This window comes from Campylobacter showae (genome assembly GCF_963515975.1).
GTDB lineage: Bacteria > Campylobacterota > Campylobacteria > Campylobacterales > Campylobacteraceae > Campylobacter_A > Campylobacter_A showae_F.
Genome location: NZ_CAUPZM010000019.1, coordinates 1 through 48380 on the forward strand (window position 1 = coordinate 1; position 48380 = coordinate 48380).

Sequence of the window (48380 nt, forward strand, 5' to 3'; positions counted from 1 at the left end):
GCGAAGTATTTTTGTTCTAGACGAGGCGCTTTTAAATTTGGCGACGGGAGTTACCGTGTTGGTAATGACCGAGCCGAATTTAAAAGTAACGAAGTATAGGGCAAAAAGACGAGCCGCTTAACTTTCTTTCAAAAGTTTCGCCACCATCTGCTCGCTCTTGCCCTTATCGGTATCCTTTTTCGTCGCCTTGTATACCCCGCTCACGTACTCCTCGAGCACCTCTTGCGAGTTTATGCGCGCGTCGCCCTCTTTAGGTCTCACCTTGGCGTATTCGCCGCTGTTTTGCAACTCAAACGCCAGCTCGTTATCGCTAAGCTGCAAGCGCAAAAACTCGAGCAAGCGCTCTTGCAAATTTTTATCGATTATCGGCGTCATGAGCTCTAGGCGGCGCTCGAGATTTCGCGGCATCCAGTCGGCGGAAGCGATGTAAATTTGAGGCTCGGCGTGCCTGAAATAAAATATCCTCGCGTGCTCAAGGTATTTGCCGATGAGCGATCTCACGCGGATATTTTCGCTTAGACCCTTCACTTCCGGGCGCACGCAGCAGATGCCGCGCACGATGAGGTCGATCTTTACGCCGGCACTACTGGCCTTCACCAGCGCATCCACGATATCGCTATCTACTAGCGCGTTCATCTTGGCCACGATCCTGCCCTGCTCTCCGTGCGCGGTCTCGGTCTTTATCATCTCTAGCACACGCTCTTTTATCTGCATCGGCGACATAGAGAGCGTCTGCAGGCGGCGGTTTTTAGAAAAACCCGAAAGTATATGAAAAAACGTCGTCGTATCGCTCGCAAACTCCGCCCTACTCGTAAAATAGCTCACGTCGGTGTAAATTTTCGCCGAACCGCCGTTGTAGTTGCCGGTGGATAGATGCATGTAAAATTTGAGCTTGCCGCCCTCTTGACGGATGACTTGGCTCACTTTTGCGTGCACCTTAAAGCCCGTGATGCCGTATATCACGTGCGCGCCGGCGTCCTCTAGCGCCTTTGCCCAGTGTAGGTTGTTTTCCTCGTCGAACCTCGCCTTTAGCTCGACCATCACGGTTACTTGCTTGCCGTCGTTTGCGGCATCGATGAGAGCCTGGATGATAGGCGAGCTTTTATCGACGCGGTAGAGCGTCATGCGGATCGAAATCACGCGCGGATCCTTACTCGCCTCCCTGATAAACTGCACTACCGGATCAAAGCTCTCGTAGGGATGCACGACTAGCACGTCTTCTTTATCGATGACGTCAAACATCGAGAGATGAGTGCTAAAAGGCGGCAATGTCTTTGGCGCGTACGGCGGTAGGCAAAGGTGCGAAAATTCTTTATTTCCCACGATTTGCCAGAGCGAATTTAGCGTGAGCGGGACGGTGTACTCGTAGATATCCTTATAAAAAATCTTCATATGCGAGTTTAGAAACTCGACTATCTCGGCATCGGCGTCCTTTTGTATCTGCATGCGGACAAAGGCGCCCTTGCGGCGCAATTTAAGCCCCTGTTCGAGGATCATCATAAAGTCGTCCGCCTCTTCCTCCTCGATGACGATGTCGGCGTTTCTCGTGACTCTAAAAGCAGCCGAGCTAAGTAGCTTGTAACCTGGGAAAATCTCCTCCGCGTGGCGGTGCACGATCGTTTCTATCGGCACGTAGACGTTGTCGGCCGCCTGATAAAATCTCGGCAAAACGCGCGAGATACGTATCATGCCAAATTTCACTATCTCGGGGCTATCCGCGTCGGCAAGCTTGACGGCTAGGCTAAAGCTAAGGTTGTTTAGATGAGGATACGGGTGCGTGGCATCAACCGCGATAGGCACGATGACGGGCAGGATGTTTGAGAAAAAATACTCGTCGCATTTGGCGCGAAGCTCAGGCGAGATCTCGTCGTAATTTTTCATAAAAAGCCCGTTTTGCGCGAGCTCTTTTAGCGCGTCTTTATAGTGTTTTTCCACGAGTGCGAGTTCGTCTTTGATGTATTTTCTGATCTCCCTTAGCTGCTCAAGCGGGCTCATACCGTCGCTACCGCTAGCTGCGACTCCCGCGGCAAAAAGCTGCTTAAGCCCCGCGATGCGAATCATGTAAAATTCATCCAAATTCGTCATGTAAATCGCGATAAATTTTAGCTTTTCAAGCGGCGGCAACGCCTTTTCGCACTGGGCTAAAACGCGCGAGTTAAAACGCAACCAGCTAAGCTCGCGATTGATAAAAACGCTCTTTGTCTCATCCATTTTCCATCCTTTTTAAACTTTTATAAATTTTAGCGAATTTTCTCTTAAATCACGGCCTTTCCAAAAAGCCGTAAGTTTGTGTTATAATAAACGAAAAATAAATTAAATTTCGGCAAAAATAGGCAAGGAAATAAGATGGAATATATTTGGGCGGTTATTATTTTGTGCGTCGGAATGGCGGTTTTTTGGGTGCTCAAAAAGATTTCGATGTAGCCGCGTTGTAAATTTGAAAACAAATTTATATTTTGCGTCAAATTTGGTATTTTTGTAGCGATTTTGCATTCTGTTTTTTGAATTAAATTTGGCGCGATTTGTAGCCAATGAAAGATAAAAAATGAAGTAATTTGAGGCAGAAAAACGGCGGCACAAATCGTCCGCCGCTATTAAATTAAAGATTGTTTTCTTTTTTATATTCGGCTAAAAAGGCGTAAATTTCGTCTTTTAGCCTGAGTTTTTCGCGTTTTAGAGCATCCACTTCGGCATCGTTATAGACGTTGCCTTTTTGCATTTCGGCGATCTTTTCGTCTAGGTCGTTGTGTTTGTCGAAAAGCGACGTAAATCTCGCATTCGTGCCTTTTAGCTTGGTTATAAGCTCTCTGTCTTCATGAAACATATTTGCTCCTTTGGTGGATTAAATTTTAATTTAATTTTAGCGAATATTATTTTAAGAGCTGGTTAAAAACGCGCCGTATTTGGGCGATTTGGTAAATTTTACCCAGCCTACGCCAAGCTTAAATTTATCAAATTTTATTGCGCCGACGAATTGTTTTTGCGTCAAATTTGAAGTGGTTAAGCGACGCAAATTTAAGCCACACAAGTCTCACAAAAGCCCAAATTTAAACGTATTTTAGCTCTTCTGGCTTATGCTTGCTTTTTATGACGCGCTTAGTTAGGCGTATCGACTCGCCGGTACCGATAACTAGCAGCTTCGTACCTGTGCCTATCAGCGTGTCGCCCTTTGGCATCGGGATAAATTTGTTATTTACGTCTTTGATACCCACAACGTCGGCGTTTGTTATGTTTCGCAGGTTAGTTTCTTTTAGGCGTTTAAAGCGCACCCACGAATAATCCGGCACCGAAATTTCCTCGATATCAATCGGCGAGTCTTGCTTATATAAAAACTGCTCGAGCAAATTTTCCATATCCGGACGCACGCTCATCGCGCTAAGGCGCTGGGCGACGAGTTTTGATGGACTCACGACGCTGTTTGCGCCGAGCTTTTTTAACCGCTCGGTATCGTCTTGGTTATCGGAGTTTGTCATTATAAAATACGGCTTTTTGCGCCCGATTTCTTTTTCATATAGCCTTACTGTGGCGATGAGGGCGATGTTGTCGGCGATGTTTGGGCTTAGCGTGATCATGCCTTTTGCGCTTGAAAAATGCGTCTTTAAAAGCGCCGTTTGCGTGTGCGGCTGAGAGACGATATAGTATGGATACTTGTATTTTTCCGCGATTTCCGGCAGATCCTCGCACGGATCGATGACGATAAATGGGATGTGATTTTCCCTAAATTCGCGGCTTAATTCCATTGTGTATTGGTTGTGATAGCAGATGACAAAGTGGTTTTTTAGTCTTGCGATTTTATATAACATTCGTCTTTCCTTTATGATCGCTACGAGCGCGCCTTTTTTTAAAACTTCGAGCATCAAACCCGTAGAAAACGTAAAAACGGCAAAGCCTAGCAAAATAAAAGTGATAGTAAAAATCCGGCCGGCCGGAGAAATAGGCGCGACCTCGGTAAATCCGACGGTCGTAAAAGTCATACCGGCCTGATAAATCGCGTCTATCAGGCTAAAACCATCGATCGTGACGTAGCCCATAGCTCCGACCATCATCATCAAAACGACTAAGATGAGCGGTAAGCGAAACGGGCGAAGTTGTTCGTAAAGTTCGGTATTGAGGTTGATTTGAGGTTTGGCGGAACTCGACCAGTTGAGGAATTTTAAAATCTTTTTAAACAAAGACAACTCCTCAAATTTGCGGTAAATTTAGCGTGACTGTTTTCTCATCGTTCTTAGCGTAGAAGCAGCTACTTTGATCTTTCTCGTAGTGCCGTCCTCTAGCGTAACGCGGATGGTTCTTAGGTTTGGCAAAAACCTTCTTTTCGTTCTGTTTTTGGCGTGGCTGACGTTGTTGCCTACCATCGGGCCTTTGCCTGTTATTGCGCATACTCTTGACATATTTGTTTCCTTAAAAATAAAAATTTCTGCTGATTTTATCTAAAAGAAACAAAATAAAAGCTTAAAGCTACTTTTACAAAAGCGTTAGCTTTTAAACTGATTTTATGGATAAAAAAGCTAAAATATCGCAACTTAAACGTGGTTAAATTTTAAAAATTTACTAGTCGATTTTTAGCAAATTTAAAATTTTAGGAAAGCTTTTATCCCCATTTTATGAGACTAAGATTTAAAGACAACGTCGCAATATTTTACCCTCTTGGCTTTCTAGACGGCGATATCGACAAATACAGCATTGGCGATGCAAGCATAAGAAAATTACGCCAAAATGCGCCGCGTCATATCCTAATATCCCTAAAAAACGCCGTTTATTTCAACAAAATAGGTTTTAATCTCGTCCTAGAAATCGTCTCCAGGATAGCAAAGGAAAGCAACGCCGACATAGGCTTTTGCGACTATAACGAGCTTAAATTTAAAGCGCTAAAAAGGATGTCAAAGGATGTTTTAAACGTATCGTTTTTTGAGACTTCAAACGTTGCGCTCCTATTTTGGGGTACTTTTGAGCCGGAATTTGCAAACAGACGCATTATAGTCTTTAACTCGGACGCCGATCAAAAACGCCAGATCGCCTTGAGACTTTCAGGCCGCGGGTATAAGCCCGTGATTGCAAAAGATATCAATGAATTTAGGAGCACTTATAAAGATTTTGAATACGCCGTTCATCTAACCGACATAAAATCCAGCAAAAAAGATATCAAAATCACGCTCAAAGAAAATGTCGTGATCTACGGCATAGACGGCTTTATCGACTCCTCTTTCTCGGAAAATTTCGACTATAAAGTTTTTCTAAATTCGCTCAAAGTAGGCTTTAAATTTTTTGTTTTTGATATGAGCAAATCAAGCTCCATCAACATCCACGGCGTGTCGTTTTTAGCCAAACTTATGATGGAGTGCGCCGAGTACGGAGCCACGATAGCTCTGTGCGGACTAAAAAAAGAGAGCATGTCAAAAGCGCTGGTTTATGACTTGGAAGACTGCGGGATTTTGCTTTACCGCTCGATAGAGGACTTTTTTAACGACGACGCTACGATAGAAGGCGGCGGCGCAACAGCCGAGGATAGACCCAAAAATATCACGAAAGAGCTTGTGGACGTCCTGCCCAACCTGCTAAAAGTCATCATGGATACGCTAGCGTCTTTGTCAAATTTACCAGTCACCCGCACCGCCACGGAGATAGCAAATTTTAGCTGCGACGAGGAGAAATTTTGCATGGGTTCGGTAGCGTTTTACGGCGATATGAATGCCAAATTTATCCTATGTCTCGAAAAATACGCCGTTCATAGGATCTGCAAAATTTTACTCCAAGAAGGTAGCGGCGTAAGCATGACCGAGGCCTACGCTGACCTACTTAGCGTCATCTCCGACCGCATCGAGGCGTGGCTAAAAGGCCAAAAGATAGAGGCGAATTTTACCTTGCCGCACGTTTTTGAAACCATCATAGACGAAGACAAAAAAAACAAAGGCGTCCTAGTACGACTCGACATAGACGGCATGGACGCGATATTTTTTCTAAGTAAATAAAGGACAATCAAATGTACGTAGCACCAAGTATTTTATCGGCTGATTTTGGAAATTTAAGAGCCGAGATCGAGGCCGTCTGCGAGGCCGGAGCTGATCTCGTGCATGTCGACGTGATGGACGGGCATTTTGTGCCGAATTTAACCATCGGCCCCATCGTAGTAAACGCCGTAGCAAAGGCCGCTACAAAGCCGCTAGATATACATCTGATGGTTCAAAATAACACATTTTTTGCCGATCTTTTTTTGCCTCTGAAGCCTAAATTTTTAAGCTTTCACATCGAGGAGGAAAAGCATCCGTTACGTCTAATAGACCACATCCGCAGCCACGGCGTGGGGCCTGCTATCGTGCTAAACCCGCATACTCCGGTATCGGCGATCGAGCACATCGTAAACGAAGTCGACATGGTGCTGCTAATGAGCGTAAATCCAGGATTTGGCGGGCAAAAGTTTATCCCTTCGGTGCTCGAAAAAGCCCGCAGCCTACGCGAAATGATCGAGCGTAAAAACGCAAAATGCATGATCGAGGTAGACGGCGGCGTGACGGGACTAAACGTCGCACAGCTCGATGAAGCGGGCGTGGATATCGTCGTGGCGGGCAGTTATATATTTTCGTCAAATTCATACGAGCACTCGATCCGCTCGCTAAAGCTCGAGTTTTGAACCAAGATTTTGAAAATTTACTAGCCGTCATCGCCAAGCGAAACGTAGCCTACGCCAACTTCGTCGCCGTAACCAAGCAAATGGACGAATACGCCGAGCTTTTTGATGTCCGCGACGTGCAGATGTGGCGCGCACTGGGGCTTGATATAGCCCGCACCGCAAAAAACCAAATCGAGCTAAAAACTCGCCGCAAAGAGATAAAAGATCAAATTTTTTGCGTCGTAGATATAGAAACTAGCGGCGGCATAAATAGCGGTCAAATCATCGAAATCGGCGCGCTAAAGATACAAAACGGCGAAATAATCGGTAAATTTGAAACCTTCGTGTACGCGCCCTACGTCCCGGAAAATATCAGCGAACTAACGGGCATCACCGCAGAACACCTAAAAAACGCGCCAAGCCTTGCCTTTGTCATGGAGCAATTTAAAGTTTTTCTAGGCCAGAGCGTTTTTGTGGCACACAACGTTCGTTTCGACTACGGCTTTATCAGCTCGACGCTGGAGGCGCTAGGATACGGCGAGCTACTAAATCGCAGGCTCTGCACGATCGACCTAGCCCGCCGCACTATCGCCTCGCCAAAATACGGCCTAGGGACGCTAAAAGAGTTTTTAGGCATAAAGAACACTCACCACAGGGCACTAAGCGACGCTATCGCGGCTGCTGAAATTTTTAAATACTCGCTACAAAAGCTCCCGAGCGAGGTAAAGACGACCGAGGATCTAATAGAGTTTAGCAAATCGGCTAAGACGATGAAGCGACTAAAAATCACGACGAATGAAGCCGGCGAGACGATCAAATTTGACGACAATGAAAATTTGAGCGAAGCAAGCGAGTCTCAAATTTTAAACGTCGGCGGCAAAATACAAAAAGAAAAAGAGCCTAAACTTCCGATATTTGACGAGTAAATTTAACTAAAATTTGACGTAGGCGAATTTGATAAATTTGAAGCCCGATACAAGCTCGCAAAAATATACTCTATTTCTGCCGCCTGGAAATCTTTTAAATTTAACAGAGTTAAAAAGTAAATTTATAAAAATAGCAGCCAAGGTCGGCGCAAATTTAACCTACTCGCCGACTCGTTCGCCGTTTATTCGCACGATCCTAGCGGGGATGCCTACGACCGTGGCGTTATCGGGCACGTCTTTTAGTACGACCGAGTTCGCGCCTATTTTGGCGTTTTCGCCGATCAGGATGTTTCCTAGCACCTTTGCGCCGGCTGCTATCGTAACGCCGTTTTTTACGGTCGGGTGGCGCTTGCAGCACTCTTTGCCCGTGCCGCCTAGAGTTACTTGATGATAGATCAGCACGTCATCGCCCACCTCGGCCGTCTCGCCGATAACCACGCCCATGCCGTGATCGATAAAAAGCCGCCTGCCGATCTTGGCGCCCGGATGTATCTCGATACCCGTTAAAAAGCGCGACATCTGCGAAACGAAGCGCGCCGTAAATCGCCAATTTTTAACATGCAAAAAGTGTGCGAATCTATGAAAAAAGACGGCATGGATACCCGGAGTATTGACGAGGATCGCCCCGTAGCAGCACGAGGCTACCGACGGGTCCTTTTCTCGCACGGTCGCGACCAGCTCGTTTAGCTCAGCTATCAGTCCCAAATCACGCCTCGTAAAGCGGAGTACTAAGATATCTCTCGCCGTTATCTGGGGCTATGAAAAGCACCTTTTTGCCCTTACCTAGCCTCTTTGCGACTTTCACCGCAGCCGCCAGAGCCGCGCCGCCCGAGATACCTAGCAAGATACCCTCCTCTTTAGCTAGCTTTCTAGCCGTCTCAAAGGCCTCGTCGTTATCCACGCGCTCTATCTCGTCGATGCAAGCAGTATCAAGCGTAGCTGGGATAAAGCCCGCTCCTATGCCCTGGATCTTGTGCGGGCCGGGTTTTTCGCCAGAGATCACCGCAGAGTCGTTTGGCTCGACGGCGATGATCTTAGTCTTATAGCCGTTTGCTTTTAGCGCTCTTGCGGTGCCGCTTAGCGTACCGCCCGTGCCTACGCCCGCTACAAACGCGTCAAGCTCCCCAAAGTCATCCATGATCTCTTTTGCCGTCGTTAGCTCGTGAGCCTGCGTGTTAAATTTATTCTCAAACTGACTTAGCATCACGTAGCCTTTTTCGCGCACGAGTTCGTTTGCTTTTTCGATCGCGCCTTTCATACCTTTTGCGCCCTCGGTTAGCACTAGCTCCGCTCCGTAGGCCTTTTGCAGCTTGCGTCTTTCTATGCTCATGGTTTCTGGCATCACTAGCACGACCTTGTATCCTAGCGCCGCGCCGACCATAGCCGCGCCTATGCCAGTGTTGCCGCTAGTTGGCTCCACGATGACGTCGCCTTTTTTTAGCGTACCTTCTTTTTGCATACCGAGGATCATATTTGCGGCGATTCTATCTTTTACCGAGCCGCCCGGGTTAAAAAACTCAAGCTTTGCATAAATTTCAGCCATGCCCTCTTCGTGCACGCTGTTTATCCTTACGATCGGCGTTTTACCGATGGTTTGAACGATGTTTTCATATATCATTTAGACTCCTTTTGAAAAAATCGTGTAATAATAACTTCTTTTTCCATAAATATAAATAAAATATAAAAAAATAAATTTTCTTTTATATTTCAGCCTAAAATTTAGCTCGCATTCTCTATGATTTTTAGCGTTTTTAGGCTGTCTTCTATGCTAGCGCCCGCGCTTTGCTCGCCGCTTAAAAGGCACACGAAGTCCTCTAGTTCGCTTGTTAGAGGATCAGTTCTTTTGACGAATATATTTTGCGTTTTATACGAGCTAGCGTCAAATTCGCTAAATTTAACGAGGCTTTGATTTAGCAAATCAGCCTCGTAAACTGCCCCCTTACACGCGACCTCGACCGTTCTTTTGCGTCTGTGCGCTAGCCAGCTAGTAGCGATTAGAGCCGTTATCTCGCCCTCAAGCTCAAACGACAAAACCGCGTTATCTTCAAATTTAGCGTGGATTTTGCTCGAGCATTTTATATCGGCACTTTTTATCTCTCTACCGCTTAAAAATCTAATGAGATCTATATCGTGCACGGCTAGATCGGCCAGTATGCCCACATCCGCGATTCGCTGCGGAAAGGGCGCGTTTCTGGTTATTTGGATGCTGTAGATTTCCTCGTTTTCAAGCTCTTTTTTTAGCGCCGCGATCGCTGGGTTAAAGCGCTCGACGTGCCCGACGGCTACTTTTATATCTCGCCGCTTAGCTTCGTCAAGTAAAATTTGAGCATCCGCAGCATTTGCGCAAACGGGCTTTTCGATGAGCAAATTTAGCCCCTTTTGCATGCATTTTAGCGCCGCTTCTTTATGTAGCGAGGTCGGCGTAGCGATGACGGCGGCGTCTAAATTTTCGCTCTCTAGCATCTCGTCAAGATCAGCGTAAATTTTTTGCGCAAAATTTTCCTTGCAAAACGGATCGCAAAGAGCGACTATCTGCACGCCAGCGACGTTTTGCAGCGCACGGTAGTGGTTTTTGCCCATGACGCCAAGACCTATGAGCGCAAATTTAAGCATTGTTTATAACCTCGATAACGTAGTCTTGCTCCTCTTTGGTTACAAACGCAGACATCGGCAGCGCCATTATATCCTGCGCCACCGCTTCGCTCACGGCAAAATCCCCAAGCTTGTAGCCAAGATGCTTAAACACCTCTTGCAAATGCAGCGGCACGGGGTAATAAACGCCCGTCGGCACGCCTTTTTGCGCGCAGATTTCTAGCATTTTCGCTCTATCTTTTACGCGGATACAGTACTGCGCCCACGCCGAGACGTTGCCCTCCGCGACGAAAGGCGTTACGACGCCCTTTAGCTCGCTAGTATATCTCGCCGCGATCTCTTGGCGTTTTGCGATTTCGGCGTCAAGGTACTTTAGCTTGACGTTTAAAATGCCCGCCTGGATGGCGTCGAGTCTGCCGTTTATGCCGACGTATTTGTGGATGTAGCGCTCGGACTGACCGTGGTTTAGCAGGATGCGCATTTTTTCGTTCAGGGCGTCGTCGTCCGTAAATATCGCTCCGCCGTCGCCGTAGCAACCAAGCGGCTTAGCCGGGAAAAACGAGGTCGTAGCGATGCGCGAGAGGTTGCAGGATTTTACGCCGTTTTGGCTCGCACCAAAGCTTTGCGCGGCATCTTCTATGACGGTTAGGCCGTGCTTTTGCGCGATGGCGTTTATCGCCGCCATATCAGCCGCCTGCCCAAAAAGCGACACCGGCACGATAGCCTTGGTCTTTGGCGTGATCTTTGCCTCGATCAAATTTGGACCGATATTATACGTCCTCTCGTCGATATCGACGAACACGGGCTTTGCGCCCAAAAACGCTATCATCTCGGCCGTAGCGATAAAGGTAAAAGGCGTCGTGATGATCTCGTCGCCGGGCTTTATATCAAGCGCCATAAAGGCTAGTAGCAGCGCGTCCGTGCCGCTACTGCAAGCTATAGCATACTTTGCGCCGCTAAATTTAGCTAGATTTTCCTCTAGCTCGCCGACCTTGCCGCCGATATAGACCGAGCTATCTAGCACATCTTTGATCTGCTCGTCGATTTCGCTTTTGTATTTTTGATACTGGGCTTGTAAATTTATAAAATTTATCTTCATCTTCGCTCCTATTTTATGGATTTTAGTATCTCTTCGCCTGCTTCGTCCAGCTTTTTACCGCTAAAGTGCGCCTTGCAAAACTCCACTATCTTGCCGTGAAATTTGGCGTAAATTTCATTCATCTCTAGCTCGCGTCCGTACGCCTCTCGAATTTGCTCGCTATCTACGGCCTCTAGCCACTCGCGAGCTTCTTCGTAGCTTTCAAACTCATACCCCAAAAAGCCCAAAATCCGCAAAGCGTAGCTATCTACAACCATCACCTCGCGCCCGCACGCGTAGCAAAGCACCGCGTCGCAGCTCTCCGCGCCGATGCCTTTTACGCCAAGCAGCCACTCGCGGCTCACGTTTTCTTTGAAATTTTCAAAATCTCCGAATTTTTTAAAAATCGCCTCGCAAAGCGTTTTTAGGCGTTTTGCTTTGGTGTTGTAAAAGCCGCTTGGCTTTATGAGCAAGGCAAGCTCGGCCGCGGGAGTTTTTACGATACCCTCAAGGCTCATCAAATTTGCGTTTTTTAGGTTATTTAGCGCTTTATCGGCGTTTTTCCAGTTGGTATTTTGTATCAAAACGGCGCCGACCACGACCTCGAAAGTCCCGGCTCCCGGCCACAAAAGAGGGTCGTCCGCGTCAGCCTTTACGCCAGCGTTTTTTAGCGCCAAAAAAAGCTGCGTGCTATCCATCGTTTTTCCTTTTTCTTTGTTTTTTAGCAAATTTAGCGTGCGGCTCTTGCTCAAATTTACCGTCCGAAACGACGCTGAGATTAAATTTGAGTAAAAGCCGCGGCCATTAGCTCGGCTAAAATTTGCGCTCGCTTATGCAAATTTAACCGCGCGCTGCACCAAAGGCTCGCCAACTCCGTCTATGACGCGGATCTTAAAGGCATCCGTGCAGCGCCCGCCGTCAAATTCAAACACGACCATTTGAAAGATTCGCCTGCATTTTTCATTTACCTTAAACGAGTGCTTGAGCCCCGTTAAAAAGCTCTTCACCGGCGCTTCCGCGTCCATGCCGATGACGCCGTCAAACGCCCCGCTAAGACCGACGTCGCTCACGTAGGCCGTGCCGCTAACTATTTGCAAATCATCGGTGCCAACGTGCGTGTGAGTGCCGGCTATCGCGCCTACTCGCCCGCAAAATAGCCTAAAAAAGGCGTTTTTCTCGCTCGTGGCCTCGGCGTGAAAGTCTATTAGGATATTTTCGCTCTCGCACTCCTCTAGCGCGCGCTCGGCCTCCAAAAAGGCGTTGTTCGTATGCGGCAAGCCGTAGTGTCCCATCAAATTTACCACGCTTAGGCTTTTGCCCTCTTTGCTCAAATTTATCGCGCCGCGCCCCGCAGTTCCCGCGAAGTGATTATACGGGCGGATGATAGGCAGGACGTCCATCAGCGCGACTACGTCTTTTTTATCAAAGCTATGGTTGCCGCCCGTGATCGCGTCGATACCGCATCCCAGCAGCTCGTGCGCGTTTGTGGCGGTTAGACCAAAGCCCCCGCTTGCGTTTTCGGCGTTTGCGACGATAAAGTCAAGCTCGAATTCTCGCTTAAATTTTGGCAAATTTTGTATAACCGCGCTTCTTCCCGCGCGTCCGACGATATCGCCTACAAAGCCCACTCTAGTTAAATTTGCCATCAAATTTTATCTTTATAGCTTAGATAAAACTGCCTTGCGGTGCGTCCCGAGCGGCTCGCGCGCAGCTGTGCGTATTGCTTTGCTAGCTCGTGAAGCATAGCTCTGTCGCCTACGAAATCTTTAAAATAAAAATCCACCATCTTTAGATAGTCCGCAAAACTGCCCTGATAAAAGCTAAGCCAAAGCCCGAATCTATCGCTAAGCGCAATCTTTTCCTCGACCGCGTCGCTATAGTGCAGCTCCGTCTCGCCGACCCTTGCGCCCTCATTGTCGCTTTTTAGTTCGCTGATCAGGTGGCGGCGATTTGAGGTGGCGTAGACTAGCACGTTTTTAGGCGCTTTTTCGATCGAGCCCTCAAGCACGGGTTTTAAAAATTTATAACTCATGTCTCCCGCCTCAAAGCTAAGGTCGTCGCAAAAAATGATAAATTTAAAACTGCTATCCCTGATCTCGTAAATGATCTCGGGTATCATCTCTAGCTCGTCGTTTTTTAGCTCGATTAACCGAAGGCCCTCAGGGTAAAATTTAGTAAAAACTGCCTTAACCAGACTGCTTTTACCGCAGCCTCGCGCGCCCCAGAGTATCGCGTGATTAGCACCCTTGCCCTCTAAGAAATTTCGCGTATTTTCCAAGAGCTCTTCTTTTTGCTTTTCGATCCCGACAAGCCCATCAAGCTGCGTAAAATCAACGTCCGTTACGCCCTTTAAAGCGCCGAATTTGCGCCGATAAATCGCTGCGGCAGTCGTGTTCCAGTCTATCATTTCTCCGCCCGTCCTTTATTTAGTTTTCTAAGGTAGATTAATATCTCCTCTATCACGTCGTCATCGTCTTTGCTCTTTGATCTTAGTCTGGTTTGTTCGCCGTTTTGCGCGGTTAGCACGATATTTTGCTCGGCGTTTGAGATGGCTTTGAAGCCCGCTTTTATCGCTAAAATTTTAATTATAATGAGGCTTAAAAACTGCTTGGTGTAGATATCTAGCTTGCCGAATCTATCCTCGATCTCGCCCTCTATCTCGTAAACCTCGGCGACCTCTTTGCACTTGCTAAGCCGTCTATATAGCTCCAAGCGCAGCCTGTCTTCGCCGATAAACTCTGAGTTTAAAAACGCGTTTATGCTAAGTTTCAGGTCGATTTTCGCGCTTTCAAAGCTCTCTTTGTTTAGCAGTTTATTTATCTCTTCTTCAAGCATTTTGATGTAGAGCGAGTAGCCGATCGCCTCGATATGGCCGCTTTGGGCTTCGCCCACCAGGTTGCCGCCGCCTCTGATTTCTAGATCGTGATAGGCTAGCACGCTACCAGAGCCCAAAAACGAATTACTCTCAAGCGCGACCAGGCGTTTTAGCGCGTCCTCGCTTAGGGCGTTTTTGTCTTCGACCAGGAAGTAGCAATACGCCTGCCTATCGCTCCTGCCGACGCGTCCGCGCAGCTGATGCAGGTCTGCGATGCCGAATTTATTCGCGCCCTCGATGATGATGGTGTTTACGTTTGGCAGGTGGATACCGCTTTCTACGATGCTGGTGCTTAGCAGCACGTCGTATTCGCCGTTTTCAAACCTCATCATCTCCTCTTCGGTCGTTTTAGCGTCAATCTTGGAGTGTAGCGTGAGGATGCGTAAATTCGGCATGATGTCCAAAATTTGCTTTTTTGCCTGAGACATAGTGGCGATGTGGTTGTGGATATAAAAAATTTGACCGCCGCGGCGCAGTTCGCGCATCACGGCCTCTTTTACCGCCTTTTCGTCCCACTCGCGCACGCTAGTTCGCACGTCTAGGCGCGAGCTTGGGGGAGTTTGCAATACGGAGTAGCCCTTGACGCTTGAAAGCGCCATATTTAGGCTGCGCGGTATCGGCGTCGCGCTCATAGATAGCACGTGCGAGGCGCTTGAAATCTCTTTTAGTTTTTCCTTTTGTTTTACGCCGAATTTATGCTCTTCGTCGATGATGATGAGGCCTAAATTTGAGGGCTTAACCGACAAAAGCGAGTGCGTACCAACGCAAACGCAAGGCTGTCCCGTCTCTAGCGCCTTAACCGCGGTTGATTTTTCCCTCGCGCTCGTGAAGCGGTCGAGTTTAAAGACGCTAACGTCAAATTTGCCCAGCCTCTCTTTTAGGCTTTTAAAATGCTGGGAGCTAAGAAGCGTCGTCGGCACGAAAAATAGCGCCTGAAAGCCCGATTTTACGCACTTAAATATCGCGTTCATCGCAACTTCGGTTTTACCGAACCCCACGTCGCCGCTAAGCAGCCTATCCATCACCTTGCCGCTTTTTAGGTCGTTTGCGATGTCGCTTGATGCGCGCTCCTGATCTCTCGTGTAGGCAAAGCCCGCGTTTTGCAAGAAATTTAGATACTCCGCATCGTCTTTTTCGATGATTTCGCCGCGGATTAGCTCGCGCTGGGCGGCTAGCGAAATAATCTTTGACGCGATTACGAAAAGTTTGGCTCTAACTTTTTCTTTTATCTTGGCGAAATTTGCCTTGCCCAGGCGGTCTAAAACCGCGATACTACCGCTGCCCGCGACGTATCTGTCGATCAAATTTAGATGCTCGACGGGCAAAAGCAGCTTGTCCTCGTTTTGATAAACGATCACGACAAACTCGCGCGTCCTGCCTAGCACCGTTAGTTTTTCAAGCCCAGTAAATTTGCCGATACCGTACTCCTCGTGTACGACGTAGTCGCCCGCCTTTAGCTCGTCGATCGCTAGACTCGGTTTTTTGGCGCGCTTTTTCTTTTCAAATTTATTTAGCGATACGATGATTTCGCTTGGTGAGATCAAATTTAACGCCGCTTCGGTTTGCACGAACTCTACGTTTTTGTATTCGCTCAAATTTAATGCGTTAAAAAGCCCTTCGTTACGCACTAAGACTTTGATTTTTTTATTTTTATTTAACTCGAAAAAATCGGTGTTTAAAGTTACGCTTAAGTCTTTATAAACTTTAGCTGCGGGCAATACGGGCAAATTTGCCACCTCGCCCAGATCGCGCTCAAAGCCGTCAAATTTTTTCGTCAAAACCGTTTTAAATTCGCGCGTATAGTCTATAAAGCCGTCTATCGCCCAAAATCCGAGCGTCTTTAGGTCACTGATTAGCGCGTCCGTTTGCATATCTTTTATTTTTTCTGACGTTTTTTCAAACTCGGCCTCGCCCAGAGCCGCGATAAAAGGCGAAATTTCAACGCTTTTTAGCTCGGTTTTGTTTGAAATTTGCGTCTGCGTGCTGTAGTGCCTGATACTCTCTATCTCGCCCTCAAAGAGCAAAATGCGGTTTGGCTCCTGCGCGCCGACGCAAAAAACGTCTATAATCTCGCCGCGCACGCAAAACTCGCCCTCGCTCTCCACGATATCCACTGCTTCGTAGCCAAAGCGCAGTAGCTTTTGGGCTAGCTCTTTGGGATCGATTTTATCGCCGAAATTTAGCGTAAGCTTTTGTAGATGTTTTTTGCCGGGAAGTTTGTTTAGGACCGTGCAAACGGGGCTGATAAGGAGCTTTTTGCCCTCAAATTCGTAAAATTTGGCTAGCTCAGAGGATAACTCGAAAAGCTCGGCGCTAAAGCTGCGCAGATCATCGCCCTCGCGCGCTCTAAAATCGGGCAATCTAAAGACCTTAAGCCCGGCAAATTCCGCCGCGCTAAGAGCCGCGATGGCCTCCTTATCGTCCTCGCAGACTAGTAGCTGCGCATCGCCTCCGTTTAAAAAATACTCAAAAACCTCACTTTGCACCGCGGTACCTTTTTAAGAAGGCTTCCACGAGGTAAAACGACCCGAATGCCAGATACTCTTCGTCCGCGCGCACGTCCGTAAAGCCCTCAAACTCCATATCAAGCCGGCGCAAGGCATCTTTCACCTGCGCCGTCGCAAGCTCGCGGCCGGGCGCCTCGTACTCGATGATGTAAGTTTTTTTAACGATCGGCTTGATCGCCTTTAGGACGGCTTTTATGTCCTTGTCGGCAAAGGCGTTAAAGATCAAATTTAGCTTTTTGCCCTCAAATTTTTTAGCTAGGGCTTGCGCCGCCATCTCGTTGTGTCCGACGTCGATAGTGACGTTTGGCGCGATCTTTTCGCAGCGTCCGCCAAGATCCAGCGCGCCTAAATTTGCTAAATTTAAGCTAAACCCGAGCTCCTTAAACGCCGAAGAGCTAAGCGTCAAATTTGAATGTAAAAACTCGGGCAAGCCGAATTTATCCGCATAAATTTTAATCTCGTTTTTATCCTCGCTGCTCAAATTTTGGGAAGCAAATTTGAGCATCGCGCCTTTTTTGGCAGCGATCCCTCTAGCGATATCGGCGCAAAGCTCGCTCATATCATCATTCATCAAAGCAACGTCCGCCATCGCGTTAAATTTAGTCGTCGCGATCTGCTCTAGCTTGTCGCCAAGCAACGCCGTGTGGTCAAAACCGATCGGAGTAAAGAGGCTAAGGCGCTTGTCAAATACGTTCGTAGCGTCGAATTCTCCTCCGACGCCCGCCTCGCAGACGAAAAAGTCGTACCCCTCAAAAAGCGGAGCGCAAAGCAGCGTCGCGTACTCAAAATACGAAAGCGAGCGCGCGACCTCGGGGGGCAAAATTTTAATCAGCCTCTCGTGAGCCGTCTCGAGCGCATCCGCGCTAGCTACGGCGCCGTTCATCCAAAATCTCTCGCGAAACTCGAAAATATGCGGGCTCGTATAGTGTCCGACGCTATGGCCGCGAGCTAGCATCTGCGCTAAAAATCGCCCCGTACTGCCCTTGCCGTTCGTGCCGATAAGATGGATGATTTTTGGTATTTTAAACGCGCCTTGTACGAATTTAAAGGCGCTTGGCATACGCGCGCGGTTGATTTCCTTATAAAAAAGGGGTTTGTTTTCTAAAAAATTATCTAACATTCATTTAGCATTCCGGCATGACCTTGTTTCTGCCGCCCTGCTTTGCTTGATAAAGCATCTTGTCGGCCTCTTCTATCGTCGCATTCGAGCCCGTACTCGCGCTTCTTATCGCTACGCCGCAGCTTGCCGTCACGTCTATGCGCTCGCCTTTATACATAAATTTAGAATTTTGCACGATTTCTCGCATCTTTTCGGCAAATTTGACCGCGTCGCCCAGAGAAATCTCTGGCAGTAAAATAACAAACTCTTCGCCGCCGTATCTACCGACGAAATCAGCCTGGCGGGAGTATTTTCTAAGCATCTTGCCTATGGTAGCCAAGACGACGTCGCCCGCTTCGTGCCCGTAAACATCGTTTATGCGTTTAAAGTGGTCTATGTCAAAAAAGCAAACGCCGTAATCGTTGCCGTATCTGTTGTATTTTTGCTCCATTCGCTCGAGCTCTTCAACTAGCGCCTTTTTGGTTCCGGTTTTGGTTAAAAAGTCCTCTTTGCTCTGAGACCTTGCGCTTTCCAGATCGGTTTCTAGCTTATTTACTCTTTCTTGAAGCTCTTTTATGGTCTTTTGATCGTTTACCATCTGCTCGCCAAGCTGCTTAACCTCGCCGTCAAGAGCATTGGCGATACTTAGCATCTTGTCTCTAATGCCCTCAAAGCTATCTTCGCGCAAATTTATCGAGCTTAGATCGTCTTTGATGTATTGCATCGTGCTAGAGCTTTTTGACGAGCTGCTGATCAAGCTTACGATTTGGTTATTTATGCCGTCTAAAACCTTATCGAGCACGCCGACTTTATTTAAGATTTCAGCCTTATCCAGCTCGATTCTCTTTTTGGTCAGCTCCTCTATCTTTTCTCTTGTTTGACCGTCTTCGAGAAGGCTTGGATCGCTTTTTAAAATTTTATTTATTTTTCTTACGTCGTCGCTGATTTTATCGGTGATAGAAGGCTCTAGCATCATAGCTATGAGCGGGATTATCTTTTCGTAAATTTGCGTGCTATCCAGCTCTTTTATGGTTGCATTATCAAGCTCTATGACGATAGATTGCAAATCGTCGAATTTTTTTATGCCGTATGAGCCAAGACGCTTTAAAAACGAATCGTCATAATCTGTTAGAAAATCAAACCACTTGTCTTTTATCTTTTCTACCGTAGCTACATCAAGCCTCCTATTTAGCGCCTCTATGCTGCTTTCAGAGAGCTCTTTGGCGTTTTTGTTGTGCAGGAGGGATATGCTTTGCAAAACCCTTTTATTCATTAGCAAAAGAGCGCTTACGAGCTTTGAGTTGTCTATTATGCTTGGCGAATTTAACCTAGAGGCCATAAACGCAAAAAGCTCGTCCACGTTTTTTACGTTTTTTTGCTTTAGCTGATCTTTAAAATCATCGTTTAGCCTTGCGACGTATTTTTCGAGCTTTTGGCACTCTGGCAAGGTAACGCCGTTTTTTTTCGCTATTTCGCAAAAAACCTCCGCGTAGTTATCCGGAGTAAACACGAGTCCGCGATCTTTTATCGCTTGTATAGCTTCTCTTATGATCTGATTTACGCTAATTGCCATTTTTTAGCCCCTTTACCGCAAGCACGGCGATATACTCGTCAAAAGCCTCTTGCGAAGCCTCTTTTATAGCGTTATACTTCTCGCTCTCGCTGATGACGCCGTCTGCGAATCTAGTATCTCTTACTTTTTGCGAAACGGTAAAGTCATGCTCGCCCGAAGTCGTCACCGATAGCATCTTGCCGCCTTTTAACTTAGTATCGAAATTTAGCGTTAGTATCGCTTTATACGACGTCACGTAGCCGTTTTCGTCGTATAACAACGCCTGGTAGTTGAGCGATTTGATCGAGACCGTTATCGTCGTAGGCTCGTTTTTATCGTAGCTCATGTGCTTGCCTAGCCTTGTTACGATACCCTCTAGCACGCTATCTTTGATCCAAACGCTATTTTTAGGCTCTTCTTTGCTTATCAGCACGTTTACGTAGACGCGGTCACCCATTATGTCGTTCGTGATCTTTGAGACGGGCTTATAGCCGCATCCGACCAAGACAAAAGCCGCTAAAAATAGTAAAATTTTTATCTTCAAATTTTAGCCTTTTATTACGAAATTTACGAGCTTTCCGTTCACGTAAATTTGTTTGATTATTTCTTTTCCTTCTAGCCATTTAGCCGCGCTTTGTCTAGCTAGAGCCAAAACCTCGTCCTCGTTTGCGCTACTCGGCGCTTCAAATTCGCCGCGCCTCTTGCCGTTAACGGTGATAGCCAAATTTAAGCTATCTTTTTCAAAAACCTCGTCCAAAATTTCTATTTTCGTAAAATTCGCCCTGCCGAATAGCTGCTCGCTAAGTTCGTTTGCGACATGCGGCACGATAGGTTCTAGCAAATTTAAGATGATAAAAAAGGCTTCCGTCGTTACGTCCTGATTGTCCTGCGCGTTTACTGCGTTCAAAGCTTCCATGCAGGCAGCGATTAGGGTGTTAAAGGTAAAATTTTCCTCGTAAACGTCGTTTGATTTTTTAAGCGCCTCATAAACCTTCATACGCGCGTATTTTTCTTCTTTGCTTAAATTTGCATGCGCTATCTGCGGGATTTGCGCGCATTTTTTGACATTCGCGCTTCGTTCGTACAAGCGGTTTATAAATCTAAACGCGCCCTCGACAGCGCTGTCGTTCCACTCAAGCTCTTTTTGCGGAGGCGCGGCAAATAGGATAAAAAGCCTCGCTGTATCGGCGCCGTATTTGCTGATGATGTCGTCTGGATCGACTACGTTGCCTTTACTTTTGCTCATTTTTTTACCGTCTTTTAGAACCATGCCTTGAGTGAGCAGTCGCTCAAACGGCTCGTCGTCTCTTAGGTAGCCCAGATCTCGCAATGCCTTTTGGAAAAATCTCGCGTAAAGCAGGTGCAAGATCGCATGCTCGATACCGCCGATATACTGATCTACGTTCATCCAATAATTCACGCTTTTAGCGTCAAACGCGCGTTCCTGCCACGTCTTTTCGTCGCTCGCGTATCTAGCGAAATACCAGCTACTCTCAAAAAACGTATCCATCGTATCGGTCTCGCGGATAGCCTCGCCGCCGCATTTTGGACACTTTACGTGCTTCCAGCTCTCGTGTTTATCGAGCGGATTTCCCTCGCCCGTTATCTGCACGTCGTCAGGTAGCGTCACAGGCAGATTTTCGATCTTTTCAGGCACGACGCCGCAGCATTTGCAGTGCACCATCGGTATCGGAGCGCCCCAGTAGCGCTGCCTAGAGATGCCCCAGTCGCGGATTTTAAAATTTACGACGCGTTTGCCGATCTTGTCCGCTTCAAATTTTTCTATTATTTTTAGCTTTGCTTCTTCGCTGCCAAGACCGTTTATGAGCGGCGAATTTATGGATATTCCGTACTCCGTTAGCGCCTTGCCGCCCTCAAATTCGCCCTGCGCAGGCTTAACCACCCATTTTATAGGCAGGTCAAATTTGCTCGCAAACTCATAGTCGCGCTCATCGTGAGCTGGAACCGCCATAACCGCGCCGCTACCGTAGTCCGCTAGGACGAAATTTGCCACCCAAACCGGTACTTTTTCTCCGGTTAGCGGGTGCAAGACGTTGATACCTAAAAACAGACCGTCTTTTTCGCTAGCTTGGCGTTCGCGCGGGCTTTGGTTTAAAATTTTTCTAATTCTCTCGGCTTTGGCCGCCTCAAGCTTACCGCCGTCAAGCAGCCTTTTTACGATCTTGTGTTCAGGCGCCAAGGCCGCATAGCTAACGCCGTAAATCGTATCAGGGCGCGTAGTAAATACCTCAAAGCCCTCTATCTGTTCGCCGCCTTCTAAAATCCCTTTCGACTCCTCGTCAAGCTCAAATTTAAACTCCAAGCCAAAGCTCTTGCCGATCCAGTTTTCCTGCATCGTGAGCACTTGAGACGGCCATTTGCCTTCAAGGCGCTTTAGGTCGTCTAGTAGCTCCTGCGCGTAATCCGTGATCTTTAAATAATAGCCAGGTAGCTCGCGCTGGATGACGGCGTTACCGCATCTCCAGCAGCATCCGTCCTCGACTTGCTCGTTTGCAAGCACGGTTTGGTCGTATTCGCACCAGTTTACGACTGCGCTTTTGCGGTAGACCAGCCCTTTTTCGTACATTTTGATGAAAAATTCTTGTTCAAATTTAGTATAAAGCGGATCAGACGTCGCAAATTCGCGCTTTTTAGAAAAGCTAAGTCCTAGCGTTTCAAGCTCGCCGCGCATATAGTCTATATTTTCGTAAGTCCAAATTTTAGGATGGATTTTGTGCTTTATCGCCGCATTTTCCGCAGGCATGCCGAAGCTATCAAAGCCGATCGGATGAAGGACGTTGTAGCCGCGCTTGCGGTAGTGGCGAGCCAAGGCGTCGCCGATGGTGTAGTTTCTCACATGCCCCATGTGGATACGTCCGCTAGGATACGGAAACATGCTTAGGATGTATTTTTTAGGCAGGCTATAGTCGTCTTTAGGCTCAAATTCGTCGTTTTTACTCCAAATTTCTTGCCATTTTTTTTCTATTTTCGCCGGCTCGTATTTTAAAATTTCACTCATTTTTACTCCTAAAATTCTTCTTGCGTCTTGCCGGACTCGACCAAAACAAGCGCTAGAGAAAAGACGTTTGCTATCGCGGCGCCTATCGCTAGCGAATATGCCATATGCGCGTTGCCGTTTACCTGAAGCAGCACAAAAGCCGGAATAAGATGCAAGTCGGCTACTAGCGAGCTGGCAAAAAGCTCGGCGGCAAAGACGTTTTTGACGCCAATTTTTAGCAGCGTCGAGATCACGTTTACGCTCGCCGCCACAAATAGCGCAATCTCGTTTTTATCGTATAAAAACCCAGCCGTCGTTGTCAGGCTCATAAGCGCGAAAAATATATAAACAACCTTGCCCCAGTTCATCGCTTCTCCTTATATAGTGCCTTTTTCAAACATCGCGCGTTGCTTGTCTTTCTCTCTTTGTACGCGCGCCTTTTCCGCTTCCATCGCGCGGTATTTCTCCACGCTAAATTTAAACCACAAAAGCATAGGCGCGGCGACAAATATCGAGCTAAGCGTACCGATGACGATACCCACTATCAGCGCCAAAGAAAATCCGTGTATCATATCTCCACCGAACAAAAACAGCACGACGACCGTGATGAGCGTGGTACCCGAGGTGAGTATCGTTCTAGTTAGCGTCGCGGAGACCGATTCGTTTATTATCGTGTCAAGATGCGTGCTCTTACTGGTTTTGATATTTTCTCTGATACGGTCAAAGACGATGATCGTATCGTTTAGCGAGTAGCCTACGACCGTAAGGATCGCCGCAAGAGTATCCAAATTTACGTCTATAGCAAAAAAGCTGATCGCGCCCATCGTGATCACGACGTCGTGTATCTCCGAGGCCACCGCCGCCATCGCAAATCTCCACTCGAATCTAAACGCGATGTAGATTAAAATACCAACGAGCGAAATCGCAAGCGCCATCACGCCCTTTTCGCGTAGCTCGTCGCCGACTTTAGGCCCGACCACGTCCGTACGGCGGATCTCAAATTTACCCGTATCTTTTAAAAGCTCGGCAACGCTAGCTCCGACGTCGCTACCTAAATTTGAGTTTGCCCCCGAAAATCTAATCGTAACCTCTTCCGCCGAGCCAAACTCCGTAACGCTCGCATTTTTATAGGCTTCGTCCTTTGCCAAAGCCGCGCGAATTTTATCCAGCGAGACCGCGCTATCGTATTTTACCTGGATGAGCGTACCGCCAGAAAAGTCGATGCCGTAGTTAAAGCCTTTCGTCGCCATCAAAAAAAGCGAACCGAAAAATAGCACGGCCGAGACGGCTAGCGCGATATAGCGCTTGCTCATAAAATCATAAACATGTGCCTTTGAGAAAAATTGCATTTATACCCTTTTATAACCGAACCAAAACCGCGTGTTACCGCTTTTTTCTATTTTATTTATAATCGTATCAAACATACCGTGAGTACCCAAGATCGCCGTTATCATCGAGGCGATGATGCCTATGCCCATAGTAACGGCAAAGCCCTTAACAGGTCCCGTGCCGTAGGCGTAAAGCACGACCGAGGTGATAAGCGTGGTCAAATTTGCGTCTATGATCGCGCTCATCGCGTTTTCGTAGCCCTTTTTCACGCTAGTTGCGATGCTGGCCCCGTCGCGCAGCAGCTCCCTGATACGCTCGTTTATGATGACGTTTGCATCCACGGCCATACCGATGGTTAGCACTATACCTGCCATTCCCGGTAGCGTTAGAGCAGCACCGAACATCGCCATCACGGCGACTAATATTAAGATATTTGCGACAAGCGCGATATTTGCCAAAATGCCGCTAAATCCGTAATAAGCTATCATAAACAGCACCACTAAAACAGAAGCCGAGGCTAGCGCGATCATCGATTGTCTTATGCTATCGGCGCCCAGACTTGGTCCTACGCTTCGTTTTTCTAGCATTTTTACCGGAGCCAAAAGAGCGCCGCTTCTAAGCGCGATAGCTACGTCGTGAGCCTCCTCTACGCTAAATCCGCCGCTTATCTGACCGCTTCCGCCGCCGATTCTCTCGTTTACCGACGGAGCCGAGTAAACCCTGCCGTCAAGCACGATAGCTAGGCGCTTACCGACGTTTGCGCCGGTAAAATCGCCAAAAATTCTAGCTCCCTCGGCGTTTAGAGTAAAGCTGATGATAGGCGAGTTCGTGCGCTGATCAAAGGCGACTCTAGCGTCCGTTAGCATCGCGCCGTCAAGTACGGGGATGTTTTTTACGACGTATTTTATCTGCTCGTTTTTGACGTCCGGGTAGATAATGTCGCCGTAGCTCTCAGCCTCGGCCTCGCTCATAGAGTTTGCCTGAGATTGGCGCTTTTCATCGACGGCCATTAGCTGGAGGTGCGCGGCTTTTGCGATGAGATCGCGTGCGCGCTGCTCGTCGGCCGCCGTTTTGATGCCAGGAAGCTCGACTAGGATATTATCCTTGCCCTGTCTTGCTACCGTAGGCTCGGCCAGACCGAACTGATCGAGTCGGTTTCTGATTGTTTCTACCGCTTGATTTATCGCGTATTCGATAGTTTCGGCTTTCTCGGCGTCGATTAAGCCGACCGAGTATTTTAGGCCGTCTTTTTGTACGTTAAGACCCTTGATATCTTTTAACATGCCGTCGATTTTAGCGGCTTCGTCCGCATCAAGTAGCTCAAAGTCCACCTTGTCTTCGCGGATCTTAAAGCTATCGATCAAAACATCCTCTTTTTTCGCAAAATAGTTCACGCTAGCGGCTATCGACTTGATCTTCGAGTGTATGGCCTCTTCGGTCTCGACGCCAAGAAGCATATGAAGTCCGCCCTGCAAATCAAGTCCTAGACTGATTTTAGAGCCGCCTAGCTTGTCCGTAAACGACGGCGCGGAAAAGATAATGCCGAAAATCAAAGCCAAAGCAAAGATGATCAGCCTATACGTTATTTTGCCGTTACGCATTTGCTTTCGTCTCTGTTTTTTCTATTTTTTTCGCGACGAATTCGCGTGAAACGCGCACGATTACGTCGTCGTTAAGCTTAACTCTGATAAAATCCTCTTCCGGTTTTATCACCTCGCAGATTAGTCCGCCGCTAGTTATGATCTTGTCGCCTTTTTCGAGTGCGGCTATCATTGCGGCATGAGCTTTTTGCTGTTTTTGCTGCGGTCTGATAACCAAAAAATAAAATATCGCGAAAAGCACGACTAGAGGCAATAATGAAGCTACAAAATTTCCTTCTTGCATGGGGTTCCTTGATAAAAAAAATTTTAAGCCCTTATTTTAGCACTAAAATTATAATAAAAGCCTTTGTCGGCGCGATTTTAATCTCAAATTTTATACTAGCCGATGTTTTAGGCGACGGAATTTTAAATTTTATCTCTCCGTTTTTTGCGATCACGGGCTTTTATTTACTGCTCAAATTTGACCGCCGCGGCTTTTTTTGGACGGGATTTTTTATCGGGATTATTTGGTTTTACTGGATCAGCTTTAGCCTCGTTTATTACGAGCTTAGCTACCTCATCCCTCTTGAAATTTTGGCTATCGGGATCATCTACGGCGCACTGTTTTTGATAGCAGTTATCCCGGCTCAAATTTGGCTAAGGGCCTTGCTGCTTATCCTAGTTTCAAACATCCATCCATTCGGCTTTAACTGGCTAAATTTAGAAGCCGTTTTCGTGCCGGGCATATTTGCGCCTAATTTGCTCGCCCTTGCGTTTATTTTCGCCGCGATTTTGTGCCTGTTTTACGTCAAAAACCGCTTCAAATTTATCGCTTTTGCCGCGCTTTTAGCCTGCGCGGTGCAGTATGGTACACCAAATTTTAAAACCCTGCCTTTTGAAGTAAAGCTAGCAAACACCGACGTTCCGCAAGAGCTAAAGTGGGCCAAACAACTAAAAAACGAGTTTATAAATCAAAATTTAGCCATCATAGATGAGGCGATAAACGCGGGATTTAGGGCGGTTATTTTGCCCGAGAGCGCCTTTCCCGTTTATATGACGCACGAGCGAAATCTCATCTCCGAACTACTCGAAAAATCCCAAAAGATCGCTATCGTCGCCGGCGCGCTAGCTCGCGAAAACGGCACAAACTACAACTCGGCGTTTTTCTTTGATCGCGGCAAGATGCGGCGGATGGATAAATTTATCCTCGTGCCTTTTGGCGAGGAGATCCCGCTACCGGCGTTTGCTCGCGATTTGATAAATAAAATATTTTTCGGCGGAGCGAAGGATTTTGAGACGGCAAGCACCCCTAGCGACTACGAGATAGAGGGCCTTAAAATCAGAAACGCGATCTGCTACGAAGCGACCAGGGACGAGCTATTTGAGGAGGAATTTGACGTCATGATTGCGGTAACTAACAACGGCTGGTTCGTGCCTAGCACCGAGCCAAATTTACAGCGAAATTTACTCAGATACTACGCGACGAAATACGGTAAAGCCATCTATCACAGCGTAAACGGCTCGCCATCTGAGATAATAACGCCAAAACAAGGCTTGCTCGATAAATTTTTTAGATAAATTTGCTAAATTTGAGAACTTTTATCTCTACGAAAAAACACCAAAATTTCTACCGCTACAAAAATTGCACATATAGCCGCAAAAACCAATCCAAAAAAATCATATATCATCTGCCAAAACAGTTAGCTAGGTAAAGTTATCGTCCAATGATATCCAGGCCCGACTTCTGGTACATAATAACCAATCTCATAGCCGACATAGTTAAGTTGCACATAGCATAACACCATAAAAATAGCAAAAATCAAGTCTGAAAGTCTCTTTGTTTTCTTCTCTTCTTCGGTTTGTTTGAGTGCGTCTTTCCTGCTTGCTTTATCCAGAAAAACGCCAGCTATAACACATATAAAAACAAAAACTTTCACGGCTCCCATATAAGCGATATAAAACGCGGCCTTTTGCGTAAAATCGGTATGAGTAAAGGCTCGCTCTACTGCGGGGTAAATTTTAAGTATAGCTTCCACGAAATCCCTGGCCAAAGATGAGCGAGCCAGCACGTCAAAAGGCAATGCAAAAATACCTAGTGCGCAGATAAAATAAAAAGCGCAAAGCCCGAGCAAAAGGAGTCCGAGCGTCTTGTTTACACCGTTTTGGTTTGCTGCCGTTTGCATTTTAATTATCTTTAAAATTTGTCGTGCGGTTTTTGAAGCAAAATTTAAGACGTAAAGCGAGACGAAATTTCATACGAAGCCTTAAATTTGAGGGTAAATTTAAGCCCGCGTTAAATTTAGCGGGCTTGAGAGATTATTTAATCAAAGCCTTGAAAGTATCAACCGCATCAAGCTTTTCCCACGGATATTTGGCGTTTCCGACTTGACCTTTGGCTGCTACTTTAGCGTATAAAAACGTATCTTTGCCGGGTTTATCCAGGCCGAATTTGTTCGTGATCCAGCGCGGAGTGAGGGCGAAATTTTCGCTAACGAAATTTGACAGCATATCGTCGTTTATGCCCGCGATCTGCGTGCCCATCGTATCGACGCTAACAGAGGTAGGCTTTGCCATACCGATAGCGTAGCTTAGCTGGACGATGCATTTTTTAGCAAGGCCGGCTGCGACGATGTTTTTAGCTATCCAGCGCGCCGCATAAAGACCGCTGCGATCGACCTTGGTGTAGTCTTTGCTACTTTGCGCGCCGCCGCCTATCGGACTATATCCGCCAAAGCTATCTACGATGAGCTTGCGGCCTGTTAGCCCGCTATCGTGAAGCGAGCTGTGATTTACGTAGCGGCCTGTCGGGTTGATGTAGATTAGCGTTTTGCTCTTATCATATAGACCCTTTGGCAAGCCCGCATCGTCGATGAGGGTTTGCACCAGGGCGCGCAGCTCCTCTATCTTCATCGTCTCGACGCAAGGGGCTGAAACTACGATAGTGTGGATGCTTTGAGGTTTGCAGTTTTCAAAGTTATCCTTCGTGCCGTAGTCTACGGTGACCTGAGTTTTGATATCGACGCCGAGTTTATCAGGATTAGCTTTGGCAAATTTATAAACCTTATCGCAAAGCATTCTAGCGTAGGTTATGGCTGCGGGCATATATTCGTTCGCTTCGCAGCTAGCAAAGCCAAACATTATGCCCTGATCCCCGGCGCCTATCTCGCCGCCTTCTTGATCAACGCCTTGGTTTATATCCGCACTTTGCTGATTTATGCAGACTTTTATCTCTACGTCGTCGGGGTGCAGGCACTGCTCTTTCGTAAATTTAGACTTGCCGTCGTAGCCGATTTTAGCTAGCGCGTTTTTAACGATACCCTCGTAGTCTTTGAAGCTTAACTTGACCTTAGAGTTTATCTCGCCGCCTATTATAATGTTTTTACCCGCGACAAAAACTTCGCTAGCGACGCGGCCGTTTGGGTCTTGCATCAAGATCATATCGACGATACTATCGGCGATAATGTCGGCGCATTTATCCGGGTGACCCGGGCTCACAACCTCTGAAGTAAATAAATACATGCTTTTCCTTTATGAAAATTAATCTCGCAATTGTAACATTTCATAATAAAATTCAAATTAATCTCGCTCAAAGCTTGTAAATTCCGCGTAAATTCGGCTATAATCCTAAACTAAAATTAAATTTTAAGGCAAGGACACTAGAATGTTTAGCAAACTGGCAAAAAGGTTCGCCGACGGAAATTTGATCGTTCAAATTTTGATCGGCATAGCTCTAGGCGCCGTTATCGGCTTTTGGACGCACTATCAGGCGGCTCCTTATAACGAACTAATCGCAAAAGGCGTGAGCGACGCAGCGCAATTAGCCGCAGCAAAAAAAGACCTAACCGACGTGGCAAATTCCGTCGCTAACTCCATCGCCGTTTTGGGTAACCTCTTCGTCGGCGCGCTTAAAGCTATCGCGCCTATCCTAGTTTTCGTACTGGTAGCCACATCTATCATCGTGAAAGAATTCGGCCACGCAAAAGGCATGCAAAAGGTAGTTACGCTTTACCTAGTCGGCACGTTTTTAGCTGCCGTAGTTGCGGTCGTAGCAAGCTTCCTTTTCCCGATGGAGCTCGTGCTAAAAGGCGTCGAGAGCGCAAATATGAGCGCTCCGCAAGGCATCGTGGACGTCCTAAAAGACCTCATCTTTAAGATGGTTCAAAACCCTATCACCGCGCTTTCTAGCGGTAACTACATCGGCATCATCACTTGGGCCGTGGGCGGCGGTATCGCGATGAGATTTTGCACGCAAGAAACTAAAAAAGTATTTCAAGACGTCAGCGACGGCGTGACTAAAATCGTTAGATTTATCATCCGCCTTGCGCCGTTTGGTATCTTTGGCCTAGTTACCATCAGCATCCATGAGACGGGCTTTGAGGCGCTTGCGGGCTACCTAAAACTAATCCTCGTTCTAGTAGGCGCGATGGCTTTCGTTTCCTTCGTCGTTTACCCTGCGATGGTGTTTGCGGTTACTAAGAAAAACCCTTATCCGCTAGTGATGACTTGCGTGAGAGAGAGCGCGGTTACGGCGTTTTTCACTCGCTCGTCTGCGGCAAATATCCCCGTAAATATGGCGCTTTGCAAAAAACTAGGGCTAAAAGAGGAGCTCTACTCGATCTCGATCCCTCTAGGAGCCACGATAAATATGGGCGGCGCAGCCGTAACTATCGGCATCTTGGCGCTTGCGGCGGTAAACTCGATCCCGTCTATCACGGTCGATTTTGGCGACGCGTTACTGCTTTGCTTTATCTCGGCTCTGGGCGCTTGCGGAGCTTCTGGCGTCGCAGGCGGCTCGCTACTGCTAGTGCCGCTTGCTTGCGCGCTATTTGGTATCGGTAACGACATCGCGATGCAGGTTGTCGGCGTAGGATTTATCATCGGCGTGATCCAAGACTCGGTAGAAACAGCCGTAAATAGCGCCTCAGACGTACTTTTCACCGCCGTAGCTTCAGAGACTATAGAGTAAATTTAAGGCTGTAAAATGAACGTTTGGGATCTAACCCCGCTTTTTAAAAACGAAAAAGAACTGGAGATTTCGGCTCTTTCGTTACAAAACGAGTGCGAAAAATTTGAGGCGAAATACTCGGACAATTTTTTAAATTTAAGCGACGAGGAGTTTTTTGCCGCGCTTAACGAATATGAAAATTTACTAGAAAACATCGCTCGCGTGCAAATTTACGTGAGCCTAGTTTTTTCAAAAGACACCTCAAAGGGCGCGTTTTACGCGAAATTTGACGAGCTTAGCTCAAAAGCGCAAAATCATCTGCTCTTTTTCGAGCTTAAATTTAACGAATTTGACGAAGCCAGGCAAAACAAAATCATCGCTAAAAGCGCGAGGCTAGGCTACTATCTAGCCAATATCGCAAAAGAAAAAGCCCACCAGCTAAGTCTAAAAGAGGAGCAAATTTTACTCCACACGGCAAACACGGGCGCGGAAGGCTTTTCGCGGCTTTTTGACGAGACGCTAAGCGCGCTTAAGTTTAAATTTAAAGGCAAGATGCTAGGCGAAGAGGAGATTTTGTCAAAGCTTCACAGCCCAGACCGAGCAGAGCGAAAAGCGGCCGCAAAGAGCCTCTCGGGCGGCCTCGCGCCGCAGCAGCATCTACTTAGCTACATCTATAATATGATAAAAACCAGCCTAAAAACTAGTTGCGAGTTGAGAAAATTCGACCTGCCCGAAAGCCCGCGGCATTTCTCAAACCAAACGACCAAAGCCAGCGTAGACGCGCTCATAAAGGCCGCTGAAACAAGCTTTGATCTGCCAATTAAATTTTACGAGAAAAAGCGCAAAATTTTAGGCTTTAGAAAGCTTTACGACTACGATAGATACGCGCCGCTTGGCGAGAGCAAAAGCGTTTACAAATTTGAAGAGTGCAAAAAAATCGTACTCGAAACTTTTGCCAAATTTAGCCCAAAATTCGGCGATATAGCCGCTCGCGCGTTTGAAGAGGGGTGGATCGACGTATATCCGGCAGAAAACAAACGAGGCGGCGCCTTCTCGCAATCGGGCGTCGCAAAGGCCCATCCTTACGTGCTCTTAAATCACACCGACGAGAGGCGGGATCTTTTTACCCTAGCGCACGAGCTAGGCCACGCCGCGCATCAAAATCTAGCCTATGAAAGCGTAGGATTTCTAAACGCCGATACGCCGCTAACAACGGCGGAGACGGCATCGGTGTTTTGCGAGATGCTGGTTTTCGATCACGTCAAAAGCACGCTAAAAGGCAAAGAAAAAACCGCCCTACTCGCGGGCAAGATCGAGGATATCTTCGCCACGCTTTATCGCCAGATAAACTTCACGACCTTTGAACGCCGAGTTCACGCTCACGAGGGCGAGATCAGCGCCGAGGAGCTAAATAAAATTTGGCTCGAAGAGAGTGCAAAGATGTTCGGAAAAAGCGTCGCGCTAAACGACTACTACAAAATTTGGTGGAGCTACATCCCGCACTTTATCCACACGCCGTTTTACTGCTACGCCTACTCCTACGCGCAGCTCTTGGTGCTGGCGATTTTCGGGCTTTATAAAAGCGGCAAATGCGAAAATTTCGTACAAATTTACACCGAGTTTTTAAGCGCGGGCGGTTCGCACTCGCCAAAAGAGCTGGTCGGGATGTTCGGCTTTGATATCGAGGACGCGGCGTTTTGGCAGATCGGTATAAACGAGGTTAGAAAGCTAGTGGAGGAGTTTTGCCAAGAAGCGTAGCGAGCACAAATTTGACTAAATTTGAGAGCCCGGACGGCTGCGAATTTGACGCTAAATTTTACGTTAATTTAAGGTCAAATTCGGCGCCGCGACAGACGGCAAAATTTAAAAAGGCACAAAAGGAGGTAAAATGCTTGATGAGATTTTAGACGACGAGAGATTTGCGGCGATGATGAAGGAACACGTTTTTGAGTGCGTAGAGTATCTGCTAAAAAACGACCGCTCCTTTTCGGCGATGGCCAACCTTGATCTAGTCAAATTTAGCCCCGAGCTGCCGGAATATATTATGAGCACTTTTACGGCACCCGTTATCGTCTTTACGCTTGCGGGATATACTTTTAGCAGCGCTAAGCTAACGCCGGAGGAGCTGAGCTTCGAGGCCGGCTTCGGTAAGGAAAATTTCGCCAGCGTCGTTAGCTTTCCGCTTGGAGCGGTCGTGCAAATTTTAGTTGAAAACAGCCCGATTTTGGTAAATTTTTCTATTTACAAATCTCAAAAAAATCAGCTCGAAAAGTCGATGTCGGCGCTAATGTCAAACCCGAATAATAAAGATCTATTTAAAAAGTGAGCAAAATTTTATCCGCCGTTTTGCTCAAATAAGCAGCTTTATAGGGCTTACTGCGCTTTGCGTTTGCATTTTGACAGAAGCGGACTCATATTTGACACATTTAACTTAAATGCAATACTTCCTTAAATTTACAACAAATCCAAAAGACAAATTTGAATCTATAAAAATCACCAAACCAAGATCATCTCCGGGTTTGGCAAGGATGTTTTGCGCCAAATTTACGCAAGAGTATTTTAAATTTACGCGGCGCAAAAGGCTAGATTTGCTCAAATTTGGCGCCCGAGGTAAAGCGAATTAAAAATTAAAGCTCGTCTTGATCTTTAGAAATTTATGCAGCGCTTCCTCGTTTTCTTTTAGCGCAGCTGCATAAACCGAGCGAGTGAGCTTAAATTTAGAGATGTTTATCTCAAACAACCTGCCGTTTTTTAGCTCGTTTTCGATCAAAAATCTCGGTAAAAACGCCACGTACGTATCGGCATGGTTTGACGCCAACGCGCGGCAGACCATTATCGAACCGTCTAGCGAATACGCCACGTCAAGCGCATGCGCGTCCACGCCGTGCTTATGCAAAATATCGTCAAGATAAGTCCTGGTTCTATCTTTGATAAATTTGAAATTAACTAGCTCCTCGGGCTTCACGCTTTCGGCGATTTTTTTATTAGAGACCAAAATCAGTTCGTAGTCGAATAGTTTTTTAACGAGCAAGCTGCTATCAAGCGACTGCTCAAGGATAATAGCGATGTCGCTACGGCGGTCTTTTAGGTAGTTTATGAGCTCGTTTTGCTCCTTTATCCTGATATCTAGCTCGCTGCCTACGCTTTGCGAGATTTTATCCAGCAGTATCGAGATGACCGCCTCGGCGATGAGCTGCGTGGTGGCGATTACTAGCGGTACTTTGTCCGTTTTTATGCGCGCTAGCTCATCTTTAAAGCGAAACATCGCGCTTTCAAACTGATTACAGAGTTTATAAAATTTCTCACCCTCGTGAGTTAGGACGATGCCGTTTTTCTTGCGCATTATTAGGGTTGTTTGCAGCATCTCCTCGAGCTTTTTCATCTGGAGAGTAACTGCTGGCTGCGAGATACCTAGAGCCCTTGAGGCTTTTGAGAAACTTCTTTCTTTCACTATCTCCATAAAGGTATAAAATTTACTAAAATCATTGATCATATCGGACTCCTTATTATTATATAAGCTTATAAAATCATCTTTTTAATATTGTATTGATTTATATCTGAAAACGCTCTTAATCAGACCCGAATTTAAATCAGCGGCGATTTTTAAGCTTATTTTGTTAGAATTTAATCATTTTAATAAATAAAGCAGGAAATTTAATGCCCGATTTACTAGACGAACTAAACGAAAGCCAGCGCGAGGCGGCCTCGCACACCGACGGAGCGATGCTGATTTTAGCCGGGGCCGGTAGCGGAAAAACCAAAACCATCACCACTCGCCTAGCCTATCTCATAAGCGAGCTAGGCATCCCGCCGTCAAATACCCTAACGCTAACCTTCACCAACAAAGCCGCAAGCGAAATGCGAACCCGCGCACTAAAAATGCTAGGCGACGCAGGTAAAAATTTCACTCCGCTGCTTTGCACTTTTCACAAATTCGGGCTTTTGTTTTTGAAATTTTACATCGACCGTCTAAAGCGCAAAAACAACTTCGTAATCATCGACACCGACGATAAAAAGCGTATCTTAAAAAGCTTTGAGGGCGATATTCCGACCTCGGTGCTAGCCAGCGAGATCTCAAATTTTAAAAACTCGCTTTTAAGCGTAGAAGAGGTGCTAAATCACGGCGGCATGTTTGCAAACGGGCATAATTTCAAAGACGGCTACCACGCAAAGCTAGCAAATATCTACAAGCTTTACGAGGAGTATCTTGCGGCAAATAACCTCGTGGATTTTGACGACCTGCTGTGCCTTAGCTATAAAATTTTAGACGAGGACGAAACTCTAGCGCGCGAAATTTCACAGCGATACTCCTACGTGATGGTAGACGAGTATCAAGACACCAACGACTTGCAATACAAACTCCTGCGCAAACTCTGCCTAACGCACGAAAATATCGCGGTCGTGGGCGACGACGATCAGAGTATCTACGGCTGGCGAGGCGCTAAAATCGAAAATATATTAAATTTTAAAGATCAGTTTAAAGACGCCAAAGTCATAAGGCTAGAGCAAAACTACCGCTCGACGAGTCAAATTTTACGCGCTGCAAACGAGCTCATCGACCATAACAGAAACCGTCTAGGCAAGGAGCTAAAAAGCACAAAAGAAGGCGGCGAGGACGTCGCGCTAATGGAATCGGACGACGAAACGATGGAGAGCCTAAAGGTAGCCAAACGCATCAAAAAGCTGCTTGATAGCGGCGCACAGGCTAGCGATATCGCGATCTTGTACCGCATAAACGCCCTCTCCCGCTCGCTCGAAGAGGGCCTAACCAAAGAAAAAATCCCGTATAAGATGGTCGGCGGAGTTAAATTCTACGAGCGCGCCGAGGTCAAGGACGTCATCAGCTACCTAAGGCTGGTCGCAAACGAAAACGACGACTTCTCGCTAAAGCGCGTCATCAACCGTCCAAAGCGCGGCCTTGGCAAAGTAAGCCTCGCAAAGATCGAAAAAATCGCCTTCGAGCATAAATTTTCGCTATTTGAAGCGATATCTAGCCTAGACGAAAACGACAAGGATCTAAGCAAAAAGATCGTCTCAAGCCTTGGCGAATTTGCGGCAAATTTAAGAGAACTAAAAGAGTGCGACTCGCCCTATGAGCTAATGGATAAACTAGAAGCGAAATTCGGCATCAAAAAATACTACGAGAGCTTGCCCGACGGCTCCGAGCGCGTGGCGAACATCGACGAGTTTTACGCTACGATCAAGGATCAAATCAAGCAAAATCCAAGCTTTTCTATAGAGGAGTTTTTAAACGAGATCGCGCTACAAAGCGAACAGGACAACATCGGCGGCGAGGCGATCTCGATCATGAGCATCCACGCTAGCAAGGGGCTTGAGTTCGAGCATCTTTTCGTGATCGGGCTTGAGGAGGGATTTTTCCCGCTTCTAGGAGACGGTAGCGACATCGAGGAGGAGCGACGCCTAGCCTACGTCGCCATCACCCGCGCCAAAAAAACCCTGACGCTAAGCTTTGTAAATTCGCGCTTTTATAAAGGCCAGAGAACGAGACTGGAAAAGAGCAGATTTTTAAGCGAAGCAGGCGTTTGTAGTGGCAGCCTCATCATCCAGACGCAAACGCAAGCCGCGGGCGAATACAAAAAAGGCGACCTCGTCAAGCACAAAATTTTCGGTATCGGGCGCGTGACGGCGGTAGCTAAGATCAAAAAAGAGCTAAAGCTAACGATAAATTTCGGCGGAATCAGCCGCGAGATAATGTCTAGCTTCGTCGAAAAAGCGGTGTGAAAATGGGTAAATTTGAGGCCTTGCAGGCTAAATACCGCGTCAAATTTGATCAAATTTATGCGCTCAAATTTGACGCTCGCGGATCAAATTTAGCTCAGACCCCAAAGGTCAAATTTAAATGAACGCGCTTTTTGTCGCAAACAAGCCCGCAGGCATCAGCTCAAATCATTTTCTAAGTAGGCTAAAGCGCAAATACGGCGTAAAAAAGGCGGGCTTTTCGGGCACGCTAGATCCGTTTGCCAGCGGCTGCCTGATCGTGGCTCTGGGCAATCACACGCGACTTTTTAACTACGTAGATAAAACGCCCAAAATCTACGAAGCGACGATGTGGCTAGGGGCTACAAGCGCTAGCCTAGATAACGAAAATATCGAGGAGATCACGATTTACTCACCTTTAAATTTAGCTGACGTAAAAGCTGCGCTAAGCGAGCTAAAAGGCGAGATCGCCTACGTACCGCCCAAATTTAGCGCCAAGCACGTGGACGGCAAGCGTGCGTATGAGCTAGCAAGAGCAGGCGAAGAGTTTGAGCTAAAAAGCCAAACGATGAACGTTTTTGACGTAAATTTGACTGCGTATACGCATCCGTTTTTGAGCTTTCGCATTAGCGTTAGCGAGGGTTCGTATGTGCGCTCTTACGCTCAAATTTTAGCCGGCAAGCTTGATGTAAAAGCAACTCTAAGCGCGCTAAAACGCGTGAGCGAGGGCAAATTTGTTTACGAAAACGAGAGGTTTTTAAATCCGCTTGATTTTATCTCGCTGCCGCGAAACGAATATCTAGGCGACCCAGCAGACGTAATGCTGGGCAAAAAACTGAGCGTAGAAAAGCTAAAATTTGGCGCCGAGGGGCTATATTTAATAAACTTTGATGAATTTTTTAGTATCATTGAAATCAAAGACGAAACCGTAACATATAAACTAAATAAGGTCGAAAAATGCTAATACTCGCAAGAAAAGAAGACGAAAGCATAATGCTGGGAAATGATATCAAAATCACGGTCGTAGGCATATCAAAAGGCGGCGTAAAAATCGGCATCGACGCGCCTAAAAATATGATGATCCTGCGCTCGGAGCTAGTCGAGGACGTAGCGGCGGAAAACAAACAAGCCCTAAACGGCGCGGGCGAAGCGAGCCTAAAAGAACTGAGCGATAAAATCGTAAAATAATGAAAAGCTACGCGAAAATCAACTCGTTTTTAAAGATCGTCGGTACTCGCGGTAACTACCACGAGATGGTCTCTCGCTTTGTTTTGAGGCGCGAGATTTACGACGAAATTTTCTTTGAAAAATCTAGCGGCTTTGCGCTTGAGTGCGATAACGAAAATATCGAAAATAATATCGTTTTAAAGGCCAAATTTGAGCTTGAAAAAGCGGGCTTTAAAGATGAGCTAAATGAGTTTTTCGCCTCGCATAAAATCGTGATAAAAAAGCAAATCCCTTTAGGCGCGGGCCTTGGCGGAGGCAGCTCAAACGCAGCTACGTTTTTAAAGATGGCGAACGAGGAGTTAAATTTAAAACTAACGCGCGAAAATTTGATGAAAATAGGCGCGAATATCGGAGCGGACGTGGCGTTTTTCGCTAGCGATTTCGAGGCGGCAAACGTCGGCGGTATCGGCGAGATAATAAGCAATTTTGAAGACGAAGTGCCGGAGATTGAAATTTTAACGCCCGGCGTCTTTTGCTCGACGCCTGCGGTTTACAGCGAATTTAGAGCAAATTTTATGGATAGCATCGACGTAAATTTGGCGGCAAATATGCGAGAGATGACGACGGCGCAGCTGCTAGAGCGATACGAAAATCGCAAACTAAACGATCTTTTTGCGCCGTGTTTTAAAATTTACCCGCAGATGGATAAATTTAGGGATTTTTTCCTAAGCGGCAGCGGCGCGAGCGTGTTTTTCTTAAAATAAAAAGGTAAAAAATGGGTAAGGATTTAGCCAAAAATAAAAAGGCGCTGTTTGACTTTAGCATCATCGAGACCTTCGAGGCGGGCATCGTACTAAAAGGTAGCGAGGTAAAGGCTCTAAGGGCGGGCCGCGCAAACCTAAAAGATAGCTTCGCACGCGTGATAAAGGGCGAGCTGTTTTTGCTAAACGCGCACATCAGCCACCTAAACACGACGCACTCGGCGTTTCGCCCGGACGAAAGGGCTCCTAGAAAACTGCTGATGCACCGCAAGCAGATAGATAAAATTTTCGGTCAAGTCACGCAAGATGGCCTCACGCTAGTGGTTTTAGCGCTCTATCTAAACGACAAAAATATCGTAAAGGCGCGAGTAGCGCTTGCAAAAGGTAAAAATTTGCACGATAAGCGCGAGACGATAAAGCGTAAAGAAGCCGACAAAGAAGCGCGTGCAGCGATGAAAAAATACGCTTAAGGAAAGCAGATGCCATACGTAAATATAAAAATCACAAAAGAAAAAGAGGCCGTAAGCGCCAAGCAAAAGCGCGCGCTCATAGCAGGCATAACAAAGTTGCTAGGCGATACGCTAAAGCGCGACGCGAGCAGAACCGTCGTCGTGATAGAGGAAGTTAGCACCGACGACTACGGCTTTGGCGGCGAAAGCATAACCGAACTAAGATCAAAACAAGGAAAATAATATGAAAAAAACCGTAAAGGCGATTTTTGCGGCTTTGGCCTGCGCGATATTTTTAGCAGGCTGCGGCGAGGACGAGACGGCAAAGGCTCCCGCAAAGATAGAGGGCTATAAAACGGGCGAGGAGATCGCGCTAAAGAGCGTATTTGGCAAAGACCTCACGCTAAAGCGCGTCGATGGCGGCTTTGTTATCAAGGGCGAGGAAGATAAAATTTTGATGTTTGATATATTCGGTACGTTTTGTCCGCCGTGTCAAAAAGAAGCTCCCGATCTCACCAAATTTCAGATCGATCATCTAAACGACTTTACGATCGTGGGGCTAACGCACTTTGAAAACGTCACGAACGAGTACGTAGTAGAAAATTTCGCGCAAAAATACAACGCCTTTTACTTTATCTCAAACGATATAAAAACTAACGACAAGCTTTCGGCGCAAATTTTAGAGGATATAAAATACGAGCGACTCGAGAGCGTGCCGATAAAAATGGTGCTAAAAGGCGGCGTATATCAGGAGCTAACCGACGTAGATAGCGGGAAATTCGGCGTGAAATACTACCTAGGCGGCATCCATCTAGACGCGATGACGAAAGATTACGAGAGAATAAAAAATGCCCGCTAAAACCGCCACCGAGCGGGAGCGAGACGTCGCGCTAAAGGAAAAACCCGAATTTCCGCGTAAATTTAAGGTTATTTTGTTAAACGACGACGTTACGAGTATGGATTTTGTCGTGAGCGTGCTTGTCGAGATTTTTAATCGCGATATGCAAAGCGCGGTAGCCGTGATGCTAAAAATCCATAACGAAGGCAGCGGAGTGGCCGGCGTCTATACAAAAGAGATCGCCCAAACCAAACAAAACCAAACGCTAAAAGCCGCAGCCGCCGCAGGCTATCCGCTAAAGGCCGTAGTCGAGGAAGAATAGCCCGCAAAAACGGGCGCGCAAAAGGCGCAAAGAGGAGGAAATGATGTTTGACTCGGATTTAAGCTATCTTTTGGAAAAGGCCGGGCAGTTTGCCTACTCGAATTTTCACGAGTATCTAACCAGCGAGCACGTGCTTTTCGTGCTGGTAAATTTAAACGAAGAGACTAGAGATATCCTAGCTGACGCGGGGCTCACCGACGTCGAGGGGCTAAAAAGCGATCTAAAAAACTATCTACTGCAAACCAACGAGCAAGTCCCGCACCACAAACAGCCGCGCATGACGGTGCTTTTGGAGCAAATTTTTAAAGAGCTAAACGCTGAACTAAAGGATAAAAACGTCGGCATCAGGGATTTGCTCTTTAAAATCGCAGCCAGAGGCGACACGTACGGGGCTAAAATTTTAGAATTTTACGACGTTGATCCGCAAAAGATAAAACACCACGCAAAAGACGACAAGCAGGCTCGCGCCAAAAGCTTCCAAAACCTCGCCAAATACTCGTCAAATTTAACTAAACTAGCCGCCGAGGGCAAGATCGATCCGATCATCGGGCGCGAAAACGAGCTAGCAAGGCTAATGCAAACGCTAAGCCGCCGTAAGAAAAACAATCCAATCCTAGTAGGCGAAGCGGGCGTGGGCAAAACCGCCGTAGTCGAGGGGCTCGCGCTAAAAATCGCAAGCGACGATGTGCCGCAGCGGCTAAAGCAGGCGCAAATTTTCGCCCTGGATATCGGCGCGATGATAGCGGGCACCAAGTACCGCGGCGACTTTGAAAAACGCCTAAAAGACGTGATGGACGAGGTAGCCGAGCAAGAAGGCGCGATAGTTTTTATCGACGAGATCCACACGATCGTAGGTGCGGGAGCCACGAACGGCGGCGGGCTTGATATGTCAAATTTACTAAAGCCCGCGCTTGCAAACGGCTCGCTTCGCTGCATCGGAGCGACGACGTACGCGGAGTATCGCAGCTTTTTTGAAAAAGAAAAAGCTCTCTCTCGCCGATTTGCTAAAATCGACGTCGTAGAGCCGAGCGTGGACGAGAGCGTCGAGATCCTAAAAGGACTTCGCGCCAAATACGAGAGCTTTCACGGAGTCAAATTTAGCGACGAAATTTTAGCCAAAAGCGTCGAGCTAGCCAAAAAGTACCTAAACGATAGATTTTTGCCAGATAGCGCCATCGATCTCATCGACGAGGTCGGCGCGGCTCTAGCCCTACAAAACAAAACCAAAGCCGTAAAAATGTCCGATCTAAGCGCGGTTTTGAGCAAGATGGCAAATATCCCCGATACCAATCTAAAATCGGACGCCGCGGCAAATCTGAAAAACCTAGCCCAAAGGCTAAAATCTGAAATTTTCGGCCAAGACGAGGCCGTAGATACGCTAGTAGCGGCGATTAAGCGCTCGTATGCGGGACTAAAGCAGCCAAACGCTCCTGTAGGCGTATTTTTATTTACGGGATCTAGCGGCGTGGGCAAAAGCGAGCTAAGCGCAGCTCTAGCGCGAAATTTGGGCGTACATTTCGAGCGGTTTGATATGAGCGAATACATGGAAAAGCACAGCGTCTCGCGTCTCATCGGCGCGCCTCCGGGATATGTCGGTTTTGAAGAGGGCGGCATACTCACAAACGCCGTTAAAAAGCACCCCTATAGCGTGATTTTGTTTGACGAGATCGAAAAGGCCAGCGACGAGATGATAAACGTCTTTTTACAAATTTTCGACAATGCCAGCCTCACGGATAACACGGGGGCAAAGAGCGATTTTCGCAACGCCGTCATCATAATGAGCTCAAATTTGGGCTCAAAAGAGGCTCCGACGCTAGGCTTTAGCAAAGATGAAAGCGGTAAAGCGGACTCCGCGATAAAGGGATTTTTCAGCCCCGAATTTCGCAACCGCATCGATAAAATCGTGCATTTTAACGACCTTAGCGAGGACGCACTAAGCCTCATCGCGCAAAAGATAATTAACGAGATAAACTCAAGCCTAGCCGAGAAAAAAGTCGTCCTAAAAGCCTCCGCCGAAGCTAAAAAATACCTCTGGCAAAAGGGCTACAGCAAGGAATTCGGCGCGCGAAATCTAAAGCGTCTAGTGCAAGACGAGATCTCGACCAAGCTTAGCGACGAGATACTTTTCGGCGCGCTAAAAAACGGCGGCGTCGCAAATATCACGCTAAAAAACGGCGAGCTTGCGTTTAAATTTGAAACTCTAAAATAAGCGGACGCGGGGTCAAATTTGGAAAAAATTTATAACTTTCCAGACCCCGCAAACGCCCCCACAAACTCGCCTTTGGCCGTCGGCGGCGATCTAAGCGCCGATGCTCTTTTGCAAGCTTACGACAAAGGCATTTTCCCGTGGTTTTTGCCAGGCGAGCCCATATACTGGTGGTCGCCAGATCCTCGCGCGGTGCTAGTTCCAAGCGAGGTACGCGTGCAAAAAAGCATAAAACCCGCTCTTAAAAAATTTGAAGTGCGGTTCGACTACGACTTTGAAAATTTTCTAAAAATCTGCAAAAGCGAGCGCGAAAAACGTGAACCCACATGGCTATCGGAAGATATCGTGGGCGCCTACGTAAATTTACACCGTATGGGCATCTCGCATAGCGTGGAGGTTTACGAGAACGGCGAGCTAGCGGGTGGGCTTTACGGGCAAATTTTCGGTAAGGTCTTTTGCGGCGAAAGTATGATCAGCCTAAAAACGGGCGCGTCAAAGGTTGCTCTTATCGCGCTTTGCCGCGCTTTAGAGCCGTTTGATTTTCTCATCGACTGCCAGGTTATGAACGAGCACCTAAAATTTATGGGCGCAAAAGCGATGAGGCGAAGCGAGTTTTTAGCCAAATTTAACGAGCTAAAAAATCAGCCTAGCGGGTTTGGCGAATTTAAAAATTTACTCTAGTTTTGGAACGTATTTTGCTTATTATCTCGTAAAATTTAGAGAAAAAAGGCAGGAAAATGTTCGCAGGCATCCAAACCTCAAAATCAAAACCGCTCGTAGAAAGCGCGCTGGCAAGCAGAAATTTACGCCAGCAGATGATTTCTAGCAACATAGCAAACATCGACACGCCTTTTTACAAAGCCCGCGACATCGCGTTTGAAGCGGCTCTGTCGCAAACGGCGCAAGAAATCTACGGCAAAGACGAGAATAAAATTTTAAAACTCGCGCAAACGGACGGCGCGCACTTTCCTCGCGTGGATTTTCCGGCGTCAAACGGGGCGACGATATTTTTACGCGACGGACATATGGCGCGAAACGACGCAAACACCGTCGATCTGGATGTCGAAACGACGGAGCTTAGCAAAAACGCGATAATGATAACCGCGCTTGACCGCGCCATGAGGCAAAGCGGCCAGATCTTTAAAAACGTGATCGACGCTAGCAGTAAAATTTAAGGATAGATTATGAGCAATTATTTAAGCGACTTTGATATCAGCGGATACGGACTAAGCGCCCAGCGCTTTAGGATGAACGTCATCAGCTCCAACATCGCCAACGCAAACACCGTGCGAACGGCGGAAGGCGGCCCGTATAGACGCCGCGAGGTGATATTTAAGGCGGTTGATTTTGATAGCGTGCTAAACGACGAAGTGGCAAAAAAACACAACTTGCTCGAATACGAAAATCCGCTAGACGATAAATTCTATACAAAAGACGCAAAACCTGCTATAATGAGCGTCGTAGTTGACAAGATAGTGCGCGACGACAAGGATTTTAAGCTAAAATACGATCCGTCTCACCCCGACGCCGACGCGAGGGGCTACGTAGCATACCCAAACATCAATCCCGTCATCGAAATGGCGGACTTGATCGAGGCCACGCGCGCCTATCAGGCAAATGTTTCGGCATTTCAGTCGGCTAAAACGATCGCTCAAAGCGCGTTAGAATTATTACAAGGTTAAATTTTATGACAAATATAGATAAAATCGGCTCGGTCGCTTCGCCGTTTGAAAAAAAAGAAGCAAAGACTCTGCAAAACCAAAAAGGGGAGTTAAATTTCGGCGATATGCTCGATAACTCCCTAAAAGAGCTAAACGAGATACAAATCAACGCAGACAAAGCCATCGCCGATCTAGCAACGGGCGAGGTAAAAGACCTGCACCAAGCCGCTATCGCCATCGGCAAGGCCGACACGTCGATGAAACTCATGCTGGAGATCCGTAATAAGGCCCTAAGCGCATACAAAGAAATCTCAAGAACGCAAATTTAAGCCTTGAATCAGCGAAAATCAAAAACAATCGCTTTATTTGCGTTTATTTTATTTTTTATCTGCATATTTTTGGCAGTCATCTTTTACCGAGCAAATATCGAAAGACGCCTGCCAAAACTGGAAACCAGCGACATAAACACGGCCCTACGCGGCAACATCATCACAAAGGACGGCTTTAGCATCACAGGCAGCCAAAAGCTCTACAAAGTGATGATAGATACTAGAAATATCGACCCCGACAAAAAAGATTTATTTATCAAGCTTTACTGTATATATAGCGGCGACGATATCAAGCGCGTAACTAAAATCATCAACAGCCAAAAAGGCGCCGTTACGCTCTCCTACAAGATCGACGCCAAGGGCGCGGCATATCTGCAAGAGCTGTCAAAAAAGCTGTATAGAAAAAAAATCTTTATCCCGTATGAAGACCCAAACACCGGAGCTGCCATACTGCGTAATATGAGCATAATAGAAAGCGGCGAAAGTAGACAATATGTCGCTGCCGACGCACTCACGCCGATGATAGGTTACGTAAAAAAGGTCGAAAAAGACGGCATCACCAAAACAGAGGGTGTAAAAGGCGTAGAAAAAGCCTACGAATACTACATCTCCTCGATCCAAGACGCCAAACTGCTAGGCCCAAAAGACATCGGAAACAACATTATCCTTACAAGCGATTCAAATTTGGCTAACCGCGTGGACGGATACGATATCATACTAAACGCCTCGCTAAAACTACAGACCAGACTAGAGCAAATCATCGATGAAAAGAAAGAATTTCTAAACGCAAAAGAGATAATCGTAGGCATTATGAACTCAAAAACTGGCGGCCTGCTAGCGCTTGCCAGCACCTCTAGATATAGCCCCTCAAACATCAGAAAACAAGACTACAAGTCGCTAAACTCCTCGGCAACCGAGTACGCATACGAGGTCGGCTCGGTTTTTAAACCGTTTATTTTCGCCCTCCTTTTGGCAAACGACAAAATCAATCCGCTCGAGCGCATAAACACCTACAACGGCGTCTATCAGCTAGGAAAACGCACGATAAAAGATACGCACCCAGAGCCCTTCCTCACAGCCGAAGACATCATCGTATATAGCTCAAATATCGGCATGATACAGATCGCCCAGCGTCTAGACGGATCTCAAATTTACTCAGGGCTGCTAAATTTCGGCTTCACGCAAAAAACAGGTATCGACATGCCCTACGAACAGGTCGGAAACATGCCGCCGGTAGCCAAGCTAAATTCTCAAATTTACAAAGCCACGATCAGCTACGGGTACGGCTTGCAAGCGACTTTTATCCAGCTTTTAAAGGCGTATAACGTATTTAATAACAAAGGCGTGATGGTGACGCCAAAAGTCGTGGACTCACTCTATAAAGACGGCAAATTTTTCGTCGTAAACGACCCAAAACCGGTCGAAGCCATAAGCCAAGAAGCGGCCGAGAGGATGAAGCGCATCCTGATAAAAACCGTCGAGGTCGGCACCGGCAAAAGAGCAAAGGTGGAAGGTCTAGAAATCGGCGGCAAAACCGGCACGGCGCACATAGCCACAACCGGCGGCTACGCAAATACCTACAACGGCTCGTTTTTCGGATTCGTCAACGACTCGAAGGGCAATAGCTATACGATCGGAGTTTTAGCCAGAGAGCCGAAGAAACCGTATTATTATTTCGGCGCACAGAGCGCGCTACCGACTTTTAGAGCGGCCGTAGAGCTAATGGTAGAAGAGGGATTTTTAAAACCCGATGAAAATTTGACCGCGCCGGAACAAGCTACGCCGCCATCCGAAAACACGGAGAAAAAAGCCGCAAGCTCAACAAAACCTAAAGCTAAGCAGAAAAAGTGAATTTGCTTTAATCATTGAAGCGCGGAGCTAAATTTACTATTTTAAACTTATACTCGCTTGTAAATTTGGTTCACCCACAAGTCCATCCTGCCAGAATATTTATGTCTGCATGGATTTGGCGTTTGGCGCGGCTTTAAATTTGAGATTTTGCTCGGCGTTTTCTCGTTCAAATTTAACCAGCCAAATTTATCCACGCAACACTCAATGTTTATGGCGTAGATATATTTAATTAAAATTTAACTTATAATTTATTAAATAACATATATAATTCTCAAAAAAATTATTACCGAGGAATCATCATGAATTTGTGCGCAAGGCGCTGTCTTGCCCTCTCATTTGTCGTTATAAGTTCGCTTTGCGGCGCCGACTTTACCATGGATGACGGCGCCGACTTTGACGAGTATATCGCGTATATATCTAGCCGCCACGGCCGCGAAATGTTCGCACTGCCCGATAGCGACAACAACTCCCTTATCTGGGATAGAAAAGATAGTTTGATAGGATTAAATTACGATCTTGATATAGCCGGAGGATATAGCGATTTATCAGCTGTTTCAAACAACACTTTGGATTTTCGAGACTACTATGACACCGTTCATTTCCTTTATGGAGGGTATTCCGAAAGACAAGTCGCTATCTATAATACCCTTAAAATCAGCGGCGGTAAGATCAAACAAGCAGTCTATGGGGGTAGCGGACTTGTAGCTGCGGAAGGAAATAAAGTTTTCATCAGCGGAGGGGTTTTTGAAAAACCCGAAATTTACGGCGGACGCAGCTTTAGGGAAAATGCAGCAGATAATATCGTAGATATAGACAAAGGAGCCGATTTTAAGCAATCATCGCAAATATATGGAGGACATAGTATCGGCGGAAATGTCGAATACAATGCCGTATCCATACGCAAAGAGTCCGGCATAAAAGACGGCTCCAGGATTGTTGGCGGAGAGAGCCAAGAAGGAAGCGCCAAGGGTAATGAAGTGGATATAGACGCAGATGCCCTTGAGGCAAAAGTAGATATCTACGGAGGGATCAGCAACGAAGGCGAAGCAAAAGTCAACAAAGTAACTATAAACGGCGGAACTTTTAAACCAGGAAGTCCTATAATAGGAGGGAGGGTCGGTCTTAGTTTGCTTGACGCCACAAACAAATACGGTAACCATAAACGGCGGAATCTTTAAAGAGCCTCAAATCATAGCAGGAGAGTCCACAAAGGGCTCCGCCGCTGGCAATACGCTAAATTTAACCGGAGGAACATTTGAAGGACCTGCGGATATGTTTGCAGGAAAGTCCAGGGACGGCTCTACCGTAAATAACATTGTAAATTTAAATGCGCGCGGACTTGACTTGTCGGGTATTAAAATTTGGGGCGGCTTTACTAGCGATACAGCACAAGATTATTTCACCGGCAATACCATAAACGTAAGAGAAAAAAATATCAAGGCAAGTGCTATTTATAACTTTGAGTTTCTAAATTTCTACATACCGGTAGGATTTGCGCCAGCTACGGACAAGATGCTTGCCCTAGAGCATGCGCCCAATCTAGCAAAATCTAAGATAGGCGTAGGCATGATGAACGGCGGGGTACTTAACGGTGGAGACAAGCTAACGCTAATAGAAGCAGCAAACGGCGACATAACGTATCCAACCGATATGAGTAATCAAACGGGACAATTACAGGCCGGGATTTCGGCGCTATATCAATTTGAACTAAAAAAAGACGATGGAGCCAATAAAAAGCTTTTTGCAGTAGTAAAAAATGACGAAAGAGGCGGGCCGATCCTACTTCCATACCCTAAAAATATATTAGAAACTACGATTGGCGAGCTTGGCGTACTGCTATCAAGTTCTGATTTAACATCGTCCATGAGCCTCCAAACAGATAGCAACAGGGTCTTTGCCTCCACAATCGCATCTAGCACCAGACTCAAATCAGGCTCTCACGTCGATCTAAAAAGCTTTAACGCCGCCGTCGGTCTCTCTAAAGAATTTGAAGAAAACAAAGCCGGAGCATTTGTAGAGTTTGGCGGCGGCAAATATGATAGCTTTAACGACTTTGACAAAATAGACGTAAGAGGCAGCGGTAAATTTAAATATATGGGTCTTGGCATAATTACTAAGTTTAACCTGCCTAATAGCTTTTATATAAGCTCAGGCTTTAAAGCAGGCAAGATGAAAAGCGACTATGAAAGCGATATGCCCGCAATCACTACGGCTAAGTATGAAGCCACGAGAGGCTACTATTCGGCCCACTTGGGTCTAGGCAAGGTAATAGATATAAATGATGTATTAAGTATAGATATGTACTCTAAAGTGCTTTTGAACAAACTAGGCAAAAAAGAGGTGGAAGTAGTGGGAGATAAATTTCTTTTAGACTCTACCGTATCGTTACTGGGCAAACTGGGCTTTAGGTACAATTATACTCTAAGTGAAAAGCTTGATATCTATGCCGGCGCTAGCTACGAAAGAGAATTTAAAGGAGAGGCCAAAGGATACAATCTCACTCACAATGCAGCCATAAAGAGCCCAAGTATAAAAGGAAACACCTATAGCGCAGAGCTTGGAGCCAAACTAAATACCGCCAATAATATAAAGCTAGACTTTAACTTACAGGGTATGGCAGGAAAGAAAAAAGGCTTTAATGGCGGAATAGGAGCCGAGTGGAGATTTTAGCTTGATACAAAATCATTAATTTTACCAACCGAATCTTTTAAATTTACATTTAACAGATTTGGGCTTTATGTCGGCAAATTTAACTAAATGCTTTTTATTATATGCAAGTTGTATTAAATTTAAAGCTCCATATAATAAAAAACTTTTTAAAAAGCTTTATAAAGTTTTTTATTCGCTCATGAATTACTGCATTAATTTAGCATTTTCTCCTAAAAATACTTGAATAAAGTTTAATAAAGGAGCGCACCAACAACTTCATCAATCCAAGAACAGACAACATATTACAAGACAAACAAACTAAAGAATACAGAATGCAAAAC

At 46.6% G+C, this 48380-nt stretch carries 46 protein-coding genes; 23 read left to right on the forward strand and 23 right to left on the reverse strand.

Features of this window, described 5'->3' with window-relative positions; genetic code table 11:
• Window positions 1–117 precede the first annotated feature (117 nt).
• The 4 genes from RWM02_RS07520 to rpmB all read right to left on the reverse strand — a co-directional run bounded on the left by RWM02_RS07520 (window position 118) and on the right by rpmB (window position 4391).
• Window positions 118–2211, reverse strand: coding sequence for an RNA degradosome polyphosphate kinase (locus RWM02_RS07520; RefSeq protein WP_122863508.1), 2094 nt, complete (start codon window positions 2209–2211; stop codon window positions 118–120).
• 388 nt (window positions 2212–2599) lie between these two features.
• Entirely contained in the window at window positions 2600–2824 is a 225-nt protein-coding gene (locus RWM02_RS07525) for a YdcH family protein (RefSeq protein ID WP_002946649.1), read from the reverse strand.
• 223 nt (window positions 2825–3047) lie between these two features.
• Window positions 3048–4172, reverse strand: a complete 1125-nt coding sequence (locus RWM02_RS07530; RefSeq protein WP_390887748.1) for a potassium channel family protein — start codon at window positions 4170–4172, stop codon at window positions 3048–3050.
• A 27-nt stretch (window positions 4173–4199) separates the two neighbouring features.
• On the reverse strand, window positions 4200–4391 hold the full coding sequence (rpmB, locus tag RWM02_RS07535) for a 50S ribosomal protein L28 (protein ID WP_002945979.1): 192 nt from the start codon (window positions 4389–4391) through the stop codon (window positions 4200–4202).
• A 213-nt stretch (window positions 4392–4604) separates the two neighbouring features.
• Between rpmB and RWM02_RS07540 the strand changes: the two genes are divergently transcribed.
• Genes RWM02_RS07540 through RWM02_RS07550 form a run of 3 tightly spaced genes read left to right on the forward strand, consistent with a single transcriptional unit; the run spans window position 4605 to window position 7533 of the window.
• Window positions 4605–5969 (forward strand): STAS domain-containing protein, encoded by a 1365-nt coding sequence (locus RWM02_RS07540; RefSeq protein WP_314070719.1) that lies wholly within the window; start codon window positions 4605–4607, stop codon window positions 5967–5969.
• Between the two features lie 11 nt (window positions 5970–5980).
• Window positions 5981–6628, forward strand: a complete 648-nt coding sequence (gene rpe / locus RWM02_RS07545) for a ribulose-phosphate 3-epimerase (protein ID WP_314070721.1) — start codon at window positions 5981–5983, stop codon at window positions 6626–6628.
• Window positions 6625–7533, forward strand: a complete 909-nt coding sequence (locus tag RWM02_RS07550; RefSeq protein WP_314070724.1) for a 3'-5' exonuclease — start codon at window positions 6625–6627, stop codon at window positions 7531–7533. Before rpe ends, RWM02_RS07550 begins: the two co-directional genes overlap by 4 nt.
• 159 nt (window positions 7534–7692) lie before the next feature.
• Here RWM02_RS07550 and cysE read toward each other — a convergent pair whose 3' ends face one another.
• The 16 genes from cysE to yajC form a co-directional block, all read right to left on the reverse strand.
• Window positions 7693–8229, reverse strand: coding sequence for a serine O-acetyltransferase (gene cysE / locus RWM02_RS07555; RefSeq protein WP_442551149.1), 537 nt, complete (start codon window positions 8227–8229; stop codon window positions 7693–7695).
• A gap of 10 nt (window positions 8230–8239) precedes the next feature.
• Window positions 8240–9151: a cysteine synthase A gene (gene cysK, locus RWM02_RS07560; RefSeq protein ID WP_314070728.1), complete on the reverse strand. Its 912-nt coding sequence runs from the start codon at window positions 9149–9151 to the stop codon at window positions 8240–8242.
• Between the two features lie 101 nt (window positions 9152–9252).
• The gene (locus RWM02_RS07565; RefSeq protein ID WP_314070731.1) at window positions 9253–10146 is read right to left on the reverse strand and encodes a Gfo/Idh/MocA family oxidoreductase; all 894 of its coding nucleotides are present in this window, start codon (window positions 10144–10146) and stop codon (window positions 9253–9255) included.
• Window positions 10139–11224 carry a DegT/DnrJ/EryC1/StrS family aminotransferase gene (locus tag RWM02_RS07570; RefSeq protein ID WP_314070734.1) on the reverse strand — a complete coding sequence of 362 codons (1086 nt, stop codon included), beginning with the start codon at window positions 11222–11224 and terminating at the stop codon, window positions 10139–10141. Before RWM02_RS07570 ends, RWM02_RS07565 begins: the two co-directional genes overlap by 8 nt.
• An 8-nt stretch (window positions 11225–11232) precedes the next feature.
• Entirely contained in the window at window positions 11233–11901 is a 669-nt protein-coding gene (locus tag RWM02_RS07575; RefSeq protein WP_314070738.1) for a 3-methyladenine DNA glycosylase, read from the reverse strand.
• A gap of 132 nt (window positions 11902–12033) precedes the next feature.
• Window positions 12034–12849: a TIGR00282 family metallophosphoesterase gene (locus tag RWM02_RS07580; protein WP_314070742.1), complete on the reverse strand. Its 816-nt coding sequence runs from the start codon at window positions 12847–12849 to the stop codon at window positions 12034–12036.
• Window positions 12849–13610: an ATP-binding protein gene (locus tag RWM02_RS07585; RefSeq protein WP_314070744.1), complete on the reverse strand. Its 762-nt coding sequence runs from the start codon at window positions 13608–13610 to the stop codon at window positions 12849–12851. Before RWM02_RS07585 ends, RWM02_RS07580 begins: the two co-directional genes overlap by 1 nt.
• Window positions 13607–16564 (reverse strand): transcription-repair coupling factor, encoded by a 2958-nt coding sequence (mfd, locus tag RWM02_RS07590; protein ID WP_314070746.1) that lies wholly within the window; start codon window positions 16562–16564, stop codon window positions 13607–13609. Before mfd ends, RWM02_RS07585 begins: the two co-directional genes overlap by 4 nt.
• Window positions 16554–17705, reverse strand: coding sequence for a bifunctional folylpolyglutamate synthase/dihydrofolate synthase (locus RWM02_RS07595; RefSeq protein ID WP_314070748.1), 1152 nt, complete (start codon window positions 17703–17705; stop codon window positions 16554–16556). The genes mfd and RWM02_RS07595 overlap by 11 nt, the downstream gene beginning before the upstream one ends.
• 4 nt (window positions 17706–17709) lie before the next feature.
• Window positions 17710–19257, reverse strand: coding sequence for a GGDEF domain-containing protein (locus RWM02_RS07600; protein WP_314070750.1), 1548 nt, complete (start codon window positions 19255–19257; stop codon window positions 17710–17712).
• Window positions 19247–19780 carry a putative periplasmic lipoprotein gene (locus tag RWM02_RS07605; protein WP_314070753.1) on the reverse strand — a complete coding sequence of 178 codons (534 nt, stop codon included), beginning with the start codon at window positions 19778–19780 and terminating at the stop codon, window positions 19247–19249. Before RWM02_RS07605 ends, RWM02_RS07600 begins: the two co-directional genes overlap by 11 nt.
• 3 nt (window positions 19781–19783) lie before the next feature.
• Window positions 19784–22255 (reverse strand): leucine--tRNA ligase, encoded by a 2472-nt coding sequence (leuS, locus tag RWM02_RS07610; RefSeq protein ID WP_314070755.1) that lies wholly within the window; start codon window positions 22253–22255, stop codon window positions 19784–19786.
• An 8-nt stretch (window positions 22256–22263) separates the two neighbouring features.
• The gene (locus RWM02_RS07615) at window positions 22264–22602 is read right to left on the reverse strand and encodes a DUF6394 family protein (protein ID WP_002953043.1); all 339 of its coding nucleotides are present in this window, start codon (window positions 22600–22602) and stop codon (window positions 22264–22266) included.
• Window positions 22603–22611: 9 nt separating this feature from the next.
• The gene (secF, locus tag RWM02_RS07620; RefSeq protein WP_122873660.1) at window positions 22612–23583 is read right to left on the reverse strand and encodes a protein translocase subunit SecF; all 972 of its coding nucleotides are present in this window, start codon (window positions 23581–23583) and stop codon (window positions 22612–22614) included.
• A complete protein-coding gene (secD, locus tag RWM02_RS07625) occupies window positions 23584–25164 on the reverse strand; it encodes a protein translocase subunit SecD (protein WP_314070759.1) in 1581 nt (526 codons plus the stop codon).
• Window positions 25157–25447, reverse strand: coding sequence for a preprotein translocase subunit YajC (yajC, locus tag RWM02_RS07630; protein ID WP_122863490.1), 291 nt, complete (start codon window positions 25445–25447; stop codon window positions 25157–25159). The genes secD and yajC overlap by 8 nt, the downstream gene beginning before the upstream one ends.
• Here yajC and RWM02_RS07635 point away from each other — a divergent pair.
• Window positions 25420–26721, forward strand: a complete 1302-nt coding sequence (locus RWM02_RS07635; RefSeq protein ID WP_314070764.1) for an apolipoprotein N-acyltransferase — start codon at window positions 25420–25422, stop codon at window positions 26719–26721. The genes yajC and RWM02_RS07635 overlap by 28 nt on opposite strands.
• Window positions 26722–26843: 122 nt before the next feature.
• Here the strand turns inward: RWM02_RS07635 and RWM02_RS07640 are convergent, their stop codons facing one another.
• Both RWM02_RS07640 and metK read right to left on the reverse strand, forming a co-directional pair.
• Window positions 26844–27326 (reverse strand): hypothetical protein, encoded by a 483-nt coding sequence (locus RWM02_RS07640; RefSeq protein ID WP_314070766.1) that lies wholly within the window; start codon window positions 27324–27326, stop codon window positions 26844–26846.
• A gap of 133 nt (window positions 27327–27459) precedes the next feature.
• Window positions 27460–28662 carry a methionine adenosyltransferase gene (gene metK, locus RWM02_RS07645; RefSeq protein ID WP_314070769.1) on the reverse strand — a complete coding sequence of 401 codons (1203 nt, stop codon included), beginning with the start codon at window positions 28660–28662 and terminating at the stop codon, window positions 27460–27462.
• Between the two features lie 142 nt (window positions 28663–28804).
• On the opposite strand from metK, the gene sstT reads away from it, so the two are divergent.
• The 3 genes from sstT to RWM02_RS07660 all read left to right on the forward strand — a co-directional run bounded on the left by sstT (window position 28805) and on the right by RWM02_RS07660 (window position 32414).
• Complete coding sequence (sstT, locus tag RWM02_RS07650) at window positions 28805–30109, forward strand: serine/threonine transporter SstT (RefSeq protein ID WP_314070772.1); 1305 nt, start codon at window positions 28805–28807, stop codon at window positions 30107–30109.
• 15 nt (window positions 30110–30124) lie between these two features.
• Window positions 30125–31846 carry a M3 family oligoendopeptidase gene (locus RWM02_RS07655; protein WP_314070775.1) on the forward strand — a complete coding sequence of 574 codons (1722 nt, stop codon included), beginning with the start codon at window positions 30125–30127 and terminating at the stop codon, window positions 31844–31846.
• Between the two features lie 130 nt (window positions 31847–31976).
• Entirely contained in the window at window positions 31977–32414 is a 438-nt protein-coding gene (locus RWM02_RS07660) for a hypothetical protein (protein ID WP_314070778.1), read from the forward strand.
• Between the two features lie 294 nt (window positions 32415–32708).
• Here the strand turns inward: RWM02_RS07660 and RWM02_RS07665 are convergent, their stop codons facing one another.
• The gene (locus RWM02_RS07665) at window positions 32709–33581 is read right to left on the reverse strand and encodes a LysR family transcriptional regulator (RefSeq protein ID WP_314070781.1); all 873 of its coding nucleotides are present in this window, start codon (window positions 33579–33581) and stop codon (window positions 32709–32711) included.
• Between the two features lie 164 nt (window positions 33582–33745).
• On the opposite strand from RWM02_RS07665, the gene RWM02_RS07670 reads away from it, so the two are divergent.
• From RWM02_RS07670 to RWM02_RS07745, 16 genes are all read left to right on the forward strand, one after another.
• On the forward strand, window positions 33746–35830 hold the full coding sequence (locus RWM02_RS07670) for an ATP-dependent helicase (RefSeq protein ID WP_314070784.1): 2085 nt from the start codon (window positions 33746–33748) through the stop codon (window positions 35828–35830).
• Window positions 35831–35948: 118 nt separating this feature from the next.
• Window positions 35949–36770, forward strand: coding sequence for a tRNA pseudouridine(55) synthase TruB (truB, locus tag RWM02_RS07675; RefSeq protein ID WP_314070785.1), 822 nt, complete (start codon window positions 35949–35951; stop codon window positions 36768–36770).
• Complete coding sequence (gene csrA, locus RWM02_RS07680) at window positions 36764–36994, forward strand: carbon storage regulator CsrA (protein WP_002946591.1); 231 nt, start codon at window positions 36764–36766, stop codon at window positions 36992–36994. Before truB ends, csrA begins: the two co-directional genes overlap by 7 nt.
• On the forward strand, window positions 36994–37737 hold the full coding sequence (locus RWM02_RS07685; protein ID WP_314070788.1) for a 4-(cytidine 5'-diphospho)-2-C-methyl-D-erythritol kinase: 744 nt from the start codon (window positions 36994–36996) through the stop codon (window positions 37735–37737). Before csrA ends, RWM02_RS07685 begins: the two co-directional genes overlap by 1 nt.
• 11 nt (window positions 37738–37748) lie before the next feature.
• Entirely contained in the window at window positions 37749–38204 is a 456-nt protein-coding gene (smpB, locus tag RWM02_RS07690; protein WP_009495234.1) for an SsrA-binding protein SmpB, read from the forward strand.
• A 9-nt stretch (window positions 38205–38213) separates the two neighbouring features.
• Window positions 38214–38426, forward strand: coding sequence for a tautomerase family protein (locus RWM02_RS07695; RefSeq protein ID WP_314070791.1), 213 nt, complete (start codon window positions 38214–38216; stop codon window positions 38424–38426).
• Window position 38427: 1 nt separating this feature from the next.
• Window positions 38428–39042, forward strand: coding sequence for a TlpA family protein disulfide reductase (locus RWM02_RS07700; protein WP_314070794.1), 615 nt, complete (start codon window positions 38428–38430; stop codon window positions 39040–39042).
• Complete coding sequence (locus tag RWM02_RS07705) at window positions 39032–39343, forward strand: ATP-dependent Clp protease adaptor ClpS (protein WP_185897723.1); 312 nt, start codon at window positions 39032–39034, stop codon at window positions 39341–39343. Before RWM02_RS07700 ends, RWM02_RS07705 begins: the two co-directional genes overlap by 11 nt.
• Before the next feature lie 43 nt (window positions 39344–39386).
• Window positions 39387–41552 carry an AAA family ATPase gene (locus RWM02_RS07710; protein ID WP_314070800.1) on the forward strand — a complete coding sequence of 722 codons (2166 nt, stop codon included), beginning with the start codon at window positions 39387–39389 and terminating at the stop codon, window positions 41550–41552.
• A gap of 18 nt (window positions 41553–41570) precedes the next feature.
• Window positions 41571–42230, forward strand: a complete 660-nt coding sequence (gene aat / locus RWM02_RS07715; protein WP_314070803.1) for a leucyl/phenylalanyl-tRNA--protein transferase — start codon at window positions 41571–41573, stop codon at window positions 42228–42230.
• 56 nt (window positions 42231–42286) lie between these two features.
• Window positions 42287–42724, forward strand: coding sequence for a flagellar basal body rod protein FlgB (gene flgB, locus RWM02_RS07720; RefSeq protein ID WP_122863472.1), 438 nt, complete (start codon window positions 42287–42289; stop codon window positions 42722–42724).
• Window positions 42725–42733: 9 nt separating this feature from the next.
• On the forward strand, window positions 42734–43231 hold the full coding sequence (gene flgC / locus RWM02_RS07725; RefSeq protein WP_002946576.1) for a flagellar basal body rod protein FlgC: 498 nt from the start codon (window positions 42734–42736) through the stop codon (window positions 43229–43231).
• A gap of 5 nt (window positions 43232–43236) precedes the next feature.
• Entirely contained in the window at window positions 43237–43539 is a 303-nt protein-coding gene (gene fliE, locus RWM02_RS07730; RefSeq protein WP_002946574.1) for a flagellar hook-basal body complex protein FliE, read from the forward strand.
• A gap of 3 nt (window positions 43540–43542) precedes the next feature.
• Window positions 43543–45390, forward strand: a complete 1848-nt coding sequence (locus tag RWM02_RS07735; RefSeq protein ID WP_122863471.1) for a peptidoglycan D,D-transpeptidase FtsI family protein — start codon at window positions 43543–43545, stop codon at window positions 45388–45390.
• A 299-nt stretch (window positions 45391–45689) separates the two neighbouring features.
• Window positions 45690–46568: a hypothetical protein gene (locus RWM02_RS07740; protein WP_314070811.1), complete on the forward strand. Its 879-nt coding sequence runs from the start codon at window positions 45690–45692 to the stop codon at window positions 46566–46568.
• On the forward strand, window positions 46522–48060 hold the full coding sequence (locus tag RWM02_RS07745) for an autotransporter outer membrane beta-barrel domain-containing protein (RefSeq protein WP_314070814.1): 1539 nt from the start codon (window positions 46522–46524) through the stop codon (window positions 48058–48060). The genes RWM02_RS07740 and RWM02_RS07745 overlap by 47 nt, the downstream gene beginning before the upstream one ends.
• Window positions 48061–48380: the final 320 nt, after the last annotated feature.

Excerpts from the sequence above, each read along its gene's own strand:
- RWM02_RS07685 (WP_314070788.1), top strand. The coding sequence starts at position 36,994 with ATGAAAAGCTACGCGAAAATCAACTCGTTTTTAAAGATCGTCGGTACT.
- csrA (WP_002946591.1), top strand. The coding sequence starts at position 36,764 with ATGCTAATACTCGCAAGAAAAGAAGACGAAAGCATAATGCTGGGAAAT.
- smpB (WP_009495234.1), top strand. The coding sequence starts at position 37,749 with ATGGGTAAGGATTTAGCCAAAAATAAAAAGGCGCTGTTTGACTTTAGC.
- rpmB (WP_002945979.1), bottom strand. The coding sequence starts at position 4,391 with ATGTCAAGAGTATGCGCAATAACAGGCAAAGGCCCGATGGTAGGCAAC.
- RWM02_RS07595 (WP_314070748.1), bottom strand. The coding sequence starts at position 17,705 with ATGTTAGATAATTTTTTAGAAAACAAACCCCTTTTTTATAAGGAAATC.
- RWM02_RS07525 (WP_002946649.1), bottom strand. The coding sequence starts at position 2,824 with ATGTTTCATGAAGACAGAGAGCTTATAACCAAGCTAAAAGGCACGAAT.
- RWM02_RS07705 (WP_185897723.1), top strand. The coding sequence starts at position 39,032 with ATGCCCGCTAAAACCGCCACCGAGCGGGAGCGAGACGTCGCGCTAAAG.
- secF (WP_122873660.1), bottom strand. The coding sequence starts at position 23,583 with ATGCAATTTTTCTCAAAGGCACATGTTTATGATTTTATGAGCAAGCGC.
- metK (WP_314070769.1), bottom strand. The coding sequence starts at position 28,662 with ATGTATTTATTTACTTCAGAGGTTGTGAGCCCGGGTCACCCGGATAAA.
- RWM02_RS07585 (WP_314070744.1), bottom strand. The coding sequence starts at position 13,610 with ATGATAGACTGGAACACGACTGCCGCAGCGATTTATCGGCGCAAATTC.
- RWM02_RS07575 (WP_314070738.1), bottom strand. The coding sequence starts at position 11,901 with ATGGATAGCACGCAGCTTTTTTTGGCGCTAAAAAACGCTGGCGTAAAG.
- secD (WP_314070759.1), bottom strand. The coding sequence starts at position 25,164 with ATGCGTAACGGCAAAATAACGTATAGGCTGATCATCTTTGCTTTGGCT.
- flgC (WP_002946576.1), top strand. The coding sequence starts at position 42,734 with ATGAGCAATTATTTAAGCGACTTTGATATCAGCGGATACGGACTAAGC.
- RWM02_RS07640 (WP_314070766.1), bottom strand. The coding sequence starts at position 27,326 with ATGCAAACGGCAGCAAACCAAAACGGTGTAAACAAGACGCTCGGACTC.
- RWM02_RS07615 (WP_002953043.1), bottom strand. The coding sequence starts at position 22,602 with ATGAACTGGGGCAAGGTTGTTTATATATTTTTCGCGCTTATGAGCCTG.
- cysK (WP_314070728.1), bottom strand. The coding sequence starts at position 9,151 with ATGATATATGAAAACATCGTTCAAACCATCGGTAAAACGCCGATCGTA.
- RWM02_RS07670 (WP_314070784.1), top strand. The coding sequence starts at position 33,746 with ATGCCCGATTTACTAGACGAACTAAACGAAAGCCAGCGCGAGGCGGCC.
- RWM02_RS07740 (WP_314070811.1), top strand. The coding sequence starts at position 45,690 with ATGAATTTGTGCGCAAGGCGCTGTCTTGCCCTCTCATTTGTCGTTATA.
- RWM02_RS07540 (WP_314070719.1), top strand. The coding sequence starts at position 4,605 with ATGAGACTAAGATTTAAAGACAACGTCGCAATATTTTACCCTCTTGGC.
- RWM02_RS07710 (WP_314070800.1), top strand. The coding sequence starts at position 39,387 with ATGTTTGACTCGGATTTAAGCTATCTTTTGGAAAAGGCCGGGCAGTTT.
- RWM02_RS07580 (WP_314070742.1), bottom strand. The coding sequence starts at position 12,849 with ATGGCAAATTTAACTAGAGTGGGCTTTGTAGGCGATATCGTCGGACGC.
- RWM02_RS07655 (WP_314070775.1), top strand. The coding sequence starts at position 30,125 with ATGAACGTTTGGGATCTAACCCCGCTTTTTAAAAACGAAAAAGAACTG.
- RWM02_RS07600 (WP_314070750.1), bottom strand. The coding sequence starts at position 19,257 with ATGGCAATTAGCGTAAATCAGATCATAAGAGAAGCTATACAAGCGATA.
- RWM02_RS07520 (WP_122863508.1), bottom strand. The coding sequence starts at position 2,211 with ATGGATGAGACAAAGAGCGTTTTTATCAATCGCGAGCTTAGCTGGTTG.
- RWM02_RS07660 (WP_314070778.1), top strand. The coding sequence starts at position 31,977 with ATGCTTGATGAGATTTTAGACGACGAGAGATTTGCGGCGATGATGAAG.
- RWM02_RS07695 (WP_314070791.1), top strand. The coding sequence starts at position 38,214 with ATGCCATACGTAAATATAAAAATCACAAAAGAAAAAGAGGCCGTAAGC.
- RWM02_RS07700 (WP_314070794.1), top strand. The coding sequence starts at position 38,428 with ATGAAAAAAACCGTAAAGGCGATTTTTGCGGCTTTGGCCTGCGCGATA.
- RWM02_RS07665 (WP_314070781.1), bottom strand. The coding sequence starts at position 33,581 with ATGATCAATGATTTTAGTAAATTTTATACCTTTATGGAGATAGTGAAA.
- rpe (WP_314070721.1), top strand. The coding sequence starts at position 5,981 with ATGTACGTAGCACCAAGTATTTTATCGGCTGATTTTGGAAATTTAAGA.
- RWM02_RS07570 (WP_314070734.1), bottom strand. The coding sequence starts at position 11,224 with ATGAAGATAAATTTTATAAATTTACAAGCCCAGTATCAAAAATACAAA.
- leuS (WP_314070755.1), bottom strand. The coding sequence starts at position 22,255 with ATGAGTGAAATTTTAAAATACGAGCCGGCGAAAATAGAAAAAAAATGG.
- flgB (WP_122863472.1), top strand. The coding sequence starts at position 42,287 with ATGTTCGCAGGCATCCAAACCTCAAAATCAAAACCGCTCGTAGAAAGC.
- sstT (WP_314070772.1), top strand. The coding sequence starts at position 28,805 with ATGTTTAGCAAACTGGCAAAAAGGTTCGCCGACGGAAATTTGATCGTT.
- fliE (WP_002946574.1), top strand. The coding sequence starts at position 43,237 with ATGACAAATATAGATAAAATCGGCTCGGTCGCTTCGCCGTTTGAAAAA.
- RWM02_RS07635 (WP_314070764.1), top strand. The coding sequence starts at position 25,420 with ATGAAGCTACAAAATTTCCTTCTTGCATGGGGTTCCTTGATAAAAAAA.
- RWM02_RS07565 (WP_314070731.1), bottom strand. The coding sequence starts at position 10,146 with ATGCTTAAATTTGCGCTCATAGGTCTTGGCGTCATGGGCAAAAACCAC.
- truB (WP_314070785.1), top strand. The coding sequence starts at position 35,949 with ATGAACGCGCTTTTTGTCGCAAACAAGCCCGCAGGCATCAGCTCAAAT.
- yajC (WP_122863490.1), bottom strand. The coding sequence starts at position 25,447 with ATGCAAGAAGGAAATTTTGTAGCTTCATTATTGCCTCTAGTCGTGCTT.